This is a genomic window from Burkholderia sp. Ac-20384 (assembly GCF_017104605.1).
Taxonomy (GTDB): Bacteria; Pseudomonadota; Gammaproteobacteria; order Burkholderiales; family Burkholderiaceae; genus Burkholderia; species Burkholderia lata.
In genome coordinates this window covers 57,672-115,342 of the sequence record NZ_JAAGPE010000001.1, presented here as the reverse complement: position 1 = coordinate 115,342, position 57,671 = coordinate 57,672, and the positions used below count along the sequence as shown (strand labels likewise).

Sequence of the window (57,671 nt, the reverse complement as noted above, 5' to 3'; positions counted from 1 at the left end):
GGCGTCACGAATGCGCCGCCCAGCCGCCAGCTCGACAGTTGGGGCGTGTAGCTGAAATTGTCCGGTTGCGCCCACAACTGCTGAACTGCATCGAGGAACTCGGCGGCCATTTCGTAGCGCCGGTCGTGTTCGATCCGGTTCCAGCCGAACATCTCGTGCTCGACGGCGCGATGGCCGGTCACGACGTTGATGCCCCAGCGCCCGCGCGAGATGTGATCGAGCGTCGCGGTGAATTTCGCGAAATGCAGCGGATGCCACGGCCCGTAGAGCACGTGGCTCGTCGCGACGAGGATGATCCGTTCGGTGCGCGCGGTCAGCGCGGCCAGCGTCATGAACGAGTCGAGCGCGTGGCCGTCGAACACGCCGCCGTAGCCGCCTTTCGGCAGCCACTGCGACAACGCGAACACGAGATCGAAACCGAGCGCCTCCGCGCGTGCGACCAGGTCGGCGTTGTAGTCGAACGTCCAGTCCGTCGTGCGCGGCAGCGTCGACGCGCTCCAGCCGCCGGCCTGGATCGGCAGGAACAGCCCGAGCATCAGCGGCTGCGCGAGGACGCGCGACACGGGGCTGTCGGCGAAATCCGCCGGCGAGCGACCATCGACGAATGGCGATGGTGCGACCGGGGTGGCGAGGGCGGTGTCGCTCATGAGGGCTTCCTTGCAGATTGGGCACGCACCGCGCGATGGCGGCTGGTGCTGCAGTGGATCACATCGCGTTCGTGCGGCCCCGGTACGCCGCAGGGCGGTGACAGCAACGGCCCGCCCGGCGCGCGTGTCCGCAGCCGCACGTCGAGTAGATAACGCGGGTTGAGAGGCTGCCTCTCTAGCGTGCCGCCGGCAGGCGACATCGTGGCGCCCCATCCGTTGCCGAACTGGCGCAGAGCCGCGTGCCGGCTGCTGCGCGGCACGCGGGGACGAAAACGGGAGTCGGTCACGATCGGACGTGTATCGCACGCGGGGAAACGCCCATTTTCGGCAACCGGGCCTGGCGCGACAAACAACGATTCCCGCTTTGCTTATCGCACCACGCCGCGCCGCGCCGCGCCCGATGCGCGAACCGTCAGAACTTCACGCGCAGCCCGCTGACGAACGCGACCTGGCGGTTCGTCGACGACGCGCTGCCGATATTCGAAATCGCCGCGATCGAGCGATAGCCGCCCGCGGTTGCCGTGCTCGGATCGCCGGCCGCGAGTTGATAGATGCCGGACAGGTAGAGATCGGTGCGCTTCGACAACGCATAGTCGAAGCCGAGCGTGAACTGGTGCCAGCGCGGTTTCAGCGTCTGGCCGCCAGTGCCCGGCAGGCCGCTCGCGCGCCCGTCGGTGAACGTGTAGACGCCGATCAATGTGGCCGCCGGCGTGATCTGGTAACGCGCGTTCACGTCGTAGTTGTTGAACTTGCGGGACGAGCCGTCGAGATAGTCGAGTTGCGTATGGCTCCACGCGAAGCCGAGCGTCGCACGGCCGAGCGTGTAATTCGCGCCTACCACGCCGATCTGCTGCTTGAGCACGCCGCCGTTCAGCCCATAGAAGAATGCGCCGCTGTAGTCGTTGCCGGTGGTGGAGGTCGCGCCGCCCACCGCGCCGCTCGTATTCGACGTCGAATTCGGATGATTGATGCGAACGTAGCCCGCGCCCACCGACAACGGGCCGTTCACGTAGTTCGCCGACGCGCCCCATGCGTTGTTGTTCGAGAACCCGGTGCCCGCGCCACCGTTGGCCTGGTTGCTGAACGCATAGAGCAGGTCGGCCGTGAATCCGGCGATCGTGTCGCTGCGGAACTTCACCGCGTTGTTCAGCCGGAAGCTCTGGTTCATGTTGTCGTTGTCGCCCACGTGCGTGGCCGGCGACCAGAAGCCGGACCCCGAGTACTGCGCGACGAGGTCGGTGATCGGCTCGTACTGGCGGCCGAAGGTCAGCGTGCCGAGCCCCTTGCTGGCGAGGCCCACGTACGCCGAGCGGCCGAACAGGCGGCCGCCCTGGCCGAGCCCGCCGTCGCTCGGCCGGAACCCGCTTTCGAGCGTGAAGACCGCCTGCAGGCCGCCGCCGAGATCTTCCACGCCTTTCAGGCCCCAGCGGCTGCCGCTCAGCTTGCCGCTCGTCTGCTGGATGTTGCTCGCGCCACCCTGGTTGTTCGTATAAGCGAAACCGGCATCGACGACGCCGTACAACGTGACCGAACTCTGCGCATGCGCGCTGACCGAACCGATCGAAACCAAACCCAGGACTACCGTTTTTTTGATCATGACTATCCTCTGTTTTTATGGGTACCTCTGTGAGGATCACGATGCTATTGACGACGGTCGTGCCGACGAACGGTCGATCCGTGGTTTGTAAATCGCAGCGCGGCCGATTTGCAATGTGTGCTGCCGCAAGCCCTGCATGTGCGCCGCGATCGCGTCCGGTACCCATGCTGCGACGAACGTATCGCGCGAACGGCGAACGTCGAGCGCCGGATACGCGCGGGCGCGGTCATATCGATCGACGAAATCGTTCGATGTGCGCAATACAGGGGGCCCGGCGCGCGATGTTTTTACGCAACGCCCGCTGTGCGACGAGCGGCCGTTGCGCTACGTGTGCCCGCATATCGATTTCGCAAAACGTTGGTAGGGCCGTGCGACGCAGGACGGTAGAGTCGGGCATCCGGCCTCGGGCCGGCATGCTCCGGGAGCAGAAGGGCGCGCAAGCGCGTTCGTCCCGGCTGAACAACGAACACGGGAGCCGTTTGTCATGAGTCGCGATGTGCTGTTTCTGCTGGAACCGGGCTTTGCCGATCCGAAGCATCCGGGCCAACGCTTCGTCTGTCCGCATGGACTGTCGATCGAGGGGCTGCTGGCGAGCGCGCCCGATCGAGCGGGGCGAATCGACGTGAAACGTGTCGGCTTCGAGCGGCCGCGGCACGCGGTGATCGACGCCCTCGACGATGCCCACCAGGGGCTGCCGGTTCTCGTGCTCGGCCGCGACCAGCCGGCGCCGGACGACGCACAGGCGCTCGGCGACGTACGCTTCGTCACCGACACGCGCCGCATCCTCGAACTGCTGGCCGATCGCCACGGATTTCCGGTGCTGCATTGACGCGGCGGCTTTCACTTCCCGCTTTATCGACCGACAGGAGCCCCTGATGTCGTCAATTTCGGCGGCGCGCCGCCGTTTGCTGCTTGCGGGCGCTGCGGTCGTGGCGGCGCCATGGGCCGCGAAGGCTGCATTCGCGGCGCCGGACGTCAACGCCGACCTCGCCGGCACCACGTTGCGCGTCGCGACCTACAAGGGCGGCTGGCGCGCGCTGCTGCAGGCAGCCGGGCTGGCCGACACTCCGTACCGGATCGACTGGCGCGAGCTGAACAACGGTGTGCTGCACATCGAGGCGCTCAACGCCGATGCACTCGACATCGGTTCGGGCAGCGAAATTCCGGCCGTGTTCGCCGCGCGCCAGAAGGCCAACGTGCGGCTCATCACCCGCGTGCGCGAAGACCTGAACAACCAGGTCACGCTCGCGCGCAAGGATACGCCGATCCGCAGCATCGCGGACCTGAAGGGCAAGCGCGTCGGGTACGTGCGTGCAACGACGTCGCACTACTTCCTGTATCGCCAGCTCACGGAGGCGGGCCTGAGCTTCGACGACATCCAGCCGATCAACCTGTCGCCGACCGATGGCTTGTCTGCCTACGATCGCGGTGACATCGACGCATGGGCGATCTACGGCTACAACGGCCAGCTTGCGCGCAATCGCTACGGTGCGCGCGTGCTGAAGACGGGGAAGGGCTATCTGTCGGGCAACTTCCCGGTCTATGCAAACCCGCGCACGCTCGACGATGTGCGCCGTCGCGCAGCGACGGGTGATCTGCTGCTGCGATTCCGGCGCGCGTATGCGTGGGCGAACGGGCATTTCCGCGACTATGCGCTCGTGCAGAACCGCGAGACGCGCGTGCCGGTTGCCGATCTCGTCGCGATGTTCGACCAGCGCAGCGAAGACTACGCGCTGCTGCCGGTGACGCCCGACGTGGTAGCGCAGCATCAGCAGGTCGCGGATGTGTTCGCGCGGATCGGCGTGCTGGACGGGCCGGCCAATGTCGGGCCGCTCTGGGATACGTCGTTCAACGCGCTGGTCGCTACGACGTGATCGGGGGCAATGAGAAGATCCCCGTGTGAGAGGGGGATTCAGGGTTCACGCGCATGTTGAAAGCGCTGTTTTCCCTGCGTGATCGAGGCTTCACGCGCGGCGTGGCCCTCGTCGAAAGGTCTTGCGTGACCGGATCAGGCGAACGTTGTCGCGACCATGATGCCGAACACGACGCCGATCGCAATTCCGCAGAGCCGCCCGTAAATCGATGCGCGCACATTGTCGTCGAGCACGAACGGCGAGCGTTTGTGCTTCCATACCGTGCTGAATGCCACCGGGCGGGTCAGCAGGGCGATGCATGCGATCAGCACCGGGGTGGCGATGAGCATCGCAATGCGCTGTCCGTTCCAGTCGACGCCATGCATCGCCAGCGAAACGAGCGCAGCAAGCGGAACCTCGACGCACAGGCCCAGCAACGAACCGTTGACGAATGAATCTCCGGGGGACTGAAACATGATCGGTCCTAGCGTTCGAATGAAATCGGCGCCCGGCTCGAGCTCCCGAAGATAGAAAAACCACGGCCGTTGCCCACGGTCGGTCGACCGCGTTCGGCATTAGCCAGGATGACGGCCGGATAGTACGGCAAATCATTGGCCCATTGACGGTCATTCAAGCTATTTAACAAATGTCCCGAGTTGGAACGCATTTTTATGCTGCATCGGGATATCGCGCCGTGATAAAAATCGGGCACCTAGTCGTTGTCGGCGCGTAGAGGCTGCGCGGCCGACATGGCTACAGCGCGTTGCCGTTCCGGCACGAAATTTGACCCTGGTCGATTTCCGGGTCTACCGGGCTGGTTCCGGAGCGGGGCGCGGGTGGAATGAGCCGATGGCAACGGCGAAGCATCACCGATTCAACGCCGGGGCCACGGCAAGCTGCACGCTTTGGTGCGGATTGCCGGTACTGACGGTTCCGGGCGACAGGCTTGCCGGCCGCTATGGCGCGAGTCTTCTGGCGGCGGTCGGGTTGCCGGAGTTGATTGCGCCGGATATCGATGCGTATGGGGCTGTCGCAGTGGATCTTGCACGCTCTCCTGGCAGGCTCGGCGCGATCAGGCAAAGGCTCCGTGAGGCTAGGGGCCAGTCACTGCTTTTATTGCAGCGATATGCCAGCGGGTTGCCGTCGGACACGATCGACCTGGCGGTCGCGGATTGACAACGCCAGACGCGCCAGCACGACGAATATCGGGGAAAAGGAATCTGCTGGATAATGCGCAACAAAGATGATGGACAGATGGGTGCTGTCTCATTGCATAACTTGCTATCGGGGAATGGGATGTCGTTTGATGAGGACTTCAATGGCGTCGCGGCACAGGTGCGCGAGGCGGAGGCTGCCGGACAGTTCGACCGGGCGGCCGATCTTTTCCACGTCCTGTTTGAACGATATCCTCGCAGCGACGTCGTTCTAAAATCCTATCTGGACGCGTTATTGCGTCAGGGGCAAGCAGGCAAAGCGCTCGAGGCTTGCGAGCGCGCCATCGCCGCGACGCCCGAATCGACCGTTCCGTGGCGCGAAAGAGCGCTTCTCTGCTTCAATCACCTGAACGATCCCGCCGCCGCCATCGCCAGCTTGAAAGACGGGCTGGCGGCGTTTCCGTCCAATGCCGAGTTGCATCTGATGCTTGCCGACGCGAGTTTCCAGATGCTCGACTTTGAGACGTCACGCCGGCATGGCATGAAGGCGGCCGAATTCGGCGATCTGACCATCGCGTTGCGGGCACGCCATCGATTCATTGAGGATCACGAAGGTGCCGTACACATCGCACGCGCCATTCTGGAAAGGTACCCGACGGAGATCGGTGCGCTTGTGCAGGGCGGTATTTCGCTCTACTTGTTGGGGCGCTTTGAAGAAGGCATCGGCTATCTGTACCGTGCCGCCGAACACGATCCCTATCGGGGCGAAGTCATCTTTCCGCTGGCGAATCTGCTCTTGCTGCTGGGTGACACAAAGGCCGGATGGCGCCGATACGAAATGCTCGCGGATCTCGCGTCGCTCCGCAGCGGCCCCCGTGAATTGACCACCTATCACGACCGCCTGTGGCGCGGACAGCCTCTTGATGGCAAGCGCATTCTGGTGATCAGCCATCTCGGCCTCGGCGATTGCCTGATGTACGCCCGTTACGCCCGAGACCTGAAGGCGGCGGGCGCCCACGTCACGCTCTGCGTCAAGCCGGAGTTGATGCAGCTTCTGCGCGAACTCGAAGGCGTCGACGAGTTGTTGAGCGCCTGGCCCATCGAGACCTGGGGCAACTACGATTACTGGATCTTCGAAAACCTGCTGCCCGCGAGATTGGGGGCGAGTGACGGGATCGTGCCTACCTACCGGGACGGCTATATCAAGCTGAAAGACCCGGATGCCGCCAAGGCACTGAGCGAGCGCAGTCGCCCATCCGATCGGTTGCGAATCGGCCTGTGCTGGGACACGTCGCCCAATTATTTTGCGGGGCGCTCTCGCAGTCTCTTGCCTGAAGATCTTCAGCCGTTGGCCGAGATTGAAAACGTCGACTGGTTCGTGCTTCAGAAACATCCGCTCGAGCCGGATTTCGCGGCACGTAGCGGGCTGTCGATCCTGAATCGATCCGATGAATGGAGCGATCTCTACGATACGGCGGTATTTGCGGCATCCCTCGACCTGACCATCTCGATCTGCTCGGCGCCCGTACACCTGGCCGGGTCGCTGGGTCTGCCAGCGTGGGTCATGCTGGGCGCGCCGGAGTGGCGGTGGGGCGCGCAAGGCGACACGGGGCCCTGGTATCCGCACATCCGCGTCTTCCGGCAGGCGACACCCGGAAACTGGCGTAGCGTTACCGAGGCGGTGCGTGCCGCACTCGAATCGGAGCGCGGGAGCTTGCGTCGAGTGGCTTGACGGGCGACAAAGCGTCGTCGAAGCGGAACATCAATGCGCTCTCGGCGTGGAGAGCATCGCTTCGACGCGTGGCGTGCCGTGTGCCTGGCGGATGTGCGTACCTGGATTGGCTACCATGCCGCGTCCTTGCCGGACAATGCATCCGCCATCTCCGAGATCGGGCTGCTCCAGTCGCCTAATGCGGGTTGCCGATACAAATGCATGGACCGGTACCACGGCGTATCGCGATGGGTGTTGGACCAACGCTCATCGCATGCGGCCGACAGCAACAGCCACACTGGACGCCCCAGTGCTCCAGCGAGGTGGGCTGGCCCGGTATCCACCGTAATCAATAAATCCAGCGCATTGAGAATGACGGCTGTATCGCCAAGATCGTTCAGTTCGTCGCCAATGACGCCAATACCGTGTTGATCCAGCAGTGCATGCTCTTCGTCGGTGATCTTGCCGAACTGCAGCGCATGGAAACGGCACTCTGGCGCACCAAACAATGGCGCAAGCTGCTCCAGGGCGATTGATCGATACGGTTCATGACGCACCGACGTACCGCTGCGCCAAATCAAGCCTATCTCGCGAACGCCATCGCGTCGATTGTTGAAAGTGTCGGCGACACGTGGCGTCATTTCCCGTCCAGCTGGCGCCTGCACGTATGAGCTCGTCCAGCTCGGGAAGTATGGCGTCGTCTGATACCGGGCAAAGAGGTCGAAGGTGCAGAGGATGCAATCGCTTTGGTCAATTGCGTCGCTGGCGTTCTCGACAAGTGTGACCCAGTCATAGGAGGCGAATATCGGAGCCAATATGCCCGGTGCCTGCAAAACGATAGCCGACGCGCCTTCGTCCCGTAACAAGTGCAAGTACCGGGAAAACATGATCACATCGCCAAGACCACCTTCCTGGAGGATGAGCACACGCCGTCCAGCGGCTGATTCGTCGAACCGGAGCAGCTTGTTGACAATCCGCCCGTACTCGCTCGTATCGGACGGGTAGATATTTGAAACGACACCGGCTCGCCCCCATGCATCACGCGAACGCCGATTCAGCGCATGGGCTTCACGAAAACGACCTTGAGCGTACTGCGCGATCACGAGTTCGACTTTCAAAACCCGGCGGTCGGGTTCGTGGTGAAGTTCCGCGAGTGATTGCATCAACAGAGGCTCGGCCTGCGCAAAAAGACCGAGATAGTTCATGTCAATGCCGACCTGCGCGCGAAGAAACGGGTCCTTGACCTGATCGGCGATTTCTTTCGCCACGCGTATGGCTTCTTCGGCATGACCTGAGAGCCTGAGCGCGCGACTCAGTGCAAGTCCAGTGCTCGCGGACTTGTCCCGCAGGTAGGCCTTGTATGCGGCGTCGAGCTCGGATTGATCGCGTGTCAATGTGTCCCCTGTGATTCTTTGGTGTGGATGAATGCGGCATGGCCGGCTTCGAAGTCGCAAGCATCCGGAATCAATTCATTTCAAGTCGTTCGATTTCGCGCTATCGAGAAGCAATTCGGGCGATGAATGGTAAGTGTCAGGCAGTGTAGCAAACCGGTTGAGTGCTCGAGCGGACAGTGCTTGTGTGTTGCGTCGACACAGCGCGCAAGCAGGATCTGCGTCCCGCGAGCCTGGGTCGCCGTCACGCCTGGGTAGTACCTGACACAGGTTCGGTTGAGTCCGCTGAAACGACGCGACGCTTGCGATGAGACGCTTTGTCGAAGAGACGGGGAGGTGGCTGACCTGGATCGGTTTGTTCGGATGAAAGCCATCCCGATACTCGATCGACGATAACCAGAAGATCGGCTTTGATCATCCGACATCATTCTTCGACGAGATTCTTGCCCTTTCGAACAGGTTCGTCCTCTATCGAGCGCGTGTCGATGTGAATCTGACAAGGTGGCCGGGTCAGCTAGACAAGACGTTGTTGTCCAGCAGCACGACGTCTCACGCTCGAAACGTTCGGACACTCAGTCGAATCCTGGCTGAAAATTCGTGATCCAGATCATTTTTCACTTCACCTGTCGGCGTAACGAACGCCAGGTGTCGATGAATTCCCTCGTTTCGCTACTGGCACGGATGAACTTTGGAGCAGGTGCCACCGCGTACCGTCACCTTACGTTTCGTCGACGTAACGTTTTCATATCTTTCAATGCTCTCTTGTTTGAACTGTTCCCGGGCCGCTTCGGTGGAGCGGAGACTGGCACCGTTAATGCATGCGTGACCGACATAGCGATCAGCGAGCCTGCGGCTGCACTTTCGACATCCGTCTCAGTGGTCGGCTGTTTCGACGTGTAGCGGTGGTCTTCACACGCGGGCCGATGTGACCGATGCAACCGACGGTTCATTCGTCAGGCGGGCGACGATGCGTGGCGCTATTCGTATGAGGTTGTATCAGGCACGCATACCCCTTCGGTGCGCGTCTGCCTGACGCTCAAGGTGCGCACGAGGCGCTTTTCCCAATCGCACACCCCAGTTCTCAGCCAGAGGTCAGTGAAAGGAGTTCTCCAATGAAAGCCTCGTTCAAGGTTACTGCGGCGTGTGCCGCGATTTCGTCCGCGATTGCATTGACCGGCACGGTCTGGAGCGCCGGAATCCCGAGTGCTTCCGTCCCACACGCGCGCGTGACACCTCCACCACGCGCGGTTGTCGCGACCGAAATCATGCCCGGCGTGCCGGAGGAGGGGAAACGCCATGCCGAGCGCGAGCATGGCAGGGGACCGAACTTCAAGGAAGGCAAACATCGTCTGAGCAACGGCAACTTTCAGCGCGACTAGGCGCGAAGGAGATCACCATGAAGAAGCTCGTTCTCGCGTGGGTGCTGGTGCTCGGGGTCGTATTTGCCCCGGTACCGTCGTCCATGTTCGCGCAGACCACCACGGCGAAAGTCCTGGTGCTCTATGATGCCCCGCCAAACGACGCGTACTCGAAACTCGGTCTGGCGTACGCGATAATGCTGCGCAACCTGCTTGGCCATTTCAACACCAATGTCACGCTTGCGCCCGTCGACGGCTATACGGCCGGAACGGTCGAAAAGTATCAGGCGACTTTCTATCTCGGGGACTATTACAACAACACCATTCCATCCGCTTTTCTCGCTGACGTCGTCAAGACGTCAAAGACGGTGGTCTGGTTCAAGAACAACCTGTGGGAAGTCGCATGGGATCCCTCGTACAACTTCACGGCCCGCTATGGATTCACTTTCACCGGGATAAGTGGACTGGCCAACACGCCAACGAGCAGCAACCCGAACCCGAACTTCTTCGACACGGTGCTTTACAAGAACATGAGCATGGTCAAGTACTATGCGTTCAACGCCAGCACCGGCGTGGTTAGCGCGGATCCGGACATTGGTGTCACTGCGGTGTCTGATGCGACAAAGGCCAATGTCCTTGTCACCATCAAGAACAGCCAGACGGGTGCGCAGGCGCCGTACGTCATGCGCGCGGGCAATTTCTGGTACTTCGCCGACATGCCGTTTTCGTACATCGGGCCACGCGACCGGTACCTGGTGATTTGTGACCTGCTGCATGACATTCTCGGGACCAACCAGCCGGTGCTGCATCGCGCGATGGTGCGTCTTGAAGACGTCAACGCGTTCACGACCACGTCGTCGATGAAGACGCTGACCGACTACATGTATTCAAAGCGCATACCGTTTTCCATCGCGACCATTCCGCGGTACGAAGATCCGCTTGGCGCCTATAACAACGGCGTGCCGCTGACAGTACACCTCGCGCAGGCGACCGGTCTGAAGCAATCGCTCAATTACGCGCTGGCCCGAGGCGGCAAGATCCTGATGCACGGCTACACGCATCAGTACAATTCAACGCCGAATATTGTCAACGCGGTGAGCGGCAATGACTACGAGTTCTGGCTTGCCACGCAGAACCGCCCCGTGGACGAAGATTCGACACAGTGGGCTTCGGCTCGTCTGAGCGCGGGCCTGCAGGAATTTTCGTCGAATGGCTATGTTCCGTTTGCGTGGGAGGCGCCGCATTACCAGTCTTCGCCCCTTTCCATCAAGGCCGTTCCGCCGCTATTCAAGACAACCTACCAGCGGGCCGTCTACTACACGTCAGATCGGCCGAACCTGAATTCGACCGCACCGAATCACGACTTTTCGGTTGGCCAGTTCTTCCCGTATATCATCAACAGCGACTATTACGGGCAACGGGTGCTGCCTGAGAACCTCGGAAACATCGAATACAACATTTGCAGTATCGATCCGTCCTCGTGTCTGGCATACACGTGGCAGGATCTCTACACGAATGCGCAGTACGCACTGACGGTCCGGGATGGTTTCGCGTCCTTCTTCTTCCATCCATTCTGGCTTGAGCCTGATCTCGGCACGCCTGGCCTGCAGGATTTGCAGAGCCTCGTGAGCGGGATAACCGGTCTCGGCTTCCAGTGGGTTGCTGCGTACGACGCCAAGTAGTGTTGATGTTCAACGGGAATTGACCGTAAGCGGTGCAGTATCGGCCTCTATCCAACGATGTTCTGAGCTAGGAGCATAGGTGTCGACCTCATTTTGTGAGGTGGACACCTATATCCACGACGAACGCCATCGAGAACATCAACTCGCAGTTGTGCAGGAGCATCGAGACCTGAGGACACGTCCGGACCGACGAGCGGCCTCGACGCTCATCAGGCTGGTACTGCGCAAGACGAGGCGGGCAGAGAACGAACACTGCATATTCAGACGGACGAGTTCGTACGGCGCTGCACTTGGCAGATGCTGCGAATAGCCCAGACCCAAGATAGGTGGAGAACTTTCAACCAGGAATTGCGGACGCGGTAGTTTTGTGGCGTCTCGATAATTTTACATAATATGTATGATCAATTTTTTCTACGCTGGTGCATTTGGAATGTGTTGCGTCCTAAGCCGTGGATCGGCTATTTCGGCGCAACACTGAGCTCCGTACTCACTGGCAAATCCGCGATGCCAAAAATTTGGCCAGGAATAAAATGAAAAAGAAACCAGCAATCAGTGTTTGCTTTGGACTGCCGTATTGAAGCTGCTCACCGTGAGCGGCGCTCTATCCTGGGGAATCACATCGATGATTCAACGCGTGCTGCTCTGGCTGCTACCGATCGCTCTGATCAGCGGCATCGTGTATGCCGGCTATAGTATGTGGTCGCGCCAACATGCGCCACGCTCGTTCGATCCGGCAGCGGTACAGGCCGCTGCCGCGAATGACGATGCGATAGCAGCGGCCGCCACGTGCGATCCGCGCTTCACGCTGGAGGTCCGCCGCTTCGGCGTCACGGTCGACCGCTTCCGTCAGCGCGCGCTGCTGATGCGGCTGGATGAAGCCAGCGTGAACGGCAAGTTGCTACTGCAGGATCCAAAGGAATACCCGTGGTCCATGGGTACACGCGATACAGCCTACAATCAGCGCCTAAACAACGTGTTCGGCTACACACTGCGCAACTGGACGGATTACTGGCCGATACCTGTCATCGTAGCTGGCCCGCCAAGAGATCAGAATGACCCCGATGCCGATCGCATGGCAACGCATATCAGCAGTGCCGACAATGGCGCTGGGATCGGGAACACGCTCTACATCCGTCTCGATGAGATCCATACTGAACACGGCGATGAAGTAATGTCACGTGTGTTTGAGTTCTTCGATCGGCATCCGGAACTGCCCGCCGTCGTGCTGCTAATCGAAGACGGATTGAATGCTCGCGCTCTTATGCGTACGCCTGGCGAAGATGTAACTCAATCAATCAATGACGGCAACTTCGTACCGAAACGCCCGGACAGCTTTGTAGCCCTGCTGGTGACACGCAAGGATCGGGTCGACCGACTGATCCGGCCGTACACAGTTGACGCGCCGGAGGCGATCGACAACACCAAGACGCAGTACGACGTGATCAAGCTGTAGAATTATTTTTGGGCCGAACAGAAAGCCTATTGGGCGGCAGGCAACGCAGCAGGCGAAGCAACACATAAAGAAATGCCCTGGGACTACTGGCAATCGAAGCTGGCGGACGAAGGACGCGTTCGACATGCAGCGGCGCATTGGTGGCGATACGGGCACCAGCTCGACCTGGGTGCAGCTCGCACTCGCCTTGATGATGGATTACGAAGACGGCAAGACGAGTGCGTTGGTGAACCTACGCGACCCGTTGCACGGGACAATCGTGATGCTGACGCCCCCGGACGAGGCGTCGCGGAAAGCGAACCCACAGACGTTCAGCTGGGATTTCTAGGAAATTAGCTTGAATAATTTTTTTGATATTCAACGACCCATAGATTTGGCCGTGCTGGTCGTATTTTTTTTGATTTTAGTTTCACCGGCCGCGCTGGCATTTTCGGCATTTTCTTTTTACAAAAACATAAAAATAAGGAATTATTTTAAATTGACAATATGTGGATTTATATTCTTGTTTTTTGCATCACTCGACATCATGGCTGTGCTTGTGGTGGTGGCCTTTCGATCTGGAGGTCCAACGACTTGCTGCCTCTAAGTGGAATGAATAAATGAGCGATAAACTCTATGTCCTTGAGGGCGATACCCATAGCCATGGAGGGTGGGTCCTTTCGGGGGCGCCCCACTCTCGAATCAAGGGCCGGGCGATTGCGCGTTTGCACGATCCAGCGATTTGCGAGATTCACGGGCCGACCACGATTGCGAAGGTGTCGGGTCGCGGCCGCTTCGAGGGGCAGCCCGCTGCGTGTGACGGCGACGAACTGGCGTGCGGGGCGAAACTGATTGCGAGTCAATCGGACACCGGCGGCTAAGACCAAACCCGCTCGGTAGAGCGCGCCGGGCACAACACTGGAATGCGGTACTCGGTCCAACAAGGATTCTGGATCCAAGCTACCCGCGGCGTGACATGGAGCAACGTGGACGAGGCGCGGTGCGCGCGTCATCCGTTTTCGACTTGAGGTGTCTTATGGGACTGGGAGCGTACAAACCCTCGCGCCATCAACAATTGCTGGGGTGGGGCGTCGGGTTAATTGGCGCGGGAATTGGCCTTTTCTCTGTTCTTATTGTGTTTCTGGCGATTGGTGCATTTGACCAGTGGCATATTCAAGGCGGCGCACAGTTAAATTTCGTCTTCTCCGTGCCGGTGCTTATTGTGGTGATCGGACTCACTCTGGTAATCGTGGGTTTGATCAAAGCGTTCAAAGCGTTCAGAGCACGCAAATGAATCGATATGCGACCGCACGTGAACTGTCGGCGCGATGGAAAATCGATGTGACCGTGCGGCCAAGTCTACGTCGGACTTGAACCAGGAGCAGGAGCTTTCATGCGCGGCATGATTCGGGTTGGAGACGATGTCAATCAGCCCCCAAGGGGAAGCCGGCCGCCAGCATCAAGCCGCTGTCAGTTTTCCCTACAGCGAATACGCCCGGTCACGACAGCGATCAGGCCGGCACGTGATCGCTTCAAATCTGGAACCGGGCGTCGAACGGTTACGACGCCCGGCTTGCCTCAGCGCTCAAGAAAGGGCCTGAGCTTGTCTGCACGGCTGGGATGCATCAGCTTGCGCATCGCCTTGCTCTCAATCTGACGAATTCGCTCGCGAGTCACGTCGAACTGCTTGCCAACTTCTTCAAGCGTGTGATCGGAGTTTGTGTCGAGCCCGAATCGCATCCGCAGAACCTTGGCCTCGCGCGGCGACAACCCGTTGAGTGCCTCGTCGATCGCCGCGCGCATGTTCGCGTGAATCGCCGCCTCGGCCGGTGAACTCGCCGAGACATCCTCGATCATGTCGCCGAGCGTTGCGTCGGCGTCGTCACCTACCGGGGTTTCGAGCGAGACAGGTTGCTTGGCGATCTTGAGGATACTGCGCACTTTCTCCTCGGACATCTCCATGCGCTTTGCCAGCACTGCGGGATGCGCTTCCTGCCCGGTCTGTTGCAAGATCTCGCGCGATATCCGGTTCAGCTTGTTGATCGTCTCGATCATGTGGACCGGCACGCGAATGGTCCGCGCCTGATCGGCGAGCGCACGCGTGACAGCCTGCCGGACCCACCAGGTCGCGTAGGTCGAGAACTTCCAGCCGCGCCGGTATTCGAACTTGTCCACGGCCTTCATCAGGCCGATATTGCCCTCCTGGATCAAATCCAGGAACTGCATGCCGCGGTTCACGTATTTCTTGGCGATTGAAATGACAAGGCGAAGGTTCGCTTCGATCATCTCGCGCTTGGCCTGCCGCATTTTCAGTTCCGCGGCGCTCATCTGGCGGTTGATCTGCTTGAGCTGCTGGAGCGGCAGCGAGACCCGGGACTCGATGTCGACGAGTTTCTGCTGCGCCGCCTGAATCGCCGGTTGATGTCGCTCGAGTGCCGCGCCAAACTGCTGCGAGGTCGCCGCCGTGCGGCTCGTCCATTCGAGGTCGGTCTCGTGGCCCGGGAACGACTCGACAAACGCGTCGCGCGGCATGCCGCAACGGTCGACGGCAATCGCCAGAACGCTGCGCTCGATCGCGCGAACCTCAGTCACTTGCCCATGCACGATCTCGCAAAGGCGGTCGATGGTCTTGGCGGTAAAGCGGATCGGCGCGAGTTCACGCTGGATCGCCGCGCGCACTTGCGCGGCGGCTGCGGAACGGGCTTCGCCAGTGACAGGCACATCCGGCAACTGCTCGAACAGTGCACGCACGCGCGCGAAAATCACGAGACTGTCGTTCGTGAGTTCTTCGAGGCGTGCCGCGTTCACCTTCTCCGAATCCCCGGCGTCCGTTTCGACGTCGTCTTCGTCCGAATCGTCATCGGCGGCGAGTACTTCCGCCTCCTCTTCCTGGGACTCCGGCGTCATTTCGCTTTCATCGGTGTCGACACTGATGCCATCGACCAGTTCGTCTATGCGCAGTTCGCCGGCAACGATGCGGTCGACATCGGCGAGAATAGTGGACACGATCGACGGACACGCGGCAATCGCTTGAATCATGTCCTGCAGACCGTCTTCGATCCGTTTCGCGACCTCGATTTCACCGGCGCGGGTCAGCAGTTCGCTGGCCCCCATTTCACGCATGTACATCCGAACCGGATCCGTGGTGCGGCCGAATTCGGAATCGACAGTCGATAGCGCAGCTTCCGCTTCCTCGTCTGCCTGATCGTCGGATGCCACGGCCGGCGCAGCTTCGGTGAGCAGGAGCGCTTCGGCGTCCGGCGCTTGTTCGTACACCGCCACGCCCATGTCGCTGAACGTGCTGACGATGGTGTCCATCGCCGCCGTTTGGGCAAAGTTGTCCGGCAGGTGATCGTTGATGTCCGCGTGGGTGAGATAGCCGCGCTCGCGCCCGAGCGCGATCAACGCGCGCATCTGGCGCTGGCGCTCCTCATTCTGGCGCGCCAAGGACGCGATGTCCGTCGGTGTCAGGGCCTGAGCCTGGGCCTTACCCTTCGACGCACGGCGGCCGGCTTTTGCCGTGGCCGTGACTTCCGGGGAGGTGGAATCGTTCCGATCAGAAATTGCCAATACATGCTCCTCAGCAGATGAGCCAACGATCGTCGCGAGCATGACGCCAGAATAGGTTGCCTGCCGGGATGCGAACGGAATCGCGATACGCACAGATAGTCGAGGCCGGGACGCCTCGCCCAGAATCCGTATGCGTAGCTTGTGGGGGGCCAACATGATAGCGGAATTTATTGTGCGGCACAACAAGGGGCCCTTGGATTTCCATCCCCGGATCGACGGCAGCGACCATCGGTGGTTCGAGGATCGGGCGCCGGCCTGTACGCTGCTGGCGTAGGTGGACGACGCGACGAGCCGATTGACGATGCCGCACTTCATGCAGACCGGATCGACCGTCGGCTGCTTCGAGGCATCAAGGTGCCGTTGTCGAGCGCAAGCGCTTGGGTCATGTGCTGCCCGTCGCGCAAGCCCTTCAGGCGCAGCGCGATAACAGCCGAATAAGTAAAGCTCCGTCTCGAACGCATCGAGGTGACTCGACGCGAACCCAACGAAACGAGGCCGAGCCGGGCAGGAAGAAGCAACGCGAGATCACGCAGGCCGATGTGGAGCATGTGATCGCGGATCCGGTGCGACGTCGGCAAACCGCACAGCCTGCAGACAAACCTGGCCGTCGGCCCGCAAAAGCGTGGGAACCCACCGTGCGCGCCCTGCCCGTTCAAGCACTGACCTTCGACACTGCGTAACGGTCAAAACGAGGAAGCAGAAGTAGCAAAATCAACCATAACCCCGGACATTTTTAAATAACTGGTAGGTGAATATATGAATCGAGGTATGACATTGGGCGTATGTAAACGTTTCTGATTGCATCAATGCCAATCCATCGGCGCCAGGTGTTAAGAATTCGAATGAAGAATTTAATTAATTTTTAAAAAACTTATACTCATCTCTGAAAACGTAAAGACGAGAAATTTTGAATACTTTGCGAAATCATGAAATTTCATAGATGTAACGGCATCGCGCGAAAAATTGGGGCCACCAAGCGGAATGGGCTGAACGATATGCCGTCCTTCGATGCGTTCTCAGACATGGTGCTATCAAAAGCCGCTCTCGACGCCATACCGCCCCCGAACTTCCCCACGATCGCAGCAAACATCAAGACGTACTGGCTCTCGAAATGACGTGGAAGGCATGATTGAGAATGTGAAATTGCACTGGCTTTTATACAGCGAGATGCAACGCCTGTGGCGCTGTGAAAGGGTGCAAATGCCACCGGCATTCACCTGCATGGATATTTACTCGGAAAATACGCGTCTTTGATTTTCATCCCTGTCAGGCTTTACAGGGTGTATCCACGGTATTCGAGGCCTATATTGCTTTGGCAGGTGCGCGACCAACGCGCTCGACTGCATCCTTCAAATCCATAAAAAATGGAGATCGCCATGGCAAACGTACCTCTCACCGGCACCTATACCTCGTCGGACAAGAATTTCACATTCAAAATCACGTCCGCCGATCCATCCAATGGCGTCATCGCTGGCGTCTATACCACCAACTATAGCCCGATCGGTGCGTTCACTTCCGAAGGCAACGTCGGACACTATGGCTGGGTGTTCAGCAAGGCCCAAGGCAAGGATGGCGTCGCGCCATTCAACATCAGCTTCGGCGGCAGCCAGCGCCCCGACCAACGTCCCTACAACATTGTCGATAGCTGGAACGGCGCTTATTTGACCAACAACACAATCGTTGCCGAAGGGACGCGCTCCTTCGTCAATAGCGATGGCGTGGTCGAAGTCGGTAGCCTGGGCACGTTGAAATTCACGCTGGGCTAAGTTGGGTTGTCGCGACGTTGGCGGCGGCAAATCATCGCTGCCGCATCGATGGACCACACCATTGACTGGCGCGTCAGCAGTCCGGTCGCCGGTGTCACTGAATGTCCCGCTGCACGATGACCCATCGCTCGCATTCACCGGCCGAACCGCGTGGGCAATCCAGGATCGTTTGCGCGTCGTCGGTGAGCACGTAGGCATCCGATGGCGGCGGCCGGCCGGCTTCCGGCAACTGCAATGCGACCCATGTTCCCGAGCGGCGCGTCCATAGAAAAAGCTGGCTCGGAAGTTCGACATCGCCGACCAGGATCCGATTTCCGTCCGGTGACACCGACACGACCCTCGGCGCGATCCAGTAATCAGAAGGCAGCGGCAGAGCGACCGACGCGCCGGCCGTCACGCGCCACTGTCCGTCCTCGTCGACGACGGGCGGGCATTGCGACGGATCGTGCCTCGGTTCGCTTGCCGGAGCGGCCGGATCATCGACGCATTGCGATCCTCGTTTCTCGCCGGGATCGACCTCGACGTCGTTCAAGCGCACTATCCGGATGTGTTCGACCGGGCGATCGCAAGGTTGCACGTCGCTGATCCAGCCATAACCGAGCCAGCCGACGTGTTCGACGAAACAGGTCGTGCCGCCGTCGAACCGGCCGCCGGGGCGACGCACGCGCTCGATGCCCCGGTTTGCTGCGTCCGGAAACAGGAGGCCGGTCGCGGTATATCGGTGTCGCGGAATGCCCTTCCCTCCGCCGGTTTCCGCCTGCCAGTCGAACTCGCGTGCCAGCACGCTGCGCGTCTGGCTCGAGCGCTCCTTCATGCGATTGACGGTTGACGTGTCGAAGCAAAGCAGCACCAGCGCGAACAGCGTGCCGCACAGGAACAAGACGAACCACGCGCCCAGCACGCGGTCGCGATTATCGACGCTTGGGAAGTACTCGAGATTGTGGCGGGCGGGTCGCATGATCCACGCCCACACGAGCGATGCGTACAACAGCATCGCGAGCAGACGCGCGACGAACAGCGCGAAATTGCCGGTCTGCAGCTCGATCGTGCCGGCATTGTCGCTACGGCCGGTGATCCAGAGCGCGACGGCCATCAGCAACGCGTCGGCGGCAAACAGCACGGCTGCCCGTTTCCAAAGGGAAAAACGCAAGGGGACGATCAGTCGCATGCCGGTGCGTGGGGAGGTGCCGTCGATCCGCGACGGCGGACATTCCGCGCCATTCTATACAGGTTGCGGTGGGCTGCCACGTGCGTCGGTGACGACCTGTCGGTACATGCTGCCGGCCTCGCCGCGACCGCGGCCAGCGCAGCCCATGGCCGATTTTCGGTGGATCCTCGCGCAGCGTTAGAATAGCGCCCCCCTCTCACAGGAGACGAAAATGTCCTGGTTCGTATACGAAGTGCCCGAATACCACGAAGACGCTCCGCGCATCGAGCCCTACAGCGACCTGCGCAGCCGTGTGCTGAAAATCAGCGGCCTGGCCATGGCCGACGAGCTGGAAAGCGTTCGCGAGAACGCCGCGGCGACGGCGGACAGCCCCGAGCGCCCCCTGCGTACGCCGGAAAATCCGCATGTCTTTCCGATTCCTTACGCCGACTCGATGATCCTGGTCGGGTTCATCTTCGATCTGAAGCGCGAATTCCGGCAACTGGTCGTGTCACCCGTGGAAATGCCCTGGCTGAAAGACGCGTAAAAGGTGACCGTCCTGGTTGGTCCACCGCTACTCACCTCGTAGCGCGTAGCCGCTTGCCCTTGTTTGTCGACTGACTTTTCCAGCACTGCGATGGCTTCACGCTCGCTATCAGACGATTGTCTGAAAGTCTGCGGCGGTCACCCTCGTGTGCGTGTTGCGCATGCAGATCAGCCGGTTCGACGTCGTGCGCTGACGGTCGCGCAGCGCGAGCCGTAACGGCGTCAGGTGCGGTCGTCGAATTTCCCGCGATACTCCCGATCAGCGCATCTGCGTGCGCCGGTTCGAACCTCACGCCAACCTCATCGCTGCCGCGGCGAATGACGGGCAAATATCATATTCTGATATATAAGGATCGCTGACCGAAAGGCCTGCGCGCCGAGGGAGCCACGCGCAGCTCGCGCTTGCCGGAACCTGTCGTGGGGCGTATGGTTGATTTCTCTATCGCCCTTTCTCGGGGGATATCAAAATGGCTGCCATGCAATCCGCGGCCACGCCCCTCTCCGACGAGGAAGCCCGGCGCCAGTTGCGCCGCGCCGTCATCGCCAGCACGATTGGCACCACGATCGAATGGTATGACTTCTTCCTCTACAGCACGGTCACCGGCTTGGTCTTCGCAAAGCTGTATTTCCCGCAATCCCACCCACTCGTCGGTACGCTGCAGGCGTTCCTGATCTACGCCGTCGGCTTTGTCGCGCGGCCGGTTGGCGCAGCGATCTTCGGCCATTACGGCGACCGCATCGGACGCAAGGCCACACTGATCGTGACCCTGTTGCTGATGGGACTCGCCACGTTCGCCGTCGCCTTCGTTCCGACCTACGCCGCGATCGGCATCTGGGGTGCCGTCATCCTCACGGTACTGCGCTTCATCCAGGGCGTCGGCGTGGGCGGCGAATGGGGCGGCTCGGTCCTGATGTCGATGGAGTGGGCGCGCACCAATGCGCATCGCGGTTTCGTCGCGTCGTGGCCGCAGTTCGGCGTGCCAGCGGGATTGTTTCTCGCCAACCTTGCCGTGCTGGCCATGAGCTGGCTTTCCGGCAGCGCTTTCCTGACGTGGGGCTGGCGCGTGCCGTTTTTCCTCAGCATCGTGCTGGTGGCGATCGGGCTCTATATCCGTCTGAATATTCTCGAGACGCCGATCTTCGCGAAGCTGCTGGCCGAGCGTCGGATCGAGAAGACGCCGATGCTCGAAGTGCTGCGCAAGCAGCCGAGGGATATCGTGCTGTCGGCGTTTGCGCGGATGGCCGAACAGGCGCCGTTCTATATCTATACGGCGTTCGTGTTCACTTACGGAATCACGGCGCTGGGCGTCACGCGCGAATTGTTGCTGGCGGCAGTGCTGGTCGCATCCGTGGTCGAGTTCTTCACCATTCCGCTGTTCGGGCACGTGTCGGACCTGATCGGGCGGCGGCGGATGTACATGATCGGCGCGGCTGCCGTCGGTGTATTCGGATTCGTCTACTTCGCGATGGTCGATAGCCGGAATCCGGTATGGATCTTTGCGGCGATCGTGTTGTCGCTGGTCCCGCATTCAATGATGTACGGACCGCAGGCTGCATTGATCGCGGAGTCGTTCACCGGGCGGCTGCGGTATAGCGGCGCGTCGATGGGTTATCAGCTCGCGTCGGTCATCGCCGGTGGCCCGGCACCGCTGATCGCAACGGCGCTGTTTGCCTACTACCACTCGGGGTACGCGATCGCGGTGTACGTGCTGGTGTGTGCGGTACTGAGCGTGGTCGCCGCATCGAAGCTCGGGGACTATACGAACAAGGATATTTCGCGGGAATACGACGACGCTCGGGGTTTGGCGGATCACGGGCACGCACCGCCGGTGACTTGACGAAGTGGCCAGTTCAGGCTGGCGATGACGACCGCAGCCACGGTCCCACCGCGTCAACGGCGCGAGACGGACATTGCTTGCGGGCGCATCGAGGCTCGTTTGGCGGCCGTCATGTGATCAAACCGGTCGCGAACGCGAACGCGACTGCGTTCGCATTCGACACGGCCGCGCGCATTTCCGGTGCCGTGGTCAATGCAGGCGCGACGGCCCTGGACGACGCTATATCGTCGGCGGCCGACACGCTCGGCCGCGCCACGAGACGGCGCCATACGCCGCAAAACACCGAGCCGTCCCGTCCGGGCAGGTCTGACGACGGGGCGCGATACGCGGTACACGCGCCGCACGCTCGTGATCCGGCGCTCGCCGTTCGGCGGGCGCGTTTCATCTGGATCGAAATCGGGAGAGCCGCCGGACGGCGGGATCGGCGCTGTCGCGCAGCGGTTCGTCCGGCGTAACCGCGTTACCGCTCGCTGACCTTCACGCGAGGCAGCCATTCGGCCTCGGCGCCCTGCGTGCCTTTCAGATGGGCGGGAATCGCGTCCTGTGCGTGCGCGCCGAGACGACGTGCCGCCTCGGTGTCGAGGTGCCGGCCGTCGAACGTCGATTGGCGACGGGTAATCATGTTGATGCGAAGACGTTTTGCCGCCATGGTCGGTATTCCTTGAGAAAACGGTACCCCGCCAACTGGCGAAGTGCCATAGATTTACGCGAGAAAAATGTCGCTGCGATGACGCTGCGCGCGACCCGAATCCGCCGCCATCGTATCGCTGCGTCACATGTGCCGCAGCGGTCAGCGCCCCGCCGCCCCGCCAGCCCCAACGCCTCAAGGTAGCGATGGACGGACTGGCACGGCAGCAAGCAACTCATGATGGACAAGCAGCAACGCTTCGAGTTCAGTGCGCTCGGCGTTCGTCAAGGTCCTCGACTTACCGTGCGCTGCTCCTGCGCCCTTTTGCTGCTCCCGGCGGAATCCCGTCTCACCGTCGCGACGTTCCTTCCAGGATTTCATCGAGCAATCCCCCTCAAGCGTCCACCCACATCCTCAACAGGTTGTGATATGCGCCCGTGAGCTGCAACAACGACTCGCCGTCCGCGTCCCGCTGCGTCAGCCGCTGGATCGCGACATCCATGTCGAGCAGCAGACTCCGCTGTGCATCCTCGCGCACCAGGCTCTCCACCCAGAAAAACGATGCCAGCCGCTCGCCACGCGTCACGGGCTCGACCTTGTGCACGCTCGATCCCGGGTACAGGATCATGCTGCCGGCGGCGAGCTTCGCGCGATGCTCGCCATACGTGTCGCGCACGACGAGTTCACCGCCGTCATAACTCGCCGGATCGTTCAGGAACAGCGTCGCCGACAGATCGGTCCGGACGCGTTCGCGCGACGCACGGATGCCGCGCACCGCGTTGTCGACGTGATAGCCGAACGACTCCCCGCCCGCATAGCGGTTGAACAGCGGCGGATAAATGCGCTTGGGCAGCGCCGCCGACATGAACACCGCGTTCTGCACGAGGCGGCGAATGATCTCGTCGCCGATCTCGCGCGCGAGCGGATCGTCGCCATCGAGCTGCCGGTTCTCCTTTACGCGCCGCGATTGCGCGCCGGCCGTCGCGCGGCCGTCGATCCATTGTGCTGCCCGCAACCGCTCGACGAGCTGGGCGGCCTCTGCCGGGCTGAACACGCCCGGAATCTCGATCATCATCGTGTGCTCTCCTTCGAAGCGGATGCGGTGGCGCTCGCGCGCGTCAGAACCGGACGTCGGCGGTCGCCATGACGGTGCGCCCTGCTCCCGGCACGCCATACAACTGGAAGCCGTCGAGCGACGCGCCGATCGCAGCGTAATAGAACTTGTTGAACAGGTTCTGCACGTTCAGGCCGAGCGTCAGATGCTTGTCGACTTCGTAGCGCGCGGCGATCGAGTGCAGCCAGAACGACGGCGCCTTTTCGCCGTCCGCGACGTACACGGGATGCTTGCCGCTCGCGCCGTTCACGGTGCTGCTGTTGTTACTTTGGCCGCCGACGTAGCGGTTGTCGGTATAGCGCCGCGTGCCGACGTACTGCGCGCCGTAGCTGACCGACAGCTTCGGTGTGACGGCATACGTCGTCCACAGGTTGAACGTCGCGTTGGGCACGTTGGCGGGGCGCAGCCCGGCATTCGCGCCCTTCGTGATGCGTCCGCGCATCGCGGCAAATCCCGCGAATGCGGACCATCGGTCGGTCAGGTTGCCCGACACGCCGAGCTCGAGGCCGTCGACCCGGCGCGGCGGCAGCGCACGCACGACCGTCGTCGTGCCGTCGCCGTAGTCCCACGAATCGGACAGCTCGGTGCGAAACAGCGCGCCCGTCACCGACAGCCGGTGATCGAGCAGGTCCCATTTCGAGCCGAGCTCCCAGGTTTGCGCGACGGCCGCCTGCAGGTCCTGGCTCGCAGTGTTGCCGTAGATCACGTTGTTGGTCGTCGCACCGACTGCCGACGGCTGCGCGGCCCGGCTGTAGGTTGCATACAGGCTGCCGAACGGCACCGGCTTGTACGTGATGCCGATGCGGCCGCTCAACGCGCCGTCGTTGCTGCGAGCGACGGTGTGCGCATTCGCCGCGCCGTTGACCTGCTTCAGCGAGAAGCGGTCATAGCGCACCGCGCCCTCGACGATCCACTTCGGCGTGACGGTCACGGTATCGCGCAGATACACGCCCGCATCGGTCAGCGACGCATAGTCGCCCGCGCCGCCTTCGAGCGTCGGCACGCCGACCATGTTCGTGCCGTAAGCGTTCGTCAGGTTCATCACCGGATTCACCGACGGCGCGAGTATCGTGCGCGCGAGATCGCCGTAGCGCTCGTGATACACCTCCGCACCCGTAACGACGTCGTGATGCAGGCCGCCGGTGTCGAACGACAGGTTCAGGTTGGTTTCGTTCGCAACGATGTCGTAGCGCTTCGACGTGCCGTAGTTGCTGCCGCGCAGCACCGCCAGCGGCGATGCGTTTGCGATCGGTGCAAAGCCGCTGTATGACGCCAGCCCCGCACTGCTCGTGACGAGCGGCCCCGTGCCCGTGTAGCCGTACGACGTGCCGCCGGTCGAGTTGAAGCGCGCGGGCGACAGCACGGTGATGCGGTCGGTCTGCTCGAAGCGGCTGATGTTGGACATCCGCAGGTTGTCGTTGAAGTCGTGCTCGACCTTGACCGTCGCACGATCCGTCACTTCGCGATCGGTGAACAGGTTCGGGTCGCCGTACCAGCCGTTGCGCGGCACGCCCGGCATGCGGGCGCCGCCGGTGCCGCGTTCGATCGGCACGCCGGTGTCGGGCGTGTTCACGTCGTTCTGGTGCAGATAGTCGATGGTCACGCGCGTCGGCGTGCCGAGGCCGAGTGCGAGCGAGCCGGCTACGCCCCAGCGGTCGTAGTCGGTCACCGCGCGGCCGTCGACCGCGTTGTAGTGGCGCATCAGGTTCAGCCGGAACGCCGACGTCGGCGTCAGCTGCTTGTTGAGGTCGGCCGTCACGCGCCGGTAGCTGGCGGTGCCGAGCGTCGTCGACAGGTGATACGCGTCGCCGGCATGGGCTTCCTTGCTGACGAGGTTCACGCTGCCGCCCGGCACGGCAACGCCGGACTCGATCGTACCGGTGCCCTTGAACACCTCGACGCGCTCGACGTTGAACGTATCCGTGCGCCCCGCGAGGCCCGCGTCGCGAATGCCGTCGACCGTAATGCTCTGCTCCCCCGAAAAACCGCGGATCGTGAACATGTCGCCCCAGCCGAGATTGCCCTCGCCCGACGTGAACGTGATGCCGGGCACGTTCTTCAGGATGTCCTGCAGGCTCTGCGCCTGCTGCTCGTCGAGCACTTTCTTCGGGATGACGGCGACGCTCTGCGCGATGTCCAGCAGCGGCGCGGTGAACTGGTCCGACTGGAGGAATTCGGTGCGGTACGGCGACGAATCCGCGTTGACGTCGATCGCGGGCAGCGTCGCGCCCGGCGACGACGAAGCGTCCGGCGCGGCGGGCGAAACGCCCGGCTGTGCATGCGCAGACGACAGCATGGCCAGCCCGAGCGTGGCGCCCAACAGGTTCGACAGCACGGCCGACGGCGATCGGCCGGCTCGTTGATGAGACGACGACATGAAACCTTCCGGTGATGAGAGTAATGAAGAGGACGGCTAGCGCGATGGGGCGGCAACCGGGTCGTGGGCGGCGAGCCCGTCGATCAGCACCTGGAGCTGGCCGTGCGAGCAGCGCTCGATGCGCGCGGCAACGCCGAACACGTCGGCGAGGCTGGTCGGCGTCACGACGTCTTCCGGCGTACCGAAGCGCACGATGCGGCCTTGGTGCAGCAGCATCGCGCGGTCGCAACCGCGCAGCGCGGCGCTGATGTCGTGCAGCACGACGACCGTCACGAGCTGCCGTTCGCGCGTGATGTCGCGCAGCGCGGCCATCACCTGGTACTGGTGATTCAGGTCGAGTGCCGACAGCGGCTCGTCGAGCAGCAGAACCTGCGGATCGCGGGCAAGTGCCTGCGCGAGGCCGACGAGCTGACGCTGGCCGCCGGAGAGTTCGTCGAGGGTGCGTAGCGCGAGTGCATCGATGCCGAGCCGGGCGAGCACCGCCAATGCGGCCGTGTCGTCGCCCTCCCCGCCCGCGTCACGGCCGGCCGTCACGAAGCCCTGCCGTGTTGCGCGGCGCGCGACGACGACCGATTCGAGCACCTGCAGGCGCACGCCGGCCGGCAACGTCTGCGGCAGGTACACGACGCCATGCGAACGCGCATCGCGCAGCCCCGGGACGAACGGCGGCGTGCCGTCGAGCGTGAGCGAGCCCGACGCAGCACGCGTCAACCCCGCGAGCGTGCGCAGCAGCGTCGACTTGCCGCTGCCGTTCGGGCCGAGCAGCGCGGTGATCCGGCCGCGCGGCAACGGCCCCGCGCTCAGCGACGCGAGCACGTCGCGCCGCCCGTAACGCACGGTCAACCCTTCGATCGTCAGCCCGCTCATGCCTGCCCTCCCTGCGACCGCACGACGATGCCGAGGAACAGCGGGATGCCGACCAGCGCAGTAACGATCCCGACCGGGATCAGCACGCCCGGCACGATCAGCTTCGATGCGATCGACGCGAGCGACAGCATCAGCGCGCCGAGCAGCAGGCTGCCGGGCAGATAGAAGCGATGGTCCTCGCCGAACAGCGTGCGCGCGAGATGCGGCGCGATCAAACCGACGAAGCCGATCGTGCCGACGAACGACACCGCGAGCGCGGACAGCGCCGACACCCGCAGCAGCGTCGCGAGCCGCACGCGCTTCACGTCGACGCCGAAGCTCGCCGCACGATCCTCGCCGAGCCGCAGCGCAGTCAGCGTCCACGCGTGACGCATCGACAGCGGCAACGCGATCGCGAGTGCCGTGCCGAGCACGGCGAGCTTGGGCCAGTCGGCGCGCGCGAGCGAACCGAGTGTCCAGAACACGAGCCCCTGCAACGCATCGGCCGACGCGATGAACTGCATCAGCGAGACGAGCGCATGGAACGCGAACACGAGCGCGATGCCCATCAGCACGACGCCGGTGGTGTTCATTCCGCGCCAGCGCGCGACCGCATCGAGCACCAGCGCGGACAGGAACGCGAAAACGAACGCGTTCGCCGACACGACCCAGGTTTGCGCGATGCCGGGAATCGTCACGTCGAGCACGATCGCGAGCGACGCGCCGAACGCGGCGGCCGCCGAGACGCCGAGCGTGTAGGGGCTGGCGAGCGGATTGGCGAGGATCGTCTGCATCTCCGCGCCGGACAGCCCCAGCGCCGCGCCGACGAGCACGGCCATCGCCGCATATGGCAGGCGGATCTGCCACACGATCACACGTGCGGCCGGATCGGCACCCGTGCGTTCGACGAGCGTGCGCAACAGCGTCGTAACCGGCATCCCGGACGGCCCGGACGACAGGTCGAACAGCACCGACACGACGATCAGCAATGCAACGACGACGAGCGCGGCCGCGCGCCGCCGTGTGAGCCGGCGATAGTCGAGCAGGCTCGCCGCACGGAGACCGCCAGGCGCGAGATCCTTAAGCACGGCGTCGCTCATCGTGCCGCCTGCGACGTGGCAGCCGGCAGCGGCGCGTCGACCCACTCGGCGCCCTGTGGCGCGATCGCGAGGAAGCGGCGATGCAGTTCGGCCTGCGTCGCATGCACGTCGAGATCCTTGAACTGCTGCGGATAGAACCACTTCGCGAACGCTTCGATCGCGAGGATGTTGTACGGCGAGTCGTAGTAGTTGTGCGAGATGCCGTGCACGCGGCCGTCGTGGATCGCCTTGATCGCATCGAAGCCCGGTCGCGCGGCGAGCTGCGCGAGGCTCGCCGCCGCATCGTGCGCACTCGTCCGAGCACCGACCCGCAACGACGCGAGTCCCGGCTTCGTGCGGCTGCCGGTCGCGATGTACACGTCGGGCCGCGCGGCGATCGCCTGCTCCATGCTGATGTCGCCGAGCACGCCGGGCAGCAGCCCCGTGGCGATGTTGCGGCCGCCCGCGGCCGTCACGAACTCGCCGAAATTGCCGTTGCCGGCCGTGTGGCAGCAGCCGGCATCCCACACTCCCGCGAGCAGGTCGACGAACACCTTCGGCCGCTGCGCGTCGGGAATCCGGTTCACGACCGCTTCGACGCGCGCGAGATGCGCACGGTAGAACGCCGCGTACGCATTCGCCTGATCGGTGCGGTGCATGACCGCGCCGAGCAGCGCGATGCTCGGCAGCGTGTTCTGCAGCGGATGCAGCCGGAAATCGACGAACACGACCGTCGTACCGGTCGCCTCGAGCTGCTTCACGAGCGCGTTGTAGCGGCTCGGCCCGTGCCCGCCGAGGCTGAAGATCGCGAGATCGGGCTTCAGGCTCAGCGCCTTCTCGGCGCTGATGCTGTCCTCGGTCGCCTGGCCGATCAGCGGGATGCGGCGGATTTGCGGAAACGCCTGGGCGTACGCGTCGTAGGTCTGCGGGTCCATCAGCGGCAGGTCGCCCTGCCAGCCGACGATGCGCGCGAGCGGCTGCGCGCCGTCGAGCAGCGCAACCGCCGACAGCAGCCGGCTCTCGCCGAGCAGGATCCGGCGCGGCGCCTGGGCCGGGACGCGCACCGTGCGGCCCGCCAGATCGGTCACGGCCACCGGTGCGGGCGACACCGCGGGAACTGGCTCGGCCGTCGCCGCCGTTGCGTGTGCAACGGTCGCGCCGACCATCCATGCGATTGCGCCGATGCACGCACGCCGCCCCCACGCCTGTCTGAAAATTGCCATAATGTCGCCTCTGAATGAGAATCATTGCCATTTGAAGGGCGACACTGTAATCACCGCGTGTAATGGCGATGTGTTGGAAGCGCGGCCTTTTGTAATGGAATGTGTTGGCGCACCGTTCCTTTCAGAATCATTTCGATTTATCCGGAAACTTCCCCCGATGGACCACATCCTTGTCGTCGACGACGATCCGAACATTCGTACGCTGCTCGGCGACTACCTGCGCGCGATGAACTACCGCGTCACGCTGGCCGAGAACGGCTTGCAGCTTCGGCAGGCGCTCGGGACGTCGACCGTCGATCTCGTCGTGCTCGACCTGATGCTCGACGGCGAGGACGGTCTCGACCTCACGCGCGACCTGCGGCAGCGCCACGACGTGCCGATCGTGATCCTGAGCGCGCGCGGCGGCCTGCTCGACCGGATCCTCGGCCTCGAGATGGGCGCGGACGACTACCTGCCGAAGCCGTTCGATCCGCGCGAGCTCGTCGCGAAGATCAAGGTCGTGCTGCGCCGTACGCGCGCGATTCCGGGCACGCGGCGCACGGAAGCCTCGTCGCGCGTCAGCTTCGCCGGCTGGCATCTCGATACGCGGATGAAGCAGATGCTGTCGCCCGACGGCGTCGTCGTGTCGCTCGGCGGCTCGGACTACCGCACGCTGCGCGCGCTGCTCGATCACCCGAACCGGCCGCTGTCGCGCGAGTTCCTGCTCGATCGCGTGTTCGGCAAGGAGCTTGCGCCGCTCGATCGCTCGATCGACGTGTGCGTGAGCCGGCTGCGCCACCACCTGAAAGACGCCGCGCGCAATGCGGCGCTGATCCGCACGGTCCGCAACGAGGGGTACATGCTCGTCGCGGATGTCGTGCACGACGCGTGATGGGCATGCGGCGCATGACGCTGCGCGTGTGGCCCGATTCGCTGTTCGGGCGGCTCGTCGCGATCCTCGCGGCCGGCATGTTCGCCGGGCAGATGCTGACCGGCACGATCTGGTTCGACACGCACGACAACCGCATGCTGGAAATTCCGGCGCGTCTGTTCGCGAGCCGGCTCGCCGATACGCTGCGGCTCGTCGATACCGCACCGGACCCGGCCGCGCGCGACGCGGTCATCGCCGCGCTTGGCGACGCACGCTACCGGCTCAAGCGCATCGATGCGCCGTCGCCCGCCGGCACGCTGAATTTTGCGCAGCACGCAACGGCCGGCCTGATTGCCGGCGTCCTGTCGCGGCGGCTCGGTGCCGATGTGCCGTTTCGCCTCGTCGAATCTGCGTTGCACGACGACGCAGGCCATCATGCCGGCCCGCTGAGCCTGTTCGATTCGCGGATGCCGACGGGCGAATTCCACGTGCAGGTCGGTTTGCCGTCGGGCGGCTGGCTCGATGTGCGCGCCGACGAAGGCCAGGCCGGCATGCATGCGATGCCCGCGTCGCTCGTGTTCGATTACCTGCTGCGGCTTTACCTGATCCGTTTCGTTGCCGTGTGCGCGGTCGCGTTCGTCGCGGTGCGCTTCGCGCTGAAGCCGCTCACTCAGCTTGCACGTGCCGCCGAAGCGCTCGGCCGCGACATGCATCGGCCGCCGCTGGCCGTCGACGGGCCGTCGGAAGTGCGCCGCGCGGCCGAGTCGTTCAACGCGATGCAGCAGCAGTTGATCGACAGCTTCGCCGGGCGCGCGCGCTTTCTCGGTGCGGTGTCGCACGACCTGCGCACGCCGCTCACGCGCTTGCGGCTGCGTACCGAGATGCTGCCGGATCCCGAGTGGCGCGACCGGCTGCGCGGCGATCTCGACGAAATGGAATCGATGGTGCGCGGCGCGCTCGACGCGGTGCGCGGCGTGGAAGTGACGGAGCCGCGCTGCGACATCGATCTCGATTCGATGCTCGAAGGGCTGGCGGAAGATGCGCGCGACACTGGCCAGGCGGTCACGATCGGCGGGCACGCGGCGGCGCCGGTGTCGGGCTTCGCGCGCAACCTGAAACGCTGCCTGCAGAACCTGCTCGACAACGCCGCGCACTACAGCGGCGGCGCGCCGGTGACGATCGACGTGCGCGACGGCAAGGAGGCCGTGCGCATCGTCGTCAGCGATACCGGCCCCGGCCTTCCCGACGACTGGCTCGAACGCGTGTTCGAACCGTACCGGCGCGGCAAGCACGCCGACCTCGACGACGGCGGCACGGGGCTGGGGCTCACGATCGCGCGCAGCATCGCGACGCTGCACGGCGGCACGCTGATACTGCGCAATCGGTCCGGCGGCGGGCTCGACGCGGTTCTTACGCTGCCGCACGAGCGTGCGTGAACGTTGCGAGCCGATGCTCCCTGGCTCAAGGGCCCGAAACCGCGTGGCGATGGTTTCGTGTGCATGACACCGGCAAATGTGCCGCAATGCATGACGACGGCTGCAGCGCGCCCCGCCGCCCCTGAATGCGGGTCTCGCAGAATCGGCCACCACGTCGGATCGAGACTGCCATTCGACCGATCGATCAAATCAGGCCGGAGATTCGCAAGCGGTAGCGGTCCTCCGTCGCGCCACCTTCGTTTCCGCATACCGCAAGCATCGCAACCCGCTCTCCTGCGATCTGCTTGCTGCCCATCGCGGGATCAGACAGAATCGCGACGAACGAATCGGACTGAACTTCCGCTTTGCGCGGCGCAGCGGATCTCAATTGGGCGCGTCAATGCCTCCTTTTATGGAAGCCATCGTCGACTGGACCACCGTCTCACTCGGCGGACTCGGATTGCTCGCCATGATATTGGGCGTGTTGGCCCCGGACCGGTGGATGTTCGACGCCGGCTATGGATGCGTTCCCGACGGCCGGGATCTGGTTCTGTCGCCGCGCCGCGTGCGCATCAACCGCTTCGTCTGGTGGCTGCTCGGTTTCGGCTTCGGCACGCTGGGGCTGGCCTGTTTGATCGGCATACCCGCGTTGGCCGGGCTCCTGACCGGAGACGAGCTGCATGCCTGGTACGAATGGCTTGGCCTCGGCGTCACGGTCGTACTCCTCGCCGGCGTGGGCGTGCTGATGATCTGGATCGGCTGCAAGCTGATGCGCGCGCGCTGGTTCGGCGGCCCGCTGCGTGAAGCCCGCTTCTGCTGGCGCGACGGGGAGCGCTGGATCGACGTCACCACAACGCGATTGCTGCGCAGGCCGGTGCGGCATACCTATGCGTGCCGCGATCTCGAGCGTGTGCTGATTGGCGCGCGCCGGAGTCTGGACGGTGCAGTCGTGGGGGGCTCATGGACATCACTTCAGCAAAATCTGGTGCAACTGATGCTCGTTTTTCGTGCCCACCCGCCGATCGACCTGATGGGCCGGGTCAACGATGGCGCCGGGGCGCGCCGCATGATCGACATGATCGGCACCTGGTGCGGCGTCGAAGTACAGCGCGTCGAAGGCTTGCCGGACGTGACGCCGTTCAATTTCGACCGGATCTGACCTTGCCGGCCGGGCTTTAACCGGGTCGCCTTTGTCATCGCGGCGACGCCGCAGCGGCTGCAGCTTGTCGGCCGCCGGCTACGCCGGGATAATTTCCCGTTCGCGCGCAACGCGCTCAAGACAAATACAACGGTTTCCCATGGCGTCGCCGGGTTCACGGGGATCCTGGGCACCGAAAGAGAGAGGGCCTCGCCGATGCCGGTTGACACGGGTTTTGATCGCAATGCATTCAGGGAATATCCGCTGGATGGCGCACTGCTGCGCTTTCACCCCGCGACGGGAACGCACGTCCGGATCGAGAATCCCGCGACCCGCCACTTGCGACGCCTCGCACCGCGAGTCGTGATGTTCGGGATCACGAACAAGTGCAATCTGTCCTGCGATTTTTGCTCGCGCGACGCGCGGCGCGATAGCGCCTGGTCCGTCCAGTCGGCCGCGGACGTCCTTCGCGGCCTCAGCGAAGCGGGAACGCTGGAAGTCGCCTTTGGCGGCGGCGAGCCATTCGCATTCCGTGGCTTCGCCGAGCTGATCGACATCCTTCACGACACCACGCCGCTTGCGCTGAACGTCACGACCAACGGAACGCTGATCCGGCGAAACACGTTTGCGCCCTACGCCGGCCGCTTCGGCCAGGTCCGCGTCTCGCTCTACGACGAGGTGCGCTGGCGCGACGCGGGCACGGTGCTGTCGGAATACGGACAAAGGTGGGGCGCAAACCTGATCGTCGACGACGCCGTGCTGCCGGGGCTTCCCGCACGGCTGGCTGAACTGGCCACGCTGGGTTGCCAGGATGTCTCGTTGTTGTCTTACATCGGCCCCGATCTGCGCAGGCACCTTTCGCCACGCGGGCGAGCGCAGCTTGCGGCGATCGTGCAGGATTCGCCGCTTGCGTGCCGCCTGTCGGTGTGTTTTGGCGACGCGATTCCCGTACCCAGGCTGTTCGATGGAGCCGATGGAAGCGGCGACTGTGGCGCAGGTCTGGACTTCGTTTCCATCACGCCCGATCAACGCATGCAGGGCTGCTCGTTCCATGACGGCGGCCTGCCTGCGACCAGTGCGGAGGAAATCCTGCATGGGTGGCGGAACGAGCGTGCGCGTCTCGAGCAGCCAAGCGCGCGGCGCGGCTGTGCACGTCGCAACGCAGGCGCCAGTCGATCCCGAACCACGCCATCGGTCAGTGTGTGGCAGGCATTCTCCGGCAACAACAGCGGCGAGTGCGTGATGGTCGCGAAGTTCGAAACCCTCGCGGATGCGGACGCCTACCTCGCCCAACTGCTGCCGTCATGGGCACCGGACGCCGAGTACTCGGCCGAGTGGAAGCGCCTGTTCAAGGAAGAAGCGGTGGCGTGCTCGGGGTTGTCGGGCGGAGGATCGCCTCGCGAGCTGGCGGCGATCGGCCGCTCGGTGATCGCGACGGGATACGAAGCAGACGACCTGTTTCCGGAGTTGCGCGCGCTGGCCTGGAAGAAAGGCGCATACGTCGTGCCCGACGGAATCCACGCCCATGACGTGTTCCTGCTGGCAGCGGTGCGTGCGTCGAGCGCCGATGACGCGCGCAACCTGGCCGGCCTCACGCCCCATCCCGCCGCCAGGACCTGGCTGCATGGCGATGTCATCCTCGTCACGCTCGAATTGCAGGGGGACAGCGTGCCGGGTGAACTCGTCGAGACTCGACAATGGCTCACCGCCTATGCGGCCGGGCGCCCGCTTGCCGCGGAGCTCGTGTTTGACGACGTGGACGAGGCGGCCATGCTGTCAGTCATGAAGCGGCTCGGTGCGGAAATCAGCAGAACGGCAAGGCTTGCGCTGCATTTCGGATGGCGTGACGATTCCGGCCAGAAGGCGGTTCGATTCGCGCAAATGATCGTCGAGGGGCAGACGAACGTCGCAGGCAAATGCGTATTGGTGTCGGGCCTCGAGCGGCGCAAGCGGCTGGCCGTGCTGGCCTATCGGCAGGGTGCGCATGTCAGCGCCATCGACGGCGAGGAAGTACGTGTCAGTGCCTATTTTGCCGTGCCGGGTGCCACGCCTCGGAAGGGGCGGCGTGCGGAACCCGGCGAGATCGATATTGGCCGGGTTCGCGAAGCGCTCCACCAACGGTTTCCGGGCGGCATGCGTTTTGATGTCCAGGCGGGATATCGTCGAGACACGGCCTACGTGAACATCGTCACCGCGGACCCCGGATACGCTTTCGCTCAACTCGACCAGCTTGCAGCGTGGTTGGGTGCCACGCTTTCCATCGGGGTTCACGAGGTCGATCCGCTGGCGTTTGCGGTTCGGCGCGTGATCGCGGACGTGCGGTCCTGATCGGCCGCGCAACCCGTCGAACCCACGCCATCGCGATTTTCGAATTTGCTTGCTTCGCCGTCAGTCGATGCGAACCTGCTGATCTGGAACGGATGATCGCGTTTTTTTCCCATCGGCTCGCAATCCAGGCGACGCCAACTTGATAACGTTTTCAGGATGGTTATGCATCGGCTTGAACAGTATTATCCCGGTGACGCGAGTTGGCAGCGGTTTGTCGCCGTATTCAGCCAATCAAGGAGCAAGCAAGAAGTCCTGGAGCTCGCTCAATCACTCGATGGCGACGTCGATCTTGCGACTGTCATCTACGAGGTGGTCGGCCCAGGCTACAACACGTGGATCCGCCGAAAGGTGCCTGCGATGGACGATCTCACACCGATCGACTGCATCCGCGACCCCGCGCTGATGAATCGCCTTCGCACCACCTTGATGCGTTTCCCCAGCTAAACCCGGTAACGATACGGTGAGGTCAAGAAGAACATGCATCCTGATTTCGCGAACGAGATTGCCGACGCGGCGAGAGCAACCTATCGCGCGCTTCTTGCCGCACATCCGGACGAGCATTTTTACGCGTTCGCCCTCTACACCGACAGTGGTGCCATGACCGTTGTGCCGGCCGCCAATTCCGACGAGGGATTGAAGCGGATTCGCAAACGGATGGAGGTCGGCGACGACGAGAAGGCGCCGGAGTTCACATGGGCAACGGGCGAATGGGCATATGAATCCGCTGAGGCAGATTCATTCAATCCGCTTTGCGAAAGGTTGGCCGATACGGTGCTCGGTCCGAACGTTCCCGAAGCGATGTTCGACGCGTTCTTCAAGAAACTCCAGCGCGACATGATCGATGCACTCAGGCAGCTCGATCGGGAAGGGTTGTTCGGGATCGGAGCGGAGCGCGAGAAGATCACGCTGTTCGTCACGATCAGTGATGACAACGGGGCCGCTGCACTGGAACACGAATCGGCCAAAGTCCTGAACCCGCCCGCCGTCTTTGATCGTTTTATCAAGCGCTACACATAGCGGCAAAAAGGCCGGCGCGAGGTACCGGCGGGCGTTTGAGACGCGGCAAGTCCCACCGCCAAAGGGCATTCGTGGATCGGCCGGCCGCGCGAGATCGTCGGTTTCAGGGAGTCTCGTTGATCATGTTCTGGTGGCGTCGCCCGCCTCGCCACCGCTCACGCCTGCCTGGCCGTGGCCTGCGCCGCCAGCGCGGCCCGCTCGATCCAGCGGATGGCCGCCGCATCCTGCTCGCCCGGCGCGGGCCTGCCGATCAGGAAGCCCTGCACCTCGCGGCAGCCGGCATCCGTGATGCACGCCAGTTGCTCCTCCGTCTCGACGCCCTCCGCGACGGTCGTCACGCCGAGACGCTTGCCGAGATCGGCAACGGCGCGCACGACAGCTGCGCAGTCCGGGCGCGTGACCGCATCGCGCACGAAGCTGCCGTCGATCTTGATCTTGTCGAACGGGAACGCGCGCAGATGCGCGAGCGACGAGAAGCCCGTGCCGAAGTCATCGAGGGCGACGCGCACGCCCATCGAACGCAGCGCGCGCAAGTCCGCGATGGCCTTGCCTTCGTCGTGCAGCAGCGCGGTTTCCGTCACCTCGATTTCCAGACGATCGGGCGTGAGCCCCGCGCCGGCCAGCGCGGCCGCGAAGGTCGGCACGATCGTGCCGTGGCCGAGCTGCCCCGCCGATACGTTGACGGCGACGCGCGCGCCGTCGGGCCAGCGCGCCGCCTCCCGACAGGCCTGCTCGAGCACGAAGCGGCCGAGCCGGTCGATCAGGCCGCCGCGCTCGGCCACCGGAATGAAGCGGCCCGGCGAAATCCAGCCGGCGCGCGGGTGATGCCAGCGCAGCAGCGCCTCGCGCGTCGTGATCTGGCGGGTGCGGACATCGACGATCGGCTGGTAGAACACGTACAGCCCCTGGTTCTCGTCCAGCGCGACGCGCAGCTTCGATTCGAGCGCGACCCGCTCCTGTGCGCTCGTTTCCATGTCCGGCGAGAACATCCGGTAGGTGCCCTTCCCGGCTTTCTTGGCCGCATAGAGCGCCATGTCCGCGCGTGACAGCAGCACGCCGCCGTCGTTGCCGTGATCCGGCGCCAGCACGCAGCCGATCGACGCACCGATGCGGAACTGGCGGTCGGGCGACGGTGCATAGGGGGCAACGAGCGTGTCGACGAGCCGCGCGGCCGCGCCCATCGCGCGGTCCGCGTCGGTGTCGCGCAGCAGCACCGCGAATTCGTCGCCGCCGATGCGCCCGAGCATCATCCCCGGCTCGGGGCACTGCCCGCGCAGGCGTTCCCCGACCTGGCGCAGCACCTCGTCGCCCGCCGAATGCCCGCACGCGTCGTTGATCAGCTTGAAGCCGTCGAGGTCGATGAACAGCAGCCCGAGCACCTTGTCCGAGCGGCGCAGGCTCGCATCGAATTCGGCCAGGAAGGTTGCGCGGTTCGGCAGGCCGGTGAGCGAATCGTGATGCGCGAGCTGGTGGATGCGCGCCTCCGCCTCGGCCTGCTGCGTGACGATCGACCACGACAGCATCGGGCCGATGTAGCGCCCGTCGGCGTCGCGCACGGCCGAGACCTGGATGTCGAGCACTTCCGGCCCGAGCCCGATGCGCGCACGATGCGGCAGGTTCGCCGGATCGGCGAGCAGGCGCCGCTGGTGCTGCGGGTGCGGGTGGAAGAAGTCGATCGACGCGCCGAGCGCATCGTCCGCGCGAATCGGCAGCAGGTGCTCGATCGTGCGCAGCAGGTTGCGCGACGTCGCGTTCAGGTAGTTGATGCGGAACGTCTCCGGGTCGGCCGTCATCACGGCCACCGGCATGTCGTCGATCATCCGCATCAGCCGCGTCTGCGCCTGCTCGCGCATCCGCGATTCGGCCTGCGCATCGACGGTGCGCAGGAAGCCGCGGTAGTTGACCGAGATGACGGCGATCAGCGCCGCCGACACGAAGGCCATGTTGACCGCGGTGGCGACGAGTGTCGGCTGGCCGGTCGAGATGAAGAACACGATGAACGCGACGTTGACGATCACGGCCACGCTCAGCGCAGCCGTGCGCAGGTACATCAGGCTGAAGATGCAGCCGATCACCGTGATCGCCAGGTAGAACGCGACCTGGGCCTTCTGCCACGCGTCGCCGTACGGGAACAGCAGCAGCGCCCAGGTGGTGAACGTCACGGCGACCGGGACCACCAGCCAGTTCGTGACCGTGAGCGCGCGCATCACGGTGGCCGGCGTCGGCTCCAGCAGCCGGGTGCGGTGCCAGTGCAGCAGCCGCGCCAGCGCCGCGAGCGTCATCGCGGCCGGGATCGCGACCGACAGCCACCACGGCGTGCTGCGCAGGTGCGTGATGGCGAGGCTCCAGGTGCTCGAGATCAGGATCAGGTACGACACCGGGATCTGGCCGGCGAATACCCGGTATTGCGCCGCGAGCAGGTCCGGGTTCCGGGCCGGCGCCACGTTGCTTGCCAGTCTTGTCATCCGTGCGTAGTGGGTTTTCATGTGAGCCTGCATGCTGCAACCCGGGTTCAGGTTGCCGTGTCGGGCGGGCGTCGGTTACCCGCGCGGGCCCGGGTCGAGATCGGCGTTGACGGCCGATTCGGACGCGGGAACCGGCGGGCGGACGCGGTTGCCGCCGGTCAGCGCAATCTGCCCGCTGCCGACGATCTCGTTGAGGGGCGCAGGCCTGCCGAGCAGGAAGCCCTGCGCTTCGTCGCAACCTTCGTCGGCCAGCAGCGCCAGCTGGTCGCGTGTCTCGATGCCTTCGGCCAGGATCGGAATGCCCAGGCTCTTGCCGAGCGCGAGCACGGCGCGGATGATCGCGCGATCCTGCGGTTTCGCTTCCGCGTCCGCGACGAACGACTGGTCGAGCTTGATGCGGTCGAACGGGAACGAGCGCAGCGTGTCGAGCGACGAATAGCCGGTACCGAAATCGTCGAGCGCGATGCTCACGCCCAGCGCCTTGATCTGCCGCAGCGTGTCCAGCGCGCGCTCGCGGCCCGCGAAGATCGTCGATTCGGTCAGCTCCAGCTGCAGGCGCGACGCCGGCAGGCGGGTTTCTTCGAGCACGCCGGCCACGAGCGCCGTCAGGTCCGCATGCATGAACTGCACGGCCGATACGTTCACCGCGACCGCATAGGGCGGCTCCCACGTGGCCGCCCGCGTGCATGCCTCGCGCAGCACCCACGCGCCGATGTCCAGGATCACGCCGTTTTCCTCGGCGAGCGGAATGAACTCGGCGGGCGGAATCGTGCCGAGCGTCGCATGCTGCCAGCGCAGCAGCGCCTCGTAGCCGCGGATCTCGCCGGTCGCGAGCGACGTCTGCACCTGGTAGTGGACGCTCAACTGGTTGTCGGCCACCGCGCGGCGCAGGTCGGCCGCGAGGCTGCGGCGCGCGCGGACGATCAGGTCCATCGCCGGCTCGTAGAAGCAGATCGATTGCGCGATGCTGCCTTTGGCGCGGTACATCGCGAGGTCCGCGTTGTTGATGAGGACGGCCTTGGTGGTGGCGTCGTCCGGGTAGATGGCGACACCGAAGCTCGCGCCCGGCACGACCTCGTAGTCGTCCAGCCTGACCGGCTTGTAGAGTGCCGGCTCGAGCCGCTCGAGCAGGTTCATCAGGCGCGTGTCGTCGTCCATCCGGCAGAGCGCCGCGAATTCGTCGCCGCCGATGCGAGCGACGAATTCGCCTTCGCGCAGCAGGTTCGTCATGCGGCGCGCGAGGATGCGCAGCACCTCGTCGCCGGCGTGGTGGCCGCGCAGGTCGTTGATTTCCTTGAAGCGGTTCAGGTCGATGCCGATCAGCGCGAGCTTCCTGCCGTGCTCCTGTGCAAGCGCGATTTCGAGGTCGAGCCGCTCGTTGAAGCTGGCCCGGTTGGGCAGGCCGGTCAGCATGTCGCTCAGTGCCAGCCGGCGCAGGTGTTCGAGCGATTCGGCCCGCACGTTGCTGTCGATCACATAGCTCACGAGCCCCGTGCAGACGATCACGAGCGACGTGCCCGCGACCGCCAGCGCCAGCGGACGCAACTCGCTCACGTCGGTCCATGAACCGTCGAGCACCAGCGGCGTGATGCGCAGCGCGCACATCCCGGTGAAATGCAACGCGAGGATCGCGAGCGACAGCACGCCGGCCATCTGGTTGACGGCGTGCGGCGACGGCCGCATCGCGAGGTGCAGCGCGAGCGCGGCGAGGGTCATCGCGAGGAGCACCGACGCGATCAGGTAGCTCAGGTCCCACGACACGATCCCTTCGACCCGCCACGCGAGCATGCCGGTGTAGTGCATCAGCACGATCGCCACGCCGACGATCGCGCCGCCGAGCGCGGGCGCAACCTTGACGATGCGACAAGTCGTCAGCGCGAAGCCGATCGTGCTGCCTCCGACCGCGATGAGCAGCGACACGAGCGTGAGCGGCAGGTTGAAGTGCACCGGCGCGCCGGCGTCGAAGCCGAGCATCGCGATGAAGTGCGTGCACCAGATCGCCACGCCGGCCGAAATGGCGGTCAGCACCTGCCAGCCGAGCCGCTGCGTGCCGGAGGTGTTCACCGTGCGCTGGAACAGGCGCGCGGTGACCCACGAGCCGCCCCCGCACAACAATGCGGCAAGCAACACCAGCCAGTGGTTGTGCCGATGAACGATGCACCCGAAAACTGTCACCAAAACCTTTCTTCCCCTATCCGTCGCATGGGCCGATGCCATTCCTGATCGACGCGGCGGGGGCGATGCCGCTTCGATCAGGCGCGCCTTCAAGATATCGGCATCTGATGAATAAACTGAACGCCGCGCGGGAATGCGCAAACGATTGCCCGGCAGATATTTTTTCTGGAAAAAGTGCCGGATCGAGGCGGGATGGGGGAGCGGAGGTTCGGCCGGTGGTTTGCCGGTCTGACGCGGGGTGCAGGCAAGGAGTAATGCGGCGGGAGTTCGCTGACTTTCACCTTCCGGTTTCTATCTAGATGGGGCATCGTCGATTACCGGGGAGCGCGACGCGGAGCGCGGCCGGGGCAACTGTCTGCCGGAACACGCGCGAGTCCGCAGGCTGCGAACCCGCCGCTACGATGACCGTGTCGGGCTGCGCGGGTGGCGCACCGCCCGCATCGGCGCATGACCTCGTCGGCAGAGTATTCAAGATCGACGCTGCGGCGCCAGCCCGATATGCGTTGCGTCACTCCACCAATTTGTGGGCCTTTTTGATACCGGCTCCGGCGGCAAGGAATCCGCCGTCGACAGCCAGGCATTGCCCGGTGATGTATCGGGACCTTTTCGAAGCAAGATACGCAACGGCGTCGCCGACTTCCTCCGGCTCGGCCATGCGATTGAATGGGATATCGTCGAGGTATTCGTCGAAATCCGCCTTCGAAAGCTGCTCACGCAACATGTTGCTGTTGACCGGTCCGGGCGCGACGGCATTGCAGCGCACGCCCAGTGCGGCGTATTCCAGCGCCGTCTGTCGCGTCAGCTGGATGATGCCGGCCTTCGACGCGCCATAGGCCACCCGGCCGAATCCGGCTCGAATCCCGGCAATCGATGCGATGTTGACGATCGCGCCATGACCGCTGCGCACCAGGAGATCGGTTGCCAATTGCGTCAAGACCAGCGGCGCGGTCAGGTTGAGATCCAGAACCTGGTTCCAGTCCTCCAGCGAGATATCGCGGACCAGGGAAAGCCTGGCCATTCCGGCGTTGTTGACCAGCACCGACAGTTCAGTCAGCTTTGCGAAGTAGCGGCGGCAAGCATCGAAGTCGGTGACGTCCAGCGCGTCCGCACGCATGCCGTCGGGCGGTGAAAAATTCGCCAGCGCCTCCTGCCGGTCGAGAATGATGACGCTCCAGCCGTCGTCGCGGAGGCTTCGGGAGATCGCCAGGCCAAGCGTGCCGGCTCCGCCGGTCACGATTGCGGTTCCATTCGTCATGGTTGTTCCTTTGATGGATGAAGCGGCCGGGTTGGGTTCGATCATCGGCTTCGAACCAAACCGTTACGCCACGGGACGCCGCCCGCTTCCGATATGACATGGTCGGGAGATACTTCCCGGACAGGCATCGCATGAACGTTCATCGGGATGCCGCCACGTGCCCTGCCCGCATCGAAGAAGATCGGCCACTCGCGTGCCGAGCGTGACGCAACGCGTCTCATGCGTTCTTGTCGCCGTTCGATGGATGGTCGGATGGAGGGGATGAAGGCGTCAATCCAGCCGGATGCCGGTTACCGTACTTTGGAACCGGCCGGTCGAAGCGTTCGTCCGGAACACGTCGCTGGGCGGGCTCGAGGGAAAGTGGGAGCGACCCACACCGCCCGATCACGAGCCGACTGTCGGAGAACGGCCCTGCGGCCTGCTCCGGATGCTTCCGCGCGCACGGTGGGGCCGTACAATTGACAGCCAATCAGTATTCAAGATATTCTCGCCGGTATATTTTCTTGTCTCGCGCCGACTTCCTGGTTCGCCTCGAGAATGGATTTTCTGAATTTCCGGGAAACACGATGCTTCAGAAAGAAAACAAGCGGGGAGGCAGCTCCGCCAAGCCGGATGCACCCGAAATCAATGCGAAGGCGCAGATCAAGGAATACAAGGAAACCCTGATCGTCGATGCCGCCGCCAAGCTGTTCTACGAGAAAGGGTTCCAGCGCACGACGATTGACGATATCGCCGCCTCCCTGGGCTTCACCAAACCCTTCGTCTACACGTACTTCACTTCCAAGCACAGCATCCTGGAGCGGTTGTTCGATCGCATCTACGATCAGGTCCTCCAGTCGGCGACCAACTTCGACGAGTCGTCGCACGCCCATCCGGAGCAACGGCTGAGGCACTTCGTCTACGGATATATCCGCAAGAACCTCGAGCAACCGCAGTTCGCCGCGGTCTTGCTGGAAGAGGAAAAGAACCTCAGCGCCGAAAAGCTCGAATACATGCGCGTCAAGCAGCATGGGTTCGACGATCAGCTTGCCCAGTTGATCGCGGCGTGCGCGGAGGCGGCGGGCAGCTACATCGCGGAGCCCAAGCTCGCCGCACTGTCCATCAGCGGGATGGTTCGCTGCCTGCATCGCTGGTATTCGCCCCAAGGGCGCATGACCATCGAGCAAGTGTGCGAGGAGTTGACGAATATCTCGATGCGCATCGCCGGCGTGCCGCCGGAACCGCTATCGAAGCGCAGCGGCAGAACATCGGGGGCGAGCGTGCCGCGCAAACGCGCCAAGCCAGCCTGAACGAAGCCAGGGGCGGGCCCGTTCGACCGCACAAGCGTTCCCGCGAAGACAACACCGCTGCCGTCGGCCTTATCGGGCTCCGCACGTCATCTCGTCAATGCAAGTGCGGGTATTGCGATGAAATGCCGTGAGGGGGCACACCGTGAGCTCGCCCCCTCACTCCGCACACCCATCTTAGGTGGCGTGCCCTTCGCCGGAGAGGCTGAAAAACCGTGGTTCATCCCGCAGCGACAGCTCCTCGATCGCACGTTTCCGAATGAGTCCGCGCTGGATTTTTCCCGACGCAGTCTGCGGCAACGCGTCCACGATGACCACGCGCCTCGGAATCTTGAAGCTGGCAATCTTCCCCTTGCACGCGGACAAGATGGCTTCCTCGGTGATCGCGGCGCCGTCACGAAGGACGACGTACGCAACCGGCACCTCCACCAGCCGTTCATGGGGCACCCCGACAACGGCAACCTGAAGAATCTCGCCAACCAGCTCACTCAGCGCCTGCTCCACGCCTTGCGGAGATACGTTCTCGCCGCCCACCTTCAGCATTTCCTTGTATCGCCCGGTGAAGCGAAGAAATCCGTCCGCACGCATCACGCCCTGATCCCCGCTATGCAGCCAGCCGTCGGCGTCGATGGTATCGGCGGTGGCCCGAGGATCGCCCAGGTAGCCCTTCATGATCGAATAGCCGCGAAACCACATCTCGCCCGGCGTCCCGATCGGCACATCCTTGTCGGTTGCCGGATCGACCAAACGCACTTCCAGACCCGGTAACGGCCGCCCGGACGAATAGCAACGCACGTCCTCCGGCTCGTCGGGGGCACAGGTACACATCCAGCTCCAGGACTCCGACAGGCTGGTGCCGGTAACGGTCGGGCAAAACACGCGCTGTACCTGCACGGCCACCGCCGCCGAAGTGTCCATGCCGGACGGCAACGTTCCAAAACGCAGGCTGCGGACGTTTCTCGGGCGCTCCGCCTGACGGTTCAGCAGGTCGGCATAGTGCGTCTCGAAGCCATGGATGATATTCACCGATTCGCGCTCGATGGCATCCAATGCCGCATCCGCGTCGAACCGCTCCATGATGACTTGACGACATCCGCCGAACACGCACTGGAGAATCACTTCGCTCAGCGAATAGAGATGGAACATCGGCAGGTAGTTGATCGCGGTTTCGCCGGGCTTCACGCCCCACAGCCGGGCCCGATCACGCACCCCTCGCACGCAGCTATGATCGTGCATCACGCCCTTGGGGCGGCCAGTCGTACCCGACGTGAATACGATCAACGCCAGATCGCTCGCCGTGCATGCGGCCCTGCGATCCGATAGTGCCCGCCACTCTGCGGAGGAATAGTCGCCCCCCTCGAGAGCGGGCCACGCCACCGATCCGGGCAGGCACCCGTCCCCGATCACCACGGTCCGCAGGTTGCCCTGCTCCAGGTCCGCCGCCAGGCTGCGCCGAATCAGGTCGGCAAAGTCGATTGGCCCCGCCCGCCCCGTCATGATCAGCAATTTGCACTCGCCACGACGCACCACGTCGACCAGATCGGCTTCGCGGTAACGCAAATTCAACGGCACTGCGACGGCGCGAATGCGCCATAGCGCAAAGATGGCGACGACATATTCGGGACCGTTGCCCGCCAGCAGCCCCACCTTGTCGCCTGCCGTCACCCCCAGCCGCATCAAGCCGCAAGCAACCTTGTCGATCCGGCCGTCGAGCTCGACATAGTCCATGGAGCCGGTCGCCCAGACCATGGCTTCCTGATGCGGCCATCGTTCGGCCGCACGTGCAGGCAACTCGCCGAGGAGCGGAAAATTTTCGTTCGTCATCGCCTTTTCGAGCCTTCCACAAATTGAATATCCGTCATTGGGACCCGAGCTCAGTCAACCATGGTCAACCCGCCGTCGACACTCAGGATCTGGCCGGTAAGGTAGGCGGACTGGTCGGCGGCAAAGAGCATCACGCCATTTGCAATGTCCTGCGGCTGTCCAAGGCGCCGCAACGGGATCGCGCGATTGAAATGCTGGAGCATCCTTTCCGATTGCAACCGCAGCAACGGGGTATCGATGGCGCCTGGCGCAATGCAATTGACGGTAATGGCATGTTTCGCCATCTCCCTGGCAAGCGACTTGGTAAAAGCGTTGACACCGCCCTTCGCTCCCGCATACACGGTTTCTCCCGCATTGCCGATGCGCCCCGCCCCGCTGGAGATATTGACCACACGGCCATCTCGGCCGGCTGCAACCAGGGGGCGCAAAAACTGCTGGCACACCAGTACGGCGCTGGTGTAATTGACTGCAATGATTTTCTCGATGAACGCCAGGGAGTTCTCGAGAAAAGGCTCGGTCGGTGTCCACCCGGCGTTGTTCACGATCAGATCGGCGAGTCCGAAGCTGTCCTGCGTGAATGCCTGCAATCGCGCGACGTCGGCGGCCTTGCTGACGTCGGCGACAATGCTTTCCGCTTGCCCGCCTTGCTCGCGAATGCGTGTCACCGTTTCTTCGGCGCCCAACTCATTCAGATCAGTCACCACCACCTTCGCACCGGCTGCCGCAAGCGTGGCGGCAATGGCCCGCCCGCAGCCGGACCCCGCGCCTGTGACAACCGCGACGCGGTCCCGAATGGTCAACGAATAGTTCATGTCCTGTTTCCGATTTCAGCTTGAATACCGCTCAATTGATGATCCGGGATGCGCGCCCTGCCTCGATCGCACCGGCAGAAGTCACGCACTGTCCTCAATCCGGGCGAACGCGGGTTTCAACGAGTCGCGCCGGCAAGCAGTTTGTCCGGATCGACCTGCATCGCGCATGCGGATCCGGCTATCGCCCCTCCCATTGCGGCACCCGTTTTTCAGCAAATGCGGCCGCGCCTTCACGGGCGTCGCGCGACGCAAACACGGGATCGGTGATTTCGCGCTGGCGCACGAACATTTCCGCCGTCGACCAGTCTCGCGACGCACGCATTACGCGTTTGCTCGCTGCAACCGCAAGGGGCCCGTTCGCGGCAATCTTGCCCGCAAGCTCGATGGCCACGGCCAACGCGTCGCCGGGCGGCGTCAGCCGGTTGACGAGCCCATATTCGAACGCACGCTTCGCGTCGAGCATGTCGCCGGTCAATACGAGTTCGAGCGCGATGCGTTCCGGCAACTGATGCTGGATGCGCAGCAATCCGCCGGCAGCCGCCACGAGCCCACGCTTCGTCTCGGGCAACCCGAACCGGGCGGTTTCCGATGCGACCACCAGGTCGGACGCCAGCACGACCTCGAAGCCGCCCGCCAGCGCATAGCCCTCGACGGCCGCGATCAGCGGTTTGCCCGGCGGCGCCTCGGTGATACCCGCGAAACCGCGCCCGGGAATGCTCGGCCGCTCGCCTTTCAGGAACCCCTTGAGATCCATGCCGGAACAGAATGCCCCTCCGGCGCCCGTGATGATCGCGGCCCGCAGATCGTCGCGGCGCTCGAGCGTGTCGAGTTCGGCCGCAATGGCTTCCGCTATCGCCTTCGTGCACGCATTGCGTGCTTCCGGACGATTGATCGTGAGAATCTGAATACCGTCCCGATATTCAACGAGCAATTCATCGCTCATCGTCATGTCCCTCCTGTCAACGCATGGGTGGATGGCAGCCGGCTCAACGCGGCTGCATCCGGATCGCGCCGTCGAGACGAATGGTTTCGCCGTTCAGCATCGTGTTTTCCAGCACGTGCACCGCAAGCGATGCAAATTCGTCCGCCTCCCCGAGCCGCGGCGGAAACGGGACCATGCGGCCCAGCGACGTGCGGACCTCTTCCGGAAGGCGCGCGAGCAGCGGCGTATCGAACAGCCCCGGCGCGATCGTGCACACGCGAATCCCCTTGCTGGCGAGATCCCGTGCGGCGACCAGCGTCATGCCGACGATGCCGGCCTTCGACGATGCATACGGCACCTGCCCGATCTGCCCTTCGAACGCCGCGACCGATGCAGTCAGCACGCACGCGCCGCGCTGCCCTCCCGCGTCCGGCTCGTTGCGGGCCATCTCCGCCGCCGCGAGCCGCAGCACGTTGAAGGTGCCGACCAGGTTGATGCGAACGACCGACTCGAAGGCCTCCAGCGAGCCCGGCGAGCCGTCCTTCTCGACGAGTCGCACCGCACCGCCGCGGCCGGCGCAATGCACGAGCGAGCGCAGCGTGCCGCGGCGGCGTGCCGCCTCGAACACGCCGGTCATGTCGTCCGCGCTCGTCACGTCGGCCGCGACGAATGAAACGCCGGCGCCGAGCGAATCGGCCACCGCCGCACCGTTCGATGTCGGCAGATCGGCGATGACGACGTGTGCGCCCTTCCCGGCCAGCCGCTTCGCGCTCGCCAGGCCCAGCCCGGACGCGCCGCCCGTGACGACTGCCACTGTTCCTGCAAAATCCATGATGGTGTTCTCCTGAATGTCCTGCCGGTTCACAAGCGTTCGATCAATGTCGCGTTCGCCATCCCGCCGGCCTCGCACATCGTCTGCAATCCATATCGCCCCCCCGATGCTTCCAGCGAGTTGAGCATCGTGGTCATCAGTCTCGCGCCCGACGCGCCCAGCGGATGCCCGAGCGCAATCGCGCCGCCGGCCGCATTCAGTCGCGCACCATCGGCACCCAGCGCCTTTTGCCAGGCCAGCGGCACCGCCGCAAACGCCTCGTTCACCTCGAAACGGTCGATGTCGTGCACCGACAGTCCTTGCCGTTTCAGCAGCCGTTCGGTCGCGGGAATCGGCGCGGTCAGCATCATGAGCGGATCGTCCCCGCACACGTCGAACGCGACGATCCGCGCACGCGGCTTGAGCCCGAGCTGCGCCGCCTTCTGCTCGCTCATCACGAGCAGCGCGGCAGCGCCATCGGAAATCTGCGATGCGTTGCCGGCCGTCACGTTCCAGCGAATGCCCGGGAACCGTTGCGCCAGCTCGGCGTTCTCGAACGAAGGCGCGAGGCTCGCGAGACGCTCGACGCTCGTGCCCACACGGATCGTCTCGTCCGTATCCACGCGCCGGAGGCCACCGTCGCCGGGTACGTAGATCGGCACGATCTCGCGGGCGAACTGGCCGGCCGTGCGCGCGGCCTCGGCACGACGATGCGACTCGGCCGAGTACGCGTCGAGTGCTTCGCGTGACAGATCCCACTTCTGCGCAACGAGATCGGCGCTGACACCCTGACCGACCAGCCCCTGCGGAAATCGCGCATGAAAGCGGGCACCGTACGGATCGCGGTCGATGCGCGCGGAACCCATCGGCACGCGGCTCATCGATTCGACGCCGCCGGCGATCACGATGTCGTTCACGCCGGCCATGATTGCCTGCGCCGCGAAGTGAATCGCCTGCTGGCTCGATCCGCACTTCCGCTCGATCGTCGTGGCCGGAACGTGGGCCGGAAACCCCGCCGCCAGCCACGCGACGCGACCGGGCGTCGTCGATTGCTCGCCGACCTGGCTCACGCAGCCGATCATCACGTCGTCGACGGTCCCGGGATCGAGATCGTTACGAGCGACCAGGGCCTGGATCACCTGCGAAAGCAGGTCGGCCGGATGCAGCTGGACGAAGGCGCCGCCGGCCCTGGTACGCCCCATCGGACTGCGTACTGCGTCTACGATTACCGCGCTTCTGATCATGGTTGTCTCGATACGATAGTTAAACGAAGAGTGGTTGACCGGCATGGCGGTCCGCCACGTCGGTGCCGCAGCGCGCATCCGCTTGCGTGCGCACGCCGGTCATCCGGTGAAAGTCATCAGCGTCTGCTGCGACGCGGAGGCGACCAGATCGCCGGCCGCATCGTGAATCTTCGCGATCGACAGGCCGCAACCGGCATTCGCCGCCGGGCTGATCGTCTCGACGTGCAGCCACGCGTCCGCCTGCACCGGCCGGTGCAGCCACAGCCCGTGATTGAGGCTGCAGATATAGAGCCGACGCATGCCGATCGCGCGCTGGTGCAACGCCAGCGCGCTGAAGTTGAGCCACCAGTCGGAAAGGTAGGCAAACGCGGCGGCATGAATGCGTGCGTCGCAAGGCAACGGCCGGGCCGCACGCATCCAGTACCGGAACCGTGGGCCGCTCGTTTGCGCGGACAACTGCCGCGCCGGATCGGGAATGCGAAACTCAATGGAGGGCTTGCAATGCCGGTCGTAACCACCCAGGCGCCGGACCGTGTCGAACAGCGCATCGGGCAGATCGCACAGGGACGGCAGCGACTCGGGGCGCTCGCCGGCGGGCACCGGGGTCGGCTCGCCGTGCCGGGGCGCATCGAGCGGGATCGCGCACGTCACCTGTGCATCCAGCACGGCACGGCCGCCGGGTTGCCACGCGCTCACGCGCCGGGACGAAAATCGCTTCCCTTCCTGCAGCACGGAGGTCTCGAACTCGAGGGGTTCACCCGGTAACGCGCCGTGCAGAAACAGCGCCTGCATCATCGTCGGCGTCCTGTTCTCGGGCACGCCATCGAGCGCGGCCGCCATCGCCTGCCCCAGCAGCTGACCGCCGAAGATGCGGCCGTTGGCGTTGCGGTCCGCGCGCCGGCTGCGCCAGCGCCCGGGTGCGACGGGATCGAGTGTCAGCAGTTCCGAGAGCGTGGCGTCGCCCGTTGGCATCGCGGGTTCCGTCCGCCCGCGCTCGTCGACCATTGCTTCGCTGCCATGCGCGCTCATGAGTCAGGCCACTCCCCAATCGGAAAAAACCGTATCGGTATCCCCGCCGATCACCGGCGGGCCGGCCGGCGTCTGCGCCGGCGTCCGGGAAAAACGCGGCGCGGGTGCCGGCTGCCGCACGCCTGCGACCGTGACATGCGACGTCCGGGCGAGGTTGTGCGGATGCGCCGCAGCCTCGTCAAAATCGAGCACCGGTGCGAAGCACACGTCCGTTCCTTCGAGCAGCGACGTCCATTCGTCGCGGGTCTTCGTCAGGAAGATGGCTTCCATACGCTCGCTCAGGGCAGGCCAGTCCGCGGCATTCATCTGCGCATCGAACGCCGGATCGTCTGAAATGCCGAGCTTCTCGCGCAGCAGCGCGTAAAACGCCGGCTCGATGCTGCCGACCGAGATGTACGCGCCGTCCGCGCACCGGTACGTGCCATAGAAGTGCGCACCGCCGTCCAGCAGGTTCGAGCCCCGCCCGTCGCGCCAGAGGCCCTGCGCCCGCAACTCCAGGATCGGGCCGAGCAGCGCGAGCGCGCCGTCGATCATCGCCGCGTCGACGACCTGGCCGCGCCCGGAAGCCTGCCGTTCGACCAGCGCGGCGAGCAGCCCGAACAGCAGAAACATCGTGCCCCCGCCGAAGTCGCCGACGAGGTTGAGCGGGGGCACTGGCTTGCCGGCGCGCGGCCCGATTGCCGCGAGCGCGCCGGTGAGCGCGATGTAGTTCAGATCGTGTCCGGCAGCCTGTGCCAGCGGCCCCGTCTGCCCCCAGCCCGTGATCCGGCCATAGATCAGCCGCGGATTGAGTGCCAGCAGCGCTTCCGGGCCAAGACCCAGACGCTCCATTACGCCTGGCCGATATCCCTCGATCAGCATGTCGGCACGCGCGGCGAGCGCACGCGCGGCCGCTCGCCCGTCTTCCCGTTTCAGGTCGAGCACGACCGAGCGCTTGCCGCGCGACGACACGCCCGCGAAACGTCCGGCAGCCTCGACCGGGCGATCGATGCAGACGACGTCCGCGCCCAGGTCGGCCAGCAGCATGCCGGCCAGCGGCCCCGGCCCGAGCCCGGCGAACTCGATGACCTTGAGGCCGGCCAGCGGCCCGTTGCGATGTGCGTTCGCATTCATGAGACACGGATCCTGTCACGGCGGACCCGAACGTCGTGACGCTCGCGATCCCAGGTTTCGGTGGTTACGCCTTCCTGGCGCAGACGGTATTTCTCGATCTTCTGCGTCGGGGTGTGCGGCAACGCATCCATGATCCGGATGTAGCGAGGCAGCATGAAATGCGCGAGCCTCGGCACCAGGAACGCCAGCAGCTCGCCGGGATCGATCCGCCCGCCCGGGACCGGGCACACCACGGCAAGCACGTCGTCCTCCGACAGCGCGGGCACGGCCACGACCGCACATTCGCGCACGTCGGGATGCGCGAGGATTTCCTTCTCGACCTCGAATGACGAGATGTTCTCGCCCCGGCGACGAATCGCATCCTTCATCCGGTCGGCAAAGAAATAGTTGCCCGCCGCGTCGCGCCACATCGCGTCGCCGGTGTGGAACCAGCCATTGCGCCAGGCCTGCACGGTGGCTTCCGGGTGACGAAAGTAGCCGGCGTTGAGGCGCCACGGCGAATCGCAGCGCACGATCAGTTCGCCGACGGTGCCGTCCGGCAGTTCGCGATCGAACGCGTCGACGATGCGCAGCTCGGTGCCGCGCCTGGCCCGGCCGCAGGTGCCCGCGATGGCCGGATTGCGCTCGGACATCAGCGGCACGTTCAGCTCCGTCATGTTGTACATGGTCCAGAAGTCGACACCGAAGCGGCTCGCGAATGCGGCAGCGTTGTCGGGACGCGGAATCATCATGACCTTGCGCAGCGGATGGTCGCGATCGTCGGCCGAGGGCGGAATCTTCGCGATGAATTCGCACATCACGCCGAGCAGGATCGCGAACGTCGCACCGAGCGCGCGCACGTCGGCCCAGAACCGTTCGGTCGAAAATTCGGCGAACGCGATCGTCCCGCCCCGGTTGAGCATCGCGACGACCGGAATCGTGCCGGCGATATGGAACAGCGGACCGAACACGATTGCGCAGTCGTGCTCGTCCAGCATCGAGAAGCTGCGCTCGCCGCTGGTTTCCCAAAGCTGCGCATACGGACTCAGCACGCCCTTGGAGGGCCCTGTCGTGCCGGACGTGAAGATGATCGACTGCGTATCCCACGGCTCGATCGGGCGCTCGAGGGGCGGCACTTCGCCCCCCTGCTCCAGCACGGCCGCATCGATGCGCGCGATCCCCGGCAGCTCGACATCGCTCGCGCCGAATTCCACCACCGTGCGCAGCGTGGCGAGTGGCAGGCCGGCCAGGCGCGGCGAGAGATCCCGGCACGTGACGAGCAGGCGGGCCGCCGAACTGTCGAGCACGTGCCGCAGCAGCTCGCCCTTGTACGCCGTGTTGACGGGCACGTAGACGGCGCCCAGCCAGTTGATCGCGAACCAGACGCGCAGCATGTCGATGCCGTTCGGCAACCAGACGCCGACCGTCTCGTCCTGCCGGATGCCGAGTGCGGCGAGCCCCGCGGCCGTCCGTTCGACGTCGGCTGCAAATGCCGCGTAGGTGATGCCGCTGCCGTCGCGCTCGCGGATGAACACCTTGTCGGGCCGGCTCTCGGCCTGGCGCTGCAGCACGTAGCGCAACACGCATGCGTCCCGCGGGCCGACGCTTCCCTTGTACGCATCGCTCTGATGATGGTCGATGATCATCGCTTCAACCCTCCAGGAAAAGAAACGGGCGCGACATCACGCATCCACCGGACTGTGCAGGTCGTAATGGTCGAGATCCGGCTCGCTCATCACCTCGCGGAAATGCTCGTACGTCCACGGCCACGACGCGATATTGCCGTTGCGGTCCATGTACCAGCTCCGGCAACCGCTCGCCCAGACCGTTTCGCCCATCTGCCGCTTGACCGCGTCGTTGAACGCGCGCATGGCTTGCTGCTTCGGCGACACGGCAGCGACGTCGCTCTCGGCCAGGAAGCGGATCATCGAGACCACATAGCCGCACTGGTTCTCCGCCGTCATCAGGAACGAAAAATTCCCGATCGGGCTGTTCGGCCCGCCGATCATGAAGAAATTGGGGAAATCCGGAATCGTGACGCCGAGATACGCCTCGTTGCCGTTGCGCCATGCCTGCTCGATCGCCAGGCCATCGCGCCCCGTCACGCGCATCGGGAACAGCGTCGAATGCGCGTCGTAGCCCGTCGCGAGGACGAGCACGTCGAATTCGTGCAGGTGGCCGTCTCCGGTCCGGACGCCCGCCGCCTCGATCCGCTCGATCCGCTCGGTCACGAGCGCCGCGTTCGACCGCTGGATCGCCGGATAGAAGCGGTCGGACATGACCAGGCGCTTGCAACCCACCTTGTAGTCGGGTCGCAGCTTCTCGCGCAGCACCGGATCCGTCACGCTCGTCTCGAGATATTCGCGGCAAAGCCGCTCCATGTGCGCATACACGCGCGGGTTCTGCCCCACCACGGCGGCCGCGAACTTGCTGTTGAACTCGTGGCCGAGTGCTTCGTAGCGTGCTTTCAGCAAGCCGGGGTCGCGCCGGAACGCATCGCGTTCCTCCGGCGGAATTTCCGTATTGGGCAGCTGCATGATCCATTGCGGGGTACGCTGGAACAGCGACAGGCTCGCGACCCGGTCGACGATGGCCGGCACGATCTGCGTGGCCGTCGACCCGGTGCCGATGATGCCGACGCGCTTTCCGTCGAGATCGACGTCTTCCGGCCAGCGCCCCGTGTGAAACATCCGTCCGGCGAAACTGTCGAGTCCTTCGATGTCAGGGTATGAAGGATGTCTAAGAATTCCCATCGCGGTAATCACGACGTCGAACGGCCCGTACCGGCCCGCCTGGGTCGTCAGCGTCCAGGCGCCGTTTTCGTACGTTGCGTCCTTCACCTCCGCGTCGAACGTCACGTGCCGGCCCACCTCGAATTCGTCGTAGACACGGCGCAGGTATTGCAGGATCTCTTCGCCCGACGCGCACACGCGCGTCCAGTCGGGGTTCGGCGCGAACGAATAGCGGTAGAGATGCGAAGGCACGTCGCATGCGACGCCGGGGTATCGGTTATCGCGCCACGTTCCGCCGATATCCGCCGCGCGCTCGAATACCTGCACGTCGGTCTGGCCGATCTCGCGCAGTTTCACGACGGCCATGATGCCGGACGCCCCTGCGCCGATCACCGCAATTTTCAGTCTCTTTCCGTTGGACATAGTGTTCTCGCTACTCGGTAGGTACTCGTTGATTCGGTCGGAGGCGGGCCGTGCCCCGCCTCGCTGGCCGTCGTCAGCCCGCGCTCGGATCGGGGAGGAACTTCGCGATCGACCAGCCGCCGTCCACCGGCAGCACGACGCCCGTGATGAAGCTGGCCTGCGGCGAAGACAGGAAACGGCACGCATGTCCGATCTCTTCAGGCTCGCCGACACGGCCAAGCGGTGCGCCTTCGATCATCATCTTGTGCCACCACGGATTGCTGGCGATGCGCTGTTCGGTACCCGGCGAGCGAACCAGCCCCGGCGCCACCGCGTTGACCCGAATCCCGTGACAGCCGAATTCCGTCGCGAGCATCCGCGTCATGCCCACGACCGCGTACTTGGTCGGCACGTAGGCGGCCGCCTGCGCGACGCCGACGAGGCCGAACGCCGACGCGATATTGACGATCGACCCACGCGACGCCTTGAGGTGCGGCAGCGCGCTGCCGCACAACGCCAGCAGCGATCCGACGTTGATGTCGTAGTAGCGCTGATAGTCCTCCGGCGAGGTCTGTTCGAACGGCTTCGCGTTGCCGAGCCCGGCATTGTTCACGAGGCTGTCGAGCCGGCCGTGGCGCTCGATGCAGGCCGCGATCACCTTGGCGGCAGCGTCGCCCTGCGTCAGGTCGACGTCGACATGGCTGAAGTTATCGTGGCCCGCAAGACTCTCGTGCGGCGGACGGCGATCGCATCCGACCACAATCGCGCCTTCCCGGAGATACACCGATGCGATGCCCTTTCCCACACCCTGCGACGAACCCGTTACGATGACCACTTCTTTCATGGCTGTTTCCTTTATCGATGTTTGACCGTCATGCCGCTTTTCGCCGACCGGCACCGGGCCGCAACGCGGCGCGGCCGGCAGCGCCCCTCAGCGGGCCGCAATGTCTCGCAGTGCGAGCGCCTTGAGCGCCGTGCGCTGCACCTTTCCGGATGCCGTCATCGGCAACGACTCCATCTCGATGACGTGTCGCGGAATCTTGAAGCTGGCGATTTTTCCGTTGCAGCGCGCCTGGACATCGTCGAGCGTGCACGTCATGCCCGGCTTCGGCACCACGAAGGCCACGGGCACCTCGGCGAGCCGTTCGTCCGGAAACCCGACGACGGCGACCTGATCGATGGCCGGCACGAGGCGCAACAGTTCCAGCTCGACTGCAGCCGGCGACACGTTCTCGCCGCCGACCTTCAGCATTTCCTTGTAGCGCCCGAGGAACTGGAGATAACCGTCCGACCGGAACATGCCGCGATCGCCGCTATGAAACCAGCCATCGGGGTCGATCGACGCGCGGGTCGATTCGGTATCCTTGAAATAGCCCCGCATGACGTTGTAGCCGCGGCACACGATCTCGCCCACCGATCCGTTCGGTAGCACGTCGCCGGACGAAGGGTCGACGATCCTGACTTCGATGCCGGGCATCGGGCGCCCCGACGTCGCGCAACGCTGCTCGACCGGATCGTCCAGCGTCGTGATGCACACCCAGGCCCACGTCTCCGAAATTCCGAAGCCCGTCACTGTCGGGCACATGCGCTCCTGCACGACACGGGCGACGGCAGTCGAGTTCTCCATGCCCGCCGGCAACGTGCCGAATTTCAGCGTGCGCAGATCGGTACCCAGCGCTTCCTGGTGCTTGAGCAGATCCGCGTAGTGCGTCTCGAAGCCGTGCAGGCCGGTCACCCGCTCCTGCTCGATGAGGCGCAATGCGCGCTGCGCGTCAAATACGCTCATCAACACTTGATGGATACCTTGCGTCATGGTGGCCATGACGATTTCGCTCAGCCCGTAGAGATGGAACATCGGCAGGAAATTCAGCACGGTGTCGCCATGCCGCAGCGGCCAGCTCGCGGCGCGCTCGCAGACGGCGCGCAGGTTCCGATGGTCGTGCAGCACGCCCTTCGGGTTGCCCGTCGTGCCGGAGGTGAACACCATCAGCGCGAGGTCCGACACCTGAACGGCCGATGCGACGGCATCGAGTTCAACGCGCGTGGTCCGGTCCGCGCCGGCCAGGAAGCGCTCCCATGAAAGCGGCGATGCCACGTTCGACGGCTCGACGATCACGACCTCTCGCAGCGCCGGGTAAGCGTCCGATCTGTCGAAGCGATCGCCCGTCAGGCCGGGAATCGCCGCGGTCAGCAGCGCCATGTAATCGACCGGCCCGGAGCGCTCGCACACGAGCAGCAGCTTGATCTCCGCATGCCGGACGACGTAGCGAATGTCGTCGCTGCGATAGCGCGTGTTCAGCGGAACCGCGATCGCGCCAATCTTCACGATCGCGTAGAACGCGATGATGAATTCCGGCCGGTTGGTCAGCCAGATGCCGACCGGGTCGCCCTTGCCTACCCCGCGCGACATCAGCGCCCGCGCGGCAATATCGACGGACTCGTTCAATTGCTCGAACGTGAACACCCGGCCCTCACAGGTCACGGCCCTCGAATCCGGCCACCTCGTTGCGGCGTAGGCGGGAAGCTCCCCGAACAGAACGGGAGAAGTCAGCATCTTTCGTCGTCTCCATATCACGAACCGAAGCCGCCAGCCCGTATCCGGCATCCAGTAGGGATGCCGGCGCCCGGGAAGCCCCGGCAACGGACAGCAGCGGAACATTCACTTCCGAAGGTGTGACACTGTTTTAATTACCTTCTTAATACGACCACAGCGAACCGAAATATACTGGCGAGTATATTTTCGATGTATAGGGGAATTCCACTATCTCGTGAGGTATGCGCCGGTTCGGGCAAGTCCGGCATCCCGAGGCCTCGCGGGGCCGCTGGCGTTGCGACTTGCGCGAGCCCCTTGCTGACGAGGGGACGCGCGAGACGCAAGACGTCGCGGCGCGCAGGGCGTCATCGATACGTTGATCGACGCGGCGATCGATGGCGTGCGCGAATGGCGGCATCGGCCGCGCAGGCGGAGAGCGTGGTGGCGGGTCATGCGATGGACTGCGCGGAAGGTCCGCGACGAAGGCGCGGTGCGCGATCGGGCGATCCGTCAGGCGCTCGGTGTGTGTCGCGATGCTCGCGCGACGGAGGTGGCCGCTCGATCGAGCAGGCCGAAGAGGTGAAGTGTCGGTTACGGGTCGTCAATCATCCCGTGCCGAACAATAAGCAGGATTTCTGAATAGCCAGATAAAAAGCAGGCTTTCCCGGTGGCAGCGATGCCCGGGAAGCCTGTTCGACACGGCGGATCGACCACGGCCGCTGTGATATCAGACAGGTGCGGCGCTCACGCGGCAGCCGAGCCCGCTCAGGCCGATTGCAGCACGAAGTCTCCCACCGGCAGGCCGCTCGCAAGCAATGCATCGCCGACGATCGCGTTCCAGTAGTGCTCCGATCCATGCGCAGTCCGCCACTCGTGCATCCGGCGCGTCAGCAATTGCAGATCGTATTCCTCGGTCACGCCGATTGCGCCGTGCAACGCATGCGCGGTCGCGGCGACCGGCACCACGGCCTCGCTCGTGCGCGCTTTCGCGATCGCCGCACGAAGCGCGTCGGGCAGGCCGCGTTCGCCGCCGAATCCGAGCTCCGCGGCGATCGTCGCCGCCGCGACCTGCTCGGCCATCACCGACAATTGCTGCTGGATCGCCTGGAACTTGCCGATCGGCTTGCCGAACTGGGCCCGGTCGTTCGCATACTGGAGCGTCAGCGCAAACGCGCGACTCATTGCGCCGGCCAGCAGTGCCGCAGACACGATCGCCGCGCACGCGTGCAACGCGCGCGCCGCACCGGGCACGCGCGCCACCGGTGCCAGCGGCTCCGCCCAGCGCACGGTCGCACACTGACTGCCATGCACGCCGGTCGGTATGCGTACTGCCCGTGCGCATTGCAGCACGACCAGGTCGCCGTCATGATCGGCCAGCACGA

Annotated in this window: 48 protein-coding genes and 1 pseudogene (2 of these 49 cut by a window edge); 22 read left to right on the top strand and 27 right to left on the bottom strand. The window is 64.1% G+C overall.

Annotated elements, in window-relative coordinates; genetic code table 11:
* Window positions 1-647, bottom strand: partial view of an LLM class flavin-dependent oxidoreductase gene (locus G3O00_RS00470; protein WP_206141652.1) — the 5' portion only. The gene continues 541 nt to the left of window position 1, outside the view; the window shows 647 of its 1,188 coding nt (coding positions 1-647); its start codon is at window positions 645-647; its stop codon lies beyond the left edge, outside the window.
* 412 nt (window positions 648-1,059) lie between these two features.
* Window positions 1,060-2,244, bottom strand: a complete 1,185-nt coding sequence (locus G3O00_RS00465; RefSeq protein ID WP_206141651.1) for a porin — start codon at window positions 2,242-2,244, stop codon at window positions 1,060-1,062.
* Window positions 2,245-2,728: 484 nt separating this feature from the next.
* Between G3O00_RS00465 and G3O00_RS00460 the strand changes: the two genes are divergently transcribed.
* A complete protein-coding gene (locus tag G3O00_RS00460; RefSeq protein WP_206141650.1) occupies window positions 2,729-3,073 on the top strand; it encodes a DUF3088 domain-containing protein in 345 nt (114 codons plus the stop codon).
* A 46-nt stretch (window positions 3,074-3,119) separates the two neighbouring features.
* Window positions 3,120-4,118: an ABC transporter substrate-binding protein gene (locus G3O00_RS00455; RefSeq protein ID WP_206141649.1), complete on the top strand. Its 999-nt coding sequence runs from the start codon at window positions 3,120-3,122 to the stop codon at window positions 4,116-4,118.
* Between the two features lie 134 nt (window positions 4,119-4,252).
* Here the strand turns inward: G3O00_RS00455 and G3O00_RS00450 are convergent, their stop codons facing one another.
* Complete coding sequence (locus G3O00_RS00450) at window positions 4,253-4,534, bottom strand: hypothetical protein (RefSeq protein ID WP_241024865.1); 282 nt, start codon at window positions 4,532-4,534, stop codon at window positions 4,253-4,255.
* A gap of 412 nt (window positions 4,535-4,946) precedes the next feature.
* Here G3O00_RS00450 and G3O00_RS00445 point away from each other — a divergent pair, with 412 nt between their 5' ends.
* Both G3O00_RS00445 and G3O00_RS00440 read left to right on the top strand, forming a co-directional pair.
* Window positions 4,947-5,273, top strand: a complete 327-nt coding sequence (locus tag G3O00_RS00445; RefSeq protein ID WP_206141648.1) for a hypothetical protein — start codon at window positions 4,947-4,949, stop codon at window positions 5,271-5,273.
* 54 nt (window positions 5,274-5,327) lie between these two features.
* Complete coding sequence (locus G3O00_RS00440; protein WP_206141647.1) at window positions 5,328-6,983, top strand: tetratricopeptide repeat protein; 1,656 nt, start codon at window positions 5,328-5,330, stop codon at window positions 6,981-6,983.
* A gap of 110 nt (window positions 6,984-7,093) precedes the next feature.
* On the opposite strand, the gene G3O00_RS00435 is transcribed toward G3O00_RS00440, so the two are convergent.
* On the bottom strand, window positions 7,094-8,356 hold the full coding sequence (locus G3O00_RS00435) for a glycosyltransferase family 9 protein (protein WP_206141646.1): 1,263 nt from the start codon (window positions 8,354-8,356) through the stop codon (window positions 7,094-7,096).
* A gap of 1,109 nt (window positions 8,357-9,465) precedes the next feature.
* Between G3O00_RS00435 and G3O00_RS00430 the strand changes: the two genes are divergently transcribed.
* The 6 genes from G3O00_RS00430 to G3O00_RS00410 all read left to right on the top strand — a co-directional run bounded on the left by G3O00_RS00430 (window position 9,466) and on the right by G3O00_RS00410 (window position 14,119).
* A complete protein-coding gene (locus G3O00_RS00430; protein WP_206141645.1) occupies window positions 9,466-9,732 on the top strand; it encodes a hypothetical protein in 267 nt (88 codons plus the stop codon).
* A 17-nt stretch (window positions 9,733-9,749) separates the two neighbouring features.
* Window positions 9,750-11,393, top strand: a complete 1,644-nt coding sequence (locus tag G3O00_RS00425; RefSeq protein WP_206141644.1) for a DUF2334 domain-containing protein — start codon at window positions 9,750-9,752, stop codon at window positions 11,391-11,393.
* 574 nt (window positions 11,394-11,967) lie between these two features.
* Window positions 11,968-12,846 carry a DUF2875 family protein gene (locus G3O00_RS00420; protein ID WP_241024864.1) on the top strand — a complete coding sequence of 293 codons (879 nt, stop codon included), beginning with the start codon at window positions 11,968-11,970 and terminating at the stop codon, window positions 12,844-12,846.
* Window positions 12,847-12,970: 124 nt separating this feature from the next.
* A complete protein-coding gene (locus G3O00_RS43210; RefSeq protein ID WP_241024863.1) occupies window positions 12,971-13,174 on the top strand; it encodes a DUF2875 family protein in 204 nt (67 codons plus the stop codon).
* Window positions 13,175-13,445: 271 nt separating this feature from the next.
* On the top strand, window positions 13,446-13,706 hold the full coding sequence (locus G3O00_RS00415; RefSeq protein WP_206141643.1) for a PAAR domain-containing protein: 261 nt from the start codon (window positions 13,446-13,448) through the stop codon (window positions 13,704-13,706).
* 95 nt (window positions 13,707-13,801) lie between these two features.
* On the top strand, window positions 13,802-14,119 hold the full coding sequence (locus G3O00_RS00410) for a hypothetical protein (RefSeq protein WP_206141642.1): 318 nt from the start codon (window positions 13,802-13,804) through the stop codon (window positions 14,117-14,119).
* 284 nt (window positions 14,120-14,403) lie between these two features.
* Here the strand turns inward: G3O00_RS00410 and rpoD are convergent, their stop codons facing one another.
* Window positions 14,404-16,437 carry an RNA polymerase sigma factor RpoD gene (rpoD, locus tag G3O00_RS00405; RefSeq protein ID WP_241024862.1) on the bottom strand — a complete coding sequence of 678 codons (2,034 nt, stop codon included), beginning with the start codon at window positions 16,435-16,437 and terminating at the stop codon, window positions 14,404-14,406.
* A gap of 308 nt (window positions 16,438-16,745) precedes the next feature.
* Here rpoD and G3O00_RS43205 point away from each other — a divergent pair.
* Both G3O00_RS43205 and G3O00_RS00395 read left to right on the top strand, forming a co-directional pair.
* Window positions 16,746-17,075: pseudogene (locus tag G3O00_RS43205) on the top strand (ISNCY family transposase); the annotation flags it as partial.
* A 696-nt stretch (window positions 17,076-17,771) separates the two neighbouring features.
* On the top strand, window positions 17,772-18,161 hold the full coding sequence (locus G3O00_RS00395) for a hypothetical protein (protein WP_011349782.1): 390 nt from the start codon (window positions 17,772-17,774) through the stop codon (window positions 18,159-18,161).
* Between the two features lie 94 nt (window positions 18,162-18,255).
* Here the strand turns inward: G3O00_RS00395 and G3O00_RS00390 are convergent, their stop codons facing one another.
* Window positions 18,256-19,119: a hypothetical protein gene (locus G3O00_RS00390; RefSeq protein WP_206141640.1), complete on the bottom strand. Its 864-nt coding sequence runs from the start codon at window positions 19,117-19,119 to the stop codon at window positions 18,256-18,258.
* On the opposite strand from G3O00_RS00390, the gene G3O00_RS00385 reads away from it, so the two are divergent.
* The 3 genes from G3O00_RS00385 (at window position 19,118) to G3O00_RS00375 (ending at window position 21,692) form a co-directional block, all read left to right on the top strand.
* A complete protein-coding gene (locus G3O00_RS00385) occupies window positions 19,118-19,510 on the top strand; it encodes a hypothetical protein (RefSeq protein WP_206141639.1) in 393 nt (130 codons plus the stop codon). The two genes, G3O00_RS00390 and G3O00_RS00385, sit on opposite strands and share 2 nt — an antisense overlap.
* A 30-nt stretch (window positions 19,511-19,540) precedes the next feature.
* The gene (locus G3O00_RS00380; protein WP_174930243.1) at window positions 19,541-19,855 is read left to right on the top strand and encodes a helicase; all 315 of its coding nucleotides are present in this window, start codon (window positions 19,541-19,543) and stop codon (window positions 19,853-19,855) included.
* Between the two features lie 466 nt (window positions 19,856-20,321).
* Window positions 20,322-21,692: an MFS transporter gene (locus G3O00_RS00375; RefSeq protein WP_206141638.1), complete on the top strand. Its 1,371-nt coding sequence runs from the start codon at window positions 20,322-20,324 to the stop codon at window positions 21,690-21,692.
* 460 nt (window positions 21,693-22,152) lie between these two features.
* On the opposite strand, the gene G3O00_RS00370 is transcribed toward G3O00_RS00375, so the two are convergent.
* The 6 genes from G3O00_RS00370 to G3O00_RS00345 form a co-directional block, all read right to left on the bottom strand.
* Complete coding sequence (locus G3O00_RS00370; RefSeq protein WP_069249558.1) at window positions 22,153-22,341, bottom strand: hypothetical protein; 189 nt, start codon at window positions 22,339-22,341, stop codon at window positions 22,153-22,155.
* A gap of 373 nt (window positions 22,342-22,714) precedes the next feature.
* A complete protein-coding gene (locus tag G3O00_RS00365) occupies window positions 22,715-23,395 on the bottom strand; it encodes a Fe2+-dependent dioxygenase (protein WP_206141637.1) in 681 nt (226 codons plus the stop codon).
* Window positions 23,396-23,438: 43 nt separating this feature from the next.
* Window positions 23,439-25,811: a TonB-dependent siderophore receptor gene (locus G3O00_RS00360; RefSeq protein WP_206141636.1), complete on the bottom strand. Its 2,373-nt coding sequence runs from the start codon at window positions 25,809-25,811 to the stop codon at window positions 23,439-23,441.
* A gap of 36 nt (window positions 25,812-25,847) precedes the next feature.
* The gene (locus G3O00_RS00355; RefSeq protein WP_206141635.1) at window positions 25,848-26,678 is read right to left on the bottom strand and encodes an ABC transporter ATP-binding protein; all 831 of its coding nucleotides are present in this window, start codon (window positions 26,676-26,678) and stop codon (window positions 25,848-25,850) included.
* Window positions 26,675-27,757, bottom strand: coding sequence for an iron ABC transporter permease (locus G3O00_RS00350; RefSeq protein WP_206141634.1), 1,083 nt, complete (start codon window positions 27,755-27,757; stop codon window positions 26,675-26,677). Before G3O00_RS00350 ends, G3O00_RS00355 begins: the two co-directional genes overlap by 4 nt.
* On the bottom strand, window positions 27,754-28,959 hold the full coding sequence (locus G3O00_RS00345) for an ABC transporter substrate-binding protein (protein ID WP_206141633.1): 1,206 nt from the start codon (window positions 28,957-28,959) through the stop codon (window positions 27,754-27,756). The genes G3O00_RS00350 and G3O00_RS00345 overlap by 4 nt, the downstream gene beginning before the upstream one ends.
* Window positions 28,960-29,116: 157 nt before the next feature.
* Here G3O00_RS00345 and G3O00_RS00340 point away from each other — a divergent pair, with 157 nt between their 5' ends.
* The 6 genes from G3O00_RS00340 to G3O00_RS00315 all read left to right on the top strand — a co-directional run bounded on the left by G3O00_RS00340 (window position 29,117) and on the right by G3O00_RS00315 (window position 35,707).
* On the top strand, window positions 29,117-29,830 hold the full coding sequence (locus G3O00_RS00340; RefSeq protein WP_206141632.1) for a response regulator: 714 nt from the start codon (window positions 29,117-29,119) through the stop codon (window positions 29,828-29,830).
* 5 nt (window positions 29,831-29,835) lie between these two features.
* Window positions 29,836-31,245 (top strand): HAMP domain-containing sensor histidine kinase, encoded by a 1,410-nt coding sequence (locus G3O00_RS00335; protein WP_206141631.1) that lies wholly within the window; start codon window positions 29,836-29,838, stop codon window positions 31,243-31,245.
* A gap of 391 nt (window positions 31,246-31,636) precedes the next feature.
* Entirely contained in the window at window positions 31,637-32,383 is a 747-nt protein-coding gene (locus G3O00_RS00330) for a hypothetical protein (RefSeq protein WP_206141630.1), read from the top strand.
* Window positions 32,384-32,578: 195 nt separating this feature from the next.
* Entirely contained in the window at window positions 32,579-34,690 is a 2,112-nt protein-coding gene (locus G3O00_RS00325) for a radical SAM protein (protein ID WP_206141629.1), read from the top strand.
* Between the two features lie 162 nt (window positions 34,691-34,852).
* Complete coding sequence (locus G3O00_RS00320; protein WP_174930254.1) at window positions 34,853-35,134, top strand: hypothetical protein; 282 nt, start codon at window positions 34,853-34,855, stop codon at window positions 35,132-35,134.
* 33 nt (window positions 35,135-35,167) lie between these two features.
* Window positions 35,168-35,707: a DUF4303 domain-containing protein gene (locus tag G3O00_RS00315; protein ID WP_206141628.1), complete on the top strand. Its 540-nt coding sequence runs from the start codon at window positions 35,168-35,170 to the stop codon at window positions 35,705-35,707.
* 155 nt (window positions 35,708-35,862) lie between these two features.
* Here G3O00_RS00315 and G3O00_RS00310 read toward each other — a convergent pair whose 3' ends face one another.
* From G3O00_RS00310 to G3O00_RS00300, 3 genes are all read right to left on the bottom strand, one after another.
* Window positions 35,863-38,193 (bottom strand): EAL domain-containing protein, encoded by a 2,331-nt coding sequence (locus G3O00_RS00310; protein ID WP_241024861.1) that lies wholly within the window; start codon window positions 38,191-38,193, stop codon window positions 35,863-35,865.
* A gap of 54 nt (window positions 38,194-38,247) precedes the next feature.
* The gene (locus G3O00_RS00305; protein WP_346778945.1) at window positions 38,248-40,347 is read right to left on the bottom strand and encodes an EAL domain-containing protein; all 2,100 of its coding nucleotides are present in this window, start codon (window positions 40,345-40,347) and stop codon (window positions 38,248-38,250) included.
* 508 nt (window positions 40,348-40,855) lie between these two features.
* Window positions 40,856-41,647, bottom strand: a complete 792-nt coding sequence (locus tag G3O00_RS00300; protein ID WP_241024859.1) for an SDR family oxidoreductase — start codon at window positions 41,645-41,647, stop codon at window positions 40,856-40,858.
* 521 nt (window positions 41,648-42,168) lie between these two features.
* Here G3O00_RS00300 and G3O00_RS00295 point away from each other — a divergent pair.
* Window positions 42,169-42,891 carry a TetR/AcrR family transcriptional regulator gene (locus G3O00_RS00295; protein WP_011349800.1) on the top strand — a complete coding sequence of 241 codons (723 nt, stop codon included), beginning with the start codon at window positions 42,169-42,171 and terminating at the stop codon, window positions 42,889-42,891.
* 174 nt (window positions 42,892-43,065) lie between these two features.
* Here the strand turns inward: G3O00_RS00295 and G3O00_RS00290 are convergent, their stop codons facing one another.
* From G3O00_RS00290 to G3O00_RS00235, 12 genes are all read right to left on the bottom strand, one after another.
* Window positions 43,066-44,712 carry a class I adenylate-forming enzyme family protein gene (locus tag G3O00_RS00290; RefSeq protein ID WP_206141625.1) on the bottom strand — a complete coding sequence of 549 codons (1,647 nt, stop codon included), beginning with the start codon at window positions 44,710-44,712 and terminating at the stop codon, window positions 43,066-43,068.
* A 50-nt stretch (window positions 44,713-44,762) separates the two neighbouring features.
* Window positions 44,763-45,524 (bottom strand): SDR family NAD(P)-dependent oxidoreductase, encoded by a 762-nt coding sequence (locus tag G3O00_RS00285; RefSeq protein WP_174930260.1) that lies wholly within the window; start codon window positions 45,522-45,524, stop codon window positions 44,763-44,765.
* A gap of 178 nt (window positions 45,525-45,702) precedes the next feature.
* Window positions 45,703-46,467 carry a crotonase/enoyl-CoA hydratase family protein gene (locus tag G3O00_RS00280; protein WP_206141624.1) on the bottom strand — a complete coding sequence of 255 codons (765 nt, stop codon included), beginning with the start codon at window positions 46,465-46,467 and terminating at the stop codon, window positions 45,703-45,705.
* A gap of 43 nt (window positions 46,468-46,510) precedes the next feature.
* A complete protein-coding gene (locus G3O00_RS00275) occupies window positions 46,511-47,278 on the bottom strand; it encodes an SDR family NAD(P)-dependent oxidoreductase (RefSeq protein ID WP_206141623.1) in 768 nt (255 codons plus the stop codon).
* Window positions 47,279-47,307: 29 nt separating this feature from the next.
* The gene (locus tag G3O00_RS00270) at window positions 47,308-48,498 is read right to left on the bottom strand and encodes a thiolase family protein (protein WP_206141670.1); all 1,191 of its coding nucleotides are present in this window, start codon (window positions 48,496-48,498) and stop codon (window positions 47,308-47,310) included.
* A gap of 102 nt (window positions 48,499-48,600) precedes the next feature.
* The gene (locus G3O00_RS00265) at window positions 48,601-49,473 is read right to left on the bottom strand and encodes an acyl-CoA thioesterase domain-containing protein (RefSeq protein ID WP_241024857.1); all 873 of its coding nucleotides are present in this window, start codon (window positions 49,471-49,473) and stop codon (window positions 48,601-48,603) included.
* A gap of 60 nt (window positions 49,474-49,533) precedes the next feature.
* A complete protein-coding gene (locus tag G3O00_RS00260) occupies window positions 49,534-50,643 on the bottom strand; it encodes a CaiB/BaiF CoA-transferase family protein (RefSeq protein WP_206141621.1) in 1,110 nt (369 codons plus the stop codon).
* Entirely contained in the window at window positions 50,640-52,268 is a 1,629-nt protein-coding gene (locus G3O00_RS00255; RefSeq protein ID WP_206141620.1) for an AMP-binding protein, read from the bottom strand. Before G3O00_RS00255 ends, G3O00_RS00260 begins: the two co-directional genes overlap by 4 nt.
* A 36-nt stretch (window positions 52,269-52,304) precedes the next feature.
* On the bottom strand, window positions 52,305-53,777 hold the full coding sequence (locus G3O00_RS00250) for an NAD(P)/FAD-dependent oxidoreductase (protein WP_206141619.1): 1,473 nt from the start codon (window positions 53,775-53,777) through the stop codon (window positions 52,305-52,307).
* A gap of 73 nt (window positions 53,778-53,850) precedes the next feature.
* Window positions 53,851-54,600: an SDR family NAD(P)-dependent oxidoreductase gene (locus tag G3O00_RS00245; protein WP_206141618.1), complete on the bottom strand. Its 750-nt coding sequence runs from the start codon at window positions 54,598-54,600 to the stop codon at window positions 53,851-53,853.
* An 87-nt stretch (window positions 54,601-54,687) separates the two neighbouring features.
* Complete coding sequence (locus tag G3O00_RS00240) at window positions 54,688-56,310, bottom strand: class I adenylate-forming enzyme family protein (protein WP_241024856.1); 1,623 nt, start codon at window positions 56,308-56,310, stop codon at window positions 54,688-54,690.
* Window positions 56,311-57,054: 744 nt separating this feature from the next.
* Window positions 57,055-57,671 carry the 3' portion of an acyl-CoA dehydrogenase family protein gene (locus tag G3O00_RS00235; RefSeq protein WP_206141616.1) on the bottom strand. It continues 370 nt past the right edge of the window, so the window shows 617 of its 987 coding nt (coding positions 371-987); its start codon lies beyond the right edge, outside the window; the stop codon is at window positions 57,055-57,057.

Coding starts and splice junctions, on each gene's coding strand:
- G3O00_RS00375 (WP_206141638.1), top strand. CDS start 20,322: ATGGCTGCCATGCAATCCGCGGCCACGCCCCTCTCCGACGAGGAAGCC.
- G3O00_RS00265 (WP_241024857.1), bottom strand. CDS start 49,473: ATGCCAACGGGCGACGCCACGCTCTCGGAACTGCTGACACTCGATCCC.
- G3O00_RS00410 (WP_206141642.1), top strand. CDS start 13,802: ATGGAGCAACGTGGACGAGGCGCGGTGCGCGCGTCATCCGTTTTCGAC.
- rpoD (WP_241024862.1), bottom strand. CDS start 16,437: ATGCTCGCGACGATCGTTGGCTCATCTGCTGAGGAGCATGTATTGGCA.
- G3O00_RS00355 (WP_206141635.1), bottom strand. CDS start 26,678: ATGAGCGGGCTGACGATCGAAGGGTTGACCGTGCGTTACGGGCGGCGC.
- G3O00_RS00415 (WP_206141643.1), top strand. CDS start 13,446: ATGAGCGATAAACTCTATGTCCTTGAGGGCGATACCCATAGCCATGGA.
- G3O00_RS00280 (WP_206141624.1), bottom strand. CDS start 46,467: ATGAGCGATGAATTGCTCGTTGAATATCGGGACGGTATTCAGATTCTC.
- G3O00_RS00300 (WP_241024859.1), bottom strand. CDS start 41,647: ATGATCGAACCCAACCCGGCCGCTTCATCCATCAAAGGAACAACCATG.
- G3O00_RS00325 (WP_206141629.1), top strand. CDS start 32,579: ATGCCGGTTGACACGGGTTTTGATCGCAATGCATTCAGGGAATATCCG.
- G3O00_RS00430 (WP_206141645.1), top strand. CDS start 9,466: ATGAAAGCCTCGTTCAAGGTTACTGCGGCGTGTGCCGCGATTTCGTCC.
- G3O00_RS00245 (WP_206141618.1), bottom strand. CDS start 54,600: ATGAAAGAAGTGGTCATCGTAACGGGTTCGTCGCAGGGTGTGGGAAAG.
- G3O00_RS00295 (WP_011349800.1), top strand. CDS start 42,169: ATGCTTCAGAAAGAAAACAAGCGGGGAGGCAGCTCCGCCAAGCCGGAT.
- G3O00_RS00365 (WP_206141637.1), bottom strand. CDS start 23,395: ATGATGATCGAGATTCCGGGCGTGTTCAGCCCGGCAGAGGCCGCCCAG.
- G3O00_RS00380 (WP_174930243.1), top strand. CDS start 19,541: ATGTCCTGGTTCGTATACGAAGTGCCCGAATACCACGAAGACGCTCCG.
- G3O00_RS00360 (WP_206141636.1), bottom strand. CDS start 25,811: ATGTCGTCGTCTCATCAACGAGCCGGCCGATCGCCGTCGGCCGTGCTG.
- G3O00_RS00425 (WP_206141644.1), top strand. CDS start 9,750: ATGAAGAAGCTCGTTCTCGCGTGGGTGCTGGTGCTCGGGGTCGTATTT.
- G3O00_RS43210 (WP_241024863.1), top strand. CDS start 12,971: ATGCAGCGGCGCATTGGTGGCGATACGGGCACCAGCTCGACCTGGGTG.
- G3O00_RS00340 (WP_206141632.1), top strand. CDS start 29,117: ATGGACCACATCCTTGTCGTCGACGACGATCCGAACATTCGTACGCTG.
- G3O00_RS00250 (WP_206141619.1), bottom strand. CDS start 53,777: ATGTCCAACGGAAAGAGACTGAAAATTGCGGTGATCGGCGCAGGGGCG.
- G3O00_RS00240 (WP_241024856.1), bottom strand. CDS start 56,310: ATGCTGACTTCTCCCGTTCTGTTCGGGGAGCTTCCCGCCTACGCCGCA.
- G3O00_RS00315 (WP_206141628.1), top strand. CDS start 35,168: ATGCATCCTGATTTCGCGAACGAGATTGCCGACGCGGCGAGAGCAACC.
- G3O00_RS00370 (WP_069249558.1), bottom strand. CDS start 22,341: ATGGCGGCAAAACGTCTTCGCATCAACATGATTACCCGTCGCCAATCG.
- G3O00_RS00465 (WP_206141651.1), bottom strand. CDS start 2,244: ATGATCAAAAAAACGGTAGTCCTGGGTTTGGTTTCGATCGGTTCGGTC.
- G3O00_RS00385 (WP_206141639.1), top strand. CDS start 19,118: ATGATCCACGCCCACACGAGCGATGCGTACAACAGCATCGCGAGCAGA.
- G3O00_RS00460 (WP_206141650.1), top strand. CDS start 2,729: ATGAGTCGCGATGTGCTGTTTCTGCTGGAACCGGGCTTTGCCGATCCG.
- G3O00_RS00275 (WP_206141623.1), bottom strand. CDS start 47,278: ATGGATTTTGCAGGAACAGTGGCAGTCGTCACGGGCGGCGCGTCCGGG.
- G3O00_RS00285 (WP_174930260.1), bottom strand. CDS start 45,524: ATGAACTATTCGTTGACCATTCGGGACCGCGTCGCGGTTGTCACAGGC.
- G3O00_RS00335 (WP_206141631.1), top strand. CDS start 29,836: ATGCGGCGCATGACGCTGCGCGTGTGGCCCGATTCGCTGTTCGGGCGG.
- G3O00_RS00260 (WP_206141621.1), bottom strand. CDS start 50,643: ATGAATGCGAACGCACATCGCAACGGGCCGCTGGCCGGCCTCAAGGTC.
- G3O00_RS00330 (WP_206141630.1), top strand. CDS start 31,637: ATGGAAGCCATCGTCGACTGGACCACCGTCTCACTCGGCGGACTCGGA.
- G3O00_RS00345 (WP_206141633.1), bottom strand. CDS start 28,959: ATGGCAATTTTCAGACAGGCGTGGGGGCGGCGTGCGTGCATCGGCGCA.
- G3O00_RS00350 (WP_206141634.1), bottom strand. CDS start 27,757: ATGAGCGACGCCGTGCTTAAGGATCTCGCGCCTGGCGGTCTCCGTGCG.
- G3O00_RS00255 (WP_206141620.1), bottom strand. CDS start 52,268: ATGATCATCGACCATCATCAGAGCGATGCGTACAAGGGAAGCGTCGGC.
- G3O00_RS00445 (WP_206141648.1), top strand. CDS start 4,947: ATGGCAACGGCGAAGCATCACCGATTCAACGCCGGGGCCACGGCAAGC.
- G3O00_RS00395 (WP_011349782.1), top strand. CDS start 17,772: ATGGCAAACGTACCTCTCACCGGCACCTATACCTCGTCGGACAAGAAT.
- G3O00_RS00310 (WP_241024861.1), bottom strand. CDS start 38,193: ATGAAAACCCACTACGCACGGATGACAAGACTGGCAAGCAACGTGGCG.
- G3O00_RS00440 (WP_206141647.1), top strand. CDS start 5,328: ATGCGCAACAAAGATGATGGACAGATGGGTGCTGTCTCATTGCATAAC.
- G3O00_RS00290 (WP_206141625.1), bottom strand. CDS start 44,712: ATGACGAACGAAAATTTTCCGCTCCTCGGCGAGTTGCCTGCACGTGCG.
- G3O00_RS00320 (WP_174930254.1), top strand. CDS start 34,853: ATGCATCGGCTTGAACAGTATTATCCCGGTGACGCGAGTTGGCAGCGG.
- G3O00_RS00390 (WP_206141640.1), bottom strand. CDS start 19,119: ATGCGACCCGCCCGCCACAATCTCGAGTACTTCCCAAGCGTCGATAAT.
- G3O00_RS00455 (WP_206141649.1), top strand. CDS start 3,120: ATGTCGTCAATTTCGGCGGCGCGCCGCCGTTTGCTGCTTGCGGGCGCT.